This is a genomic window from Proteiniphilum sp. X52 (genome assembly GCF_003712195.1).
In the GTDB taxonomy this organism is placed as follows: Bacteria; Bacteroidota; Bacteroidia; order Bacteroidales; family Dysgonomonadaceae; genus Proteiniphilum.
The window spans coordinates 57,672-115,342 of the sequence record NZ_RDSD01000009.1; the positions used below are offsets into that span (position 1 = coordinate 57,672).

54 protein-coding genes (1 of these 54 only partly in view) are annotated in these 57,671 nt (G+C 46.2%); 18 read left to right on the forward strand and 36 right to left on the reverse strand.

What is annotated here, in order from left to right:
• The 5 genes from D7D25_RS08915 to tal all read left to right on the forward strand — a co-directional run.
• Window positions 1-1,971: the 3' portion of an SDR family NAD(P)-dependent oxidoreductase gene (locus D7D25_RS08915; RefSeq protein WP_122968617.1), read on the forward strand. The gene continues 30 nt to the left of window position 1, outside the view; the window shows 1,971 of its 2,001 coding nt (coding positions 31-2,001); the start codon falls outside the window, past its left edge; it ends in the stop codon at window positions 1,969-1,971.
• A 45-nt stretch (window positions 1,972-2,016) separates the two neighbouring features.
• On the forward strand, window positions 2,017-2,364 hold the full coding sequence (locus tag D7D25_RS08920; RefSeq protein ID WP_122968618.1) for a four helix bundle protein: 348 nt from the start codon (window positions 2,017-2,019) through the stop codon (window positions 2,362-2,364).
• A gap of 85 nt (window positions 2,365-2,449) precedes the next feature.
• Window positions 2,450-3,718 (forward strand): zinc-binding dehydrogenase, encoded by a 1,269-nt coding sequence (locus D7D25_RS08925; RefSeq protein WP_122968619.1) that lies wholly within the window; start codon window positions 2,450-2,452, stop codon window positions 3,716-3,718.
• Window positions 3,719-3,831: 113 nt separating this feature from the next.
• Window positions 3,832-5,130: a class II aldolase/adducin family protein gene (locus D7D25_RS08930; RefSeq protein WP_122968620.1), complete on the forward strand. Its 1,299-nt coding sequence runs from the start codon at window positions 3,832-3,834 to the stop codon at window positions 5,128-5,130.
• Window positions 5,131-5,184: 54 nt separating this feature from the next.
• Entirely contained in the window at window positions 5,185-6,141 is a 957-nt protein-coding gene (gene tal / locus D7D25_RS08935; protein WP_122968621.1) for a transaldolase, read from the forward strand.
• A gap of 21 nt (window positions 6,142-6,162) precedes the next feature.
• Here the strand turns inward: tal and D7D25_RS08940 are convergent, their stop codons facing one another.
• Window positions 6,163-7,557: a glycoside hydrolase family 140 protein gene (locus D7D25_RS08940; protein ID WP_122968622.1), complete on the reverse strand. Its 1,395-nt coding sequence runs from the start codon at window positions 7,555-7,557 to the stop codon at window positions 6,163-6,165.
• 34 nt (window positions 7,558-7,591) lie between these two features.
• Entirely contained in the window at window positions 7,592-8,776 is a 1,185-nt protein-coding gene (gene uxuA, locus D7D25_RS08945) for a mannonate dehydratase (protein ID WP_122968623.1), read from the reverse strand.
• Window positions 8,777-9,306: 530 nt separating this feature from the next.
• On the opposite strand from uxuA, the gene D7D25_RS08955 reads away from it, so the two are divergent.
• Window positions 9,307-10,374: a substrate-binding domain-containing protein gene (locus tag D7D25_RS08955; protein WP_122968625.1), complete on the forward strand. Its 1,068-nt coding sequence runs from the start codon at window positions 9,307-9,309 to the stop codon at window positions 10,372-10,374.
• Window positions 10,371-11,099, forward strand: coding sequence for a lipoate--protein ligase family protein (locus tag D7D25_RS08960; protein ID WP_122968626.1), 729 nt, complete (start codon window positions 10,371-10,373; stop codon window positions 11,097-11,099). Before D7D25_RS08955 ends, D7D25_RS08960 begins: the two co-directional genes overlap by 4 nt.
• A gap of 53 nt (window positions 11,100-11,152) precedes the next feature.
• On the opposite strand, the gene D7D25_RS08965 is transcribed toward D7D25_RS08960, so the two are convergent.
• The 7 genes from D7D25_RS08965 to D7D25_RS08995 form a co-directional block, all read right to left on the reverse strand.
• A complete protein-coding gene (locus tag D7D25_RS08965; RefSeq protein WP_122968687.1) occupies window positions 11,153-12,094 on the reverse strand; it encodes a TIGR01212 family radical SAM protein in 942 nt (313 codons plus the stop codon).
• 280 nt (window positions 12,095-12,374) lie between these two features.
• Window positions 12,375-14,387 carry a 30S ribosomal protein S1 gene (rpsA, locus tag D7D25_RS08970; RefSeq protein ID WP_122968627.1) on the reverse strand — a complete coding sequence of 671 codons (2,013 nt, stop codon included), beginning with the start codon at window positions 14,385-14,387 and terminating at the stop codon, window positions 12,375-12,377.
• Between the two features lie 228 nt (window positions 14,388-14,615).
• Window positions 14,616-15,161: a DJ-1 family glyoxalase III gene (locus D7D25_RS08975; protein WP_122968628.1), complete on the reverse strand. Its 546-nt coding sequence runs from the start codon at window positions 15,159-15,161 to the stop codon at window positions 14,616-14,618.
• Window positions 15,162-15,173: 12 nt separating this feature from the next.
• Complete coding sequence (locus tag D7D25_RS08980) at window positions 15,174-15,956, reverse strand: energy transducer TonB (RefSeq protein WP_122968629.1); 783 nt, start codon at window positions 15,954-15,956, stop codon at window positions 15,174-15,176.
• 240 nt (window positions 15,957-16,196) lie between these two features.
• On the reverse strand, window positions 16,197-16,604 hold the full coding sequence (locus D7D25_RS08985) for a biopolymer transporter ExbD (protein ID WP_122968630.1): 408 nt from the start codon (window positions 16,602-16,604) through the stop codon (window positions 16,197-16,199).
• An 84-nt stretch (window positions 16,605-16,688) separates the two neighbouring features.
• Complete coding sequence (locus D7D25_RS08990; protein ID WP_255417253.1) at window positions 16,689-17,345, reverse strand: MotA/TolQ/ExbB proton channel family protein; 657 nt, start codon at window positions 17,343-17,345, stop codon at window positions 16,689-16,691.
• 136 nt (window positions 17,346-17,481) lie between these two features.
• Entirely contained in the window at window positions 17,482-18,213 is a 732-nt protein-coding gene (locus D7D25_RS08995) for a pyridoxine 5'-phosphate synthase (RefSeq protein ID WP_122968688.1), read from the reverse strand.
• Window positions 18,214-18,314: 101 nt separating this feature from the next.
• On the opposite strand from D7D25_RS08995, the gene D7D25_RS09000 reads away from it, so the two are divergent.
• The gene (locus D7D25_RS09000) at window positions 18,315-18,692 is read left to right on the forward strand and encodes a hypothetical protein (protein WP_122968632.1); all 378 of its coding nucleotides are present in this window, start codon (window positions 18,315-18,317) and stop codon (window positions 18,690-18,692) included.
• Between the two features lie 256 nt (window positions 18,693-18,948).
• Window positions 18,949-19,845: an NAD kinase gene (locus D7D25_RS09005; RefSeq protein WP_122968633.1), complete on the forward strand. Its 897-nt coding sequence runs from the start codon at window positions 18,949-18,951 to the stop codon at window positions 19,843-19,845.
• A gap of 120 nt (window positions 19,846-19,965) precedes the next feature.
• Here the strand turns inward: D7D25_RS09005 and D7D25_RS18000 are convergent, their stop codons facing one another.
• From D7D25_RS18000 to pruA, 16 genes are all read right to left on the reverse strand, one after another.
• Window positions 19,966-20,142: an OadG-related small transporter subunit gene (locus D7D25_RS18000; RefSeq protein ID WP_158602582.1), complete on the reverse strand. Its 177-nt coding sequence runs from the start codon at window positions 20,140-20,142 to the stop codon at window positions 19,966-19,968.
• Window positions 20,143-20,153: 11 nt separating this feature from the next.
• Complete coding sequence (locus D7D25_RS09010; protein ID WP_122968634.1) at window positions 20,154-21,311, reverse strand: sodium ion-translocating decarboxylase subunit beta; 1,158 nt, start codon at window positions 21,309-21,311, stop codon at window positions 20,154-20,156.
• A gap of 107 nt (window positions 21,312-21,418) precedes the next feature.
• The gene (locus D7D25_RS09015) at window positions 21,419-22,576 is read right to left on the reverse strand and encodes a sodium ion-translocating decarboxylase subunit beta (protein WP_122968635.1); all 1,158 of its coding nucleotides are present in this window, start codon (window positions 22,574-22,576) and stop codon (window positions 21,419-21,421) included.
• A 15-nt stretch (window positions 22,577-22,591) separates the two neighbouring features.
• Window positions 22,592-23,035: a biotin/lipoyl-containing protein gene (locus D7D25_RS09020; protein WP_122968636.1), complete on the reverse strand. Its 444-nt coding sequence runs from the start codon at window positions 23,033-23,035 to the stop codon at window positions 22,592-22,594.
• 59 nt (window positions 23,036-23,094) lie between these two features.
• Window positions 23,095-24,000, reverse strand: coding sequence for an OadG family transporter subunit (locus D7D25_RS09025; protein ID WP_122968637.1), 906 nt, complete (start codon window positions 23,998-24,000; stop codon window positions 23,095-23,097).
• Window positions 24,001-24,013: 13 nt separating this feature from the next.
• On the reverse strand, window positions 24,014-25,576 hold the full coding sequence (locus D7D25_RS09030; protein WP_122968689.1) for an acyl-CoA carboxylase subunit beta: 1,563 nt from the start codon (window positions 25,574-25,576) through the stop codon (window positions 24,014-24,016).
• A 211-nt stretch (window positions 25,577-25,787) separates the two neighbouring features.
• A complete protein-coding gene (gene mce / locus D7D25_RS09035; RefSeq protein WP_122968638.1) occupies window positions 25,788-26,195 on the reverse strand; it encodes a methylmalonyl-CoA epimerase in 408 nt (135 codons plus the stop codon).
• Window positions 26,196-26,308: 113 nt separating this feature from the next.
• On the reverse strand, window positions 26,309-27,292 hold the full coding sequence (gene pfkA / locus D7D25_RS09040) for a 6-phosphofructokinase (protein ID WP_122968639.1): 984 nt from the start codon (window positions 27,290-27,292) through the stop codon (window positions 26,309-26,311).
• 118 nt (window positions 27,293-27,410) lie between these two features.
• Window positions 27,411-28,304, reverse strand: a complete 894-nt coding sequence (locus D7D25_RS09045) for a 4-hydroxy-3-methylbut-2-enyl diphosphate reductase (protein WP_122968640.1) — start codon at window positions 28,302-28,304, stop codon at window positions 27,411-27,413.
• Entirely contained in the window at window positions 28,291-28,998 is a 708-nt protein-coding gene (gene cmk / locus D7D25_RS09050; protein ID WP_122968690.1) for a (d)CMP kinase, read from the reverse strand. The genes D7D25_RS09045 and cmk overlap by 14 nt, the downstream gene beginning before the upstream one ends.
• Before the next feature lie 184 nt (window positions 28,999-29,182).
• The gene (locus D7D25_RS09055) at window positions 29,183-29,872 is read right to left on the reverse strand and encodes an SMUG2 DNA glycosylase family protein (RefSeq protein ID WP_122968641.1); all 690 of its coding nucleotides are present in this window, start codon (window positions 29,870-29,872) and stop codon (window positions 29,183-29,185) included.
• A gap of 6 nt (window positions 29,873-29,878) precedes the next feature.
• Complete coding sequence (locus D7D25_RS09060) at window positions 29,879-30,205, reverse strand: helix-turn-helix domain-containing protein (protein WP_122968642.1); 327 nt, start codon at window positions 30,203-30,205, stop codon at window positions 29,879-29,881.
• A 186-nt stretch (window positions 30,206-30,391) separates the two neighbouring features.
• The gene (locus tag D7D25_RS09070) at window positions 30,392-30,838 is read right to left on the reverse strand and encodes a hypothetical protein (protein ID WP_122968644.1); all 447 of its coding nucleotides are present in this window, start codon (window positions 30,836-30,838) and stop codon (window positions 30,392-30,394) included.
• 117 nt (window positions 30,839-30,955) lie between these two features.
• The gene (locus D7D25_RS09075) at window positions 30,956-31,264 is read right to left on the reverse strand and encodes a helix-turn-helix domain-containing protein (protein WP_255417248.1); all 309 of its coding nucleotides are present in this window, start codon (window positions 31,262-31,264) and stop codon (window positions 30,956-30,958) included.
• A gap of 97 nt (window positions 31,265-31,361) precedes the next feature.
• Window positions 31,362-32,684, reverse strand: coding sequence for a S41 family peptidase (locus tag D7D25_RS09080; RefSeq protein ID WP_158602583.1), 1,323 nt, complete (start codon window positions 32,682-32,684; stop codon window positions 31,362-31,364).
• Window positions 32,685-32,778: 94 nt separating this feature from the next.
• Window positions 32,779-34,410: an L-glutamate gamma-semialdehyde dehydrogenase gene (pruA, locus tag D7D25_RS09085; RefSeq protein WP_122968647.1), complete on the reverse strand. Its 1,632-nt coding sequence runs from the start codon at window positions 34,408-34,410 to the stop codon at window positions 32,779-32,781.
• A 130-nt stretch (window positions 34,411-34,540) separates the two neighbouring features.
• On the opposite strand from pruA, the gene D7D25_RS09090 reads away from it, so the two are divergent.
• Together D7D25_RS09090 and D7D25_RS09095 are read left to right on the forward strand one after the other, a co-directional pair.
• Window positions 34,541-34,819 (forward strand): transposase, encoded by a 279-nt coding sequence (locus D7D25_RS09090; RefSeq protein ID WP_122968648.1) that lies wholly within the window; start codon window positions 34,541-34,543, stop codon window positions 34,817-34,819.
• 90 nt (window positions 34,820-34,909) lie between these two features.
• The gene (locus D7D25_RS09095) at window positions 34,910-36,094 is read left to right on the forward strand and encodes a proline dehydrogenase family protein (RefSeq protein WP_122968649.1); all 1,185 of its coding nucleotides are present in this window, start codon (window positions 34,910-34,912) and stop codon (window positions 36,092-36,094) included.
• Window positions 36,095-36,118: 24 nt separating this feature from the next.
• Here D7D25_RS09095 and D7D25_RS09100 read toward each other — a convergent pair whose 3' ends face one another.
• The 6 genes from D7D25_RS09100 to D7D25_RS09125 form a co-directional block, all read right to left on the reverse strand.
• Window positions 36,119-37,168: a 2-oxoacid:ferredoxin oxidoreductase subunit beta gene (locus tag D7D25_RS09100; protein WP_122968650.1), complete on the reverse strand. Its 1,050-nt coding sequence runs from the start codon at window positions 37,166-37,168 to the stop codon at window positions 36,119-36,121.
• Window position 37,169: 1 nt separating this feature from the next.
• Complete coding sequence (locus D7D25_RS09105) at window positions 37,170-39,035, reverse strand: 2-oxoacid:acceptor oxidoreductase subunit alpha (protein ID WP_122968651.1); 1,866 nt, start codon at window positions 39,033-39,035, stop codon at window positions 37,170-37,172.
• Window positions 39,036-39,404: 369 nt separating this feature from the next.
• Window positions 39,405-39,812: an isocitrate lyase/phosphoenolpyruvate mutase family protein gene (locus D7D25_RS09110; protein ID WP_122968652.1), complete on the reverse strand. Its 408-nt coding sequence runs from the start codon at window positions 39,810-39,812 to the stop codon at window positions 39,405-39,407.
• A 101-nt stretch (window positions 39,813-39,913) separates the two neighbouring features.
• A complete protein-coding gene (gene murA, locus D7D25_RS09115) occupies window positions 39,914-41,218 on the reverse strand; it encodes a UDP-N-acetylglucosamine 1-carboxyvinyltransferase (RefSeq protein ID WP_122968653.1) in 1,305 nt (434 codons plus the stop codon).
• Window positions 41,219-41,236: 18 nt separating this feature from the next.
• Entirely contained in the window at window positions 41,237-42,235 is a 999-nt protein-coding gene (gene murB / locus D7D25_RS09120; protein WP_122968654.1) for a UDP-N-acetylmuramate dehydrogenase, read from the reverse strand.
• Window positions 42,236-42,458: 223 nt separating this feature from the next.
• Entirely contained in the window at window positions 42,459-43,019 is a 561-nt protein-coding gene (locus D7D25_RS09125) for an RNA polymerase sigma factor (protein WP_158602584.1), read from the reverse strand.
• 124 nt (window positions 43,020-43,143) lie between these two features.
• Here D7D25_RS09125 and D7D25_RS09130 point away from each other — a divergent pair, with 124 nt between their 5' ends.
• The 4 genes from D7D25_RS09130 to D7D25_RS09145 all read left to right on the forward strand — a co-directional run bounded on the left by D7D25_RS09130 (window position 43,144) and on the right by D7D25_RS09145 (window position 49,811).
• The gene (locus D7D25_RS09130) at window positions 43,144-44,190 is read left to right on the forward strand and encodes a FecR family protein (RefSeq protein WP_122968656.1); all 1,047 of its coding nucleotides are present in this window, start codon (window positions 43,144-43,146) and stop codon (window positions 44,188-44,190) included.
• Window positions 44,191-44,202: 12 nt separating this feature from the next.
• Window positions 44,203-47,304 carry a TonB-dependent receptor gene (locus D7D25_RS09135; protein WP_122968657.1) on the forward strand — a complete coding sequence of 1,034 codons (3,102 nt, stop codon included), beginning with the start codon at window positions 44,203-44,205 and terminating at the stop codon, window positions 47,302-47,304.
• A 202-nt stretch (window positions 47,305-47,506) separates the two neighbouring features.
• Window positions 47,507-48,247: a glycosyltransferase family 2 protein gene (locus D7D25_RS09140; protein WP_122968658.1), complete on the forward strand. Its 741-nt coding sequence runs from the start codon at window positions 47,507-47,509 to the stop codon at window positions 48,245-48,247.
• 10 nt (window positions 48,248-48,257) lie between these two features.
• Window positions 48,258-49,811 (forward strand): glycosyltransferase family 39 protein, encoded by a 1,554-nt coding sequence (locus D7D25_RS09145; protein ID WP_122968659.1) that lies wholly within the window; start codon window positions 48,258-48,260, stop codon window positions 49,809-49,811.
• Window positions 49,812-49,836: 25 nt separating this feature from the next.
• Here D7D25_RS09145 and D7D25_RS09150 read toward each other — a convergent pair whose 3' ends face one another.
• Window positions 49,837-50,547, reverse strand: a complete 711-nt coding sequence (locus D7D25_RS09150) for an SAM-dependent methyltransferase (RefSeq protein ID WP_122968660.1) — start codon at window positions 50,545-50,547, stop codon at window positions 49,837-49,839.
• Window positions 50,548-50,795: 248 nt separating this feature from the next.
• On the opposite strand from D7D25_RS09150, the gene D7D25_RS09155 reads away from it, so the two are divergent.
• Window positions 50,796-51,071: a hypothetical protein gene (locus tag D7D25_RS09155; RefSeq protein WP_185140244.1), complete on the forward strand. Its 276-nt coding sequence runs from the start codon at window positions 50,796-50,798 to the stop codon at window positions 51,069-51,071.
• A 25-nt stretch (window positions 51,072-51,096) separates the two neighbouring features.
• Here the strand turns inward: D7D25_RS09155 and D7D25_RS09160 are convergent, their stop codons facing one another.
• Together D7D25_RS09160 and D7D25_RS09165 are read right to left on the reverse strand one after the other, a co-directional pair.
• Entirely contained in the window at window positions 51,097-51,657 is a 561-nt protein-coding gene (locus D7D25_RS09160; protein WP_185140245.1) for an NUDIX hydrolase, read from the reverse strand.
• Window positions 51,658-51,842: 185 nt separating this feature from the next.
• Window positions 51,843-52,700 carry a sugar phosphate isomerase/epimerase gene (locus D7D25_RS09165; protein WP_122968662.1) on the reverse strand — a complete coding sequence of 286 codons (858 nt, stop codon included), beginning with the start codon at window positions 52,698-52,700 and terminating at the stop codon, window positions 51,843-51,845.
• A gap of 127 nt (window positions 52,701-52,827) precedes the next feature.
• Between D7D25_RS09165 and D7D25_RS09170 the strand changes: the two genes are divergently transcribed.
• Both D7D25_RS09170 and D7D25_RS09175 read left to right on the forward strand, forming a co-directional pair.
• The gene (locus D7D25_RS09170) at window positions 52,828-54,237 is read left to right on the forward strand and encodes an rRNA cytosine-C5-methyltransferase (RefSeq protein WP_122968663.1); all 1,410 of its coding nucleotides are present in this window, start codon (window positions 52,828-52,830) and stop codon (window positions 54,235-54,237) included.
• A gap of 115 nt (window positions 54,238-54,352) precedes the next feature.
• Window positions 54,353-55,441 carry a PAS domain-containing sensor histidine kinase gene (locus D7D25_RS09175; protein ID WP_122968691.1) on the forward strand — a complete coding sequence of 363 codons (1,089 nt, stop codon included), beginning with the start codon at window positions 54,353-54,355 and terminating at the stop codon, window positions 55,439-55,441.
• Here the strand turns inward: D7D25_RS09175 and D7D25_RS09180 are convergent.
• Together D7D25_RS09180 and D7D25_RS09185 are read right to left on the reverse strand one after the other, a co-directional pair.
• Window positions 55,416-56,189 carry a murein L,D-transpeptidase catalytic domain family protein gene (locus D7D25_RS09180; RefSeq protein ID WP_255417250.1) on the reverse strand — a complete coding sequence of 258 codons (774 nt, stop codon included), beginning with the start codon at window positions 56,187-56,189 and terminating at the stop codon, window positions 55,416-55,418. The genes D7D25_RS09175 and D7D25_RS09180 overlap by 26 nt on opposite strands.
• 426 nt (window positions 56,190-56,615) lie before the next feature.
• Window positions 56,616-57,644, reverse strand: coding sequence for a L,D-transpeptidase (locus tag D7D25_RS09185; protein WP_122968665.1), 1,029 nt, complete (start codon window positions 57,642-57,644; stop codon window positions 56,616-56,618).
• Between the last annotated feature and the right edge of the window lie 27 nt (window positions 57,645-57,671).

Consider the following 57,671-nt stretch of genomic DNA (forward strand, 5'->3'; position numbering starts at 1 on the left):
GAAAACGACATTTTCGGAATACGGGATTTAATATATATATCACGGTTCTACGGACAAGACAGTCGTTTTGTGATAGCTGGTGGCGGTAATACATCCTACAAGAATAAAGAGAAGATATGGGTAAAGGCCAGTGGCGCGGCATTGGCAACGATTACCGAAGAAGGTTTCGCCGTGCTTGACAGGAGCAAACTCGCAATCATGTCGGAGAAAATGTACAGTCCGCATTCTACGGAGCGGGAAGAACAGGTGAAGAACGATCTGGCCGAAGCCACCCTTACCAAAGGGAAGCGCCCTTCGGTGGAGACATCGATGCACAATGTGATTGACTATCCTTTTGTGGTACATCTGCATCCGACGGCGGTGAACGGATTGATGTGCGCTCAAAATGCGGAGTCGGAACTGAAACGGCTTTTCGGTGAAAAGGCATTGTATGTGGAGTATACTGATCCGGGTTATGTGCTATTCAAAAAGGTGTATGACCGGATTAAAGCGTATCGCGCGGCATACGCCGAGGAGCCCCAGGTGATATGGTTGCAGAACCACGGTGTTTTTGTCGCTGCTCCTACCATCGCGGAGGTGCAGTCGATCTATTCACAGATACTTCATACACTGGAGCAGGCTGTTTCTACGCCGTTACCCACCGGCGAAAGAGATACCTGCCGTTGTACAGGAGAAATCTTGCCGGCTCTTCGGATGATGCTGTCCGGCAGCGGATTGAAAACGCTGAAGGTAAGGAAAAACGCACTGATCAAATATTTTTACGATAATCCCGGCAAACAGCAGGATATTGCCCGGCCATTTACTCCCGATGCCATTGTTTATTGCAAATCGGAAATTATTTTCCTGAACGATGAGACACCCGAAGCCGTGTTGGAAGAAGCCCGGAAGGCGATCCCTTCGTTTACGGCGAAACTGGGTTATCAACCTAAAGTGATACTGATAAAAGGAATTGGATTGGTCGCTGCAGGTGATAATGCCCAACAGTGCGATATCATTCTGGATGTGTTTGAAGACGCGATGAAAGTAGCCTATCTTTCACATTCATTCGGCGGGCCGCACCCAATGACGCGGCGGCAGATAGATTTTATCGACAACTGGGAGGTGGAGAATTATCGTCGCAGCGTGTCGGCTGGGATATCCCGGGGACGCGCGGAAAATAAAACCATTGTGATTACCGGTGCTGCCCAGGGTTTCGGAGAGGGGATCGGCCGATGCCTGTTACAGGAGGGAGCCAATATCGTGATTGCCGACCTGAATGAGGAGGCAGGCCGCGCGACAGCCGAAGAATTCAACCGTATTGCGAAAAGCAACAAGGCCTATTTTGTGAAAACGAACGTAGCCGAGACGGCAAGCCTGGAGAATCTTATCCACGAGACGGTGTGTCACTTTGGAGCAATCGATTGTTTTATCAGTAACGCCGGCGTGCTTCGGGCCGGTGGCCTGGATGATATGACACCCGAGAATTTTGATTTTGTCACCAGAATAAATTACAACGCCTATTTCTATTGCGCGAAAATGGTCAGCAAGGTCATGAAGTTGCAGACAAAGTATGCTTTGGGCGATTATTATGCCGATATCATCCAGATCAATTCCAAGTCCGGCTTGCAAGGGAGTAAGGCCAATTTCGCTTATGCGGGAGGGAAATTCGGGGGTATCGGGCTTACCCAGTCTTTCGCATTGGAGTTGGCGCCACACCGTGTCAAAGTCAATGCCATTTGTCCGGGAAACTTCTATGAAGGCCCCCTCTGGAGTGATCCCGAAAACGGGCTTTTCATGCAGTACCTTAGAGCCGGGAAAGTGCCGGGAGCTAAAACGATAGAGGATGTGAAAGCGTTCTATTTATCTAAAGTCCCTATGGGAAAAGGTTGCACGCCCGAAGATGTAACCAAGGGAGTACTTTACCTGATGGAGCAGTGCGGTGAGACAGGACAGGCTTTGCCGATCACCGGGGGGCAGGTGATGCTTTCTTAGACAAAAGAATCAAGAACCAAGATTCAAGACAAAGGACAAGTTGAGATGCATAATTTTAAAAAATTAGATATTTGGAATAAATCAGTGGAATTTGTTGCTGATGTATACCGGCTAGTCAATAGGTTTCCTCAAATTGAACGTTTCGGATTGGTTACTCAAATGCAAAGAGCAGCGGTTTCCATACCTACTAATATTGCCGAAGGCTCAGCAAAGTCAAGTAATAAAGATTTTGCACGTTTTCTTGAAATATCACTTGGATCCGCTTATGAATTAGAGACAGAGTTACTGGTATCTTTTAAATTATCATATATTGAAACTGAAACATATGAACAATTCCAACAAAAACTATCAGAATTGCAGCGTATGATAAATGGTTTCAAGGACACTTTATAGTATAAAATTGTCATAGAACCGTCCTAAATCATGACTCTCATGTCTTGATTCTTGGATCTTGGTTCTTGGCTCTAACAATAATTATATGAAAACGAGAGCAGTGAGATTGTACGGCAAAAAGGACTTGCGCCTGGAGGAATTTGATTTGCCGCCCATCAAAGAAAATGAAATCCTGGCCAAAGTGGTGACCGATTCATTGTGCATGTCATCCTATAAAGCTTCTTCACAGGGAACCGACCATAAACGTATTCCCGATGATGTGGCGGAGAATCCCATCATCATCGGCCATGAATTCGCCGGTGAATTGTTGGAAGTGGGTTCCAAATGGGCTCATAAATTTAAGGCAGGGGATAAGTTCTCCATTCAACCGGCGCTCTACTACGAGAATGGCCCCGTGGGCATCCTGAGCGCTCCCGGCTATAGTTACAAATATGTCGGCGGAGATGCCACCTATGTGGTTATTCCTGACGAAGTGATGGAGCGGGACTGCTTGTTGAAATTCAGGGGTGAGGGGTATTATCCTGCGTCGCTGGCCGAGCCGCTCTCCTGTGTGATCGGTGCGATGCATGCCAACTACCATACTACACCCGGCAGTTATAAGCACAAGATGGAGATTGTGGATGGAGGAAAGATGGCTATTCTTGCGGGTGTCGGGCCAATGGGGCTTGCGGCGATCAATTATGTGCTCCATCGTGAAGACCGTAAACCATCGCTGTTGGTGGTGACCGATGTGGACCAGGCCCGCTTAGACAGGGCTGCCTCGATCTATACGGTTGAATTTGCCGAATCCAGGGGAATTGATCTCCACTATATCAATACCGGCGCGATGGAAGACCCGGTGAAAGAACTGAAAACCCTGACGGGTGATTCCGGTTATGATGATGTCTTTGTCTTCGCACCCGTCAGACCGGTGGTAGAGCAGGGGGATGCCATACTGGGGTTCGACGGTTGCCTCAATTTCTTTGCCGGACCCAGTGACCCCAATTTCAGCGCCATGTTCAACTTCTACAATGTGCATTATGCCTATACACATATTGTCGGCACCAGCGGAGGCAATAACGACGATATGGTGGAAGCACTCGATATTATGAGTAAAGGACTTGATCCAGCAGGACTGATCACCCATATTGGCGGATTGAATGCGGTAGCCGACGCGACCAACAACCTGCCCCATATCCCGGGTGGAAAGAAGCTGATCTATACACATATTGATATGCCGCTCACTCCGATATCCGACTTTGAAAAGCTTGGTGAGACCAACGAACTTTTTAGAGAACTGGCTGTTATCTGTAGTCGCCACAAGGGATTGTGGAGCGTGGAGGCGGAAGCTTATTTGCTGGCTAACAGCAAATGAGGGTCTGATAGTTACTGACCTGATGATGAGTTGATTAGTGTTTCTAATCTGCTGATCGGCAGATGGATGAATCTGCTAATCGATTTTAGTCTTTACTCTTTAGTCAATAAAAAATGAAACAATTAGATGTGAATTTAATGCATCCGGTGGAACAGATCAATGTGATCATCGGAAGAATATACAGTCGTGGGATGACCACTACTTCGGGAGGGAATATCTCCATCAGGGATAAGAATGGTGATATCTGGATTACCCCTTCGGGAGTGGACAAAGGATCGCTTACCCCAAAAGATATCATGCAGGTGAAAAGGGATGGGACCATTATCGGGGTGCATAAACCCTCTTCGGAGCTCCCTTTCCATAAGGCGATTTATGAAGCAAGACCCGAAATAACCGCGATCATCCACGCCCATCCGCCCGCACTGGTCGCTTTTAGCATCGCGGGTATTGTTCCCGACACCAAGATCGTTCCGCAGGCACACAACATTTGCGGGGATATAGGATTCGCCCCTTATGGAACTCCCGGTAGCGAGGATCTGGGCGAGAAGATCGCTTTTGAGTTCAAGGATACCCGTTATAAGGCGGTAATCATGGAAAATCACGGAGTGGTATTGGGCGGTACCGATATGATGGATGCCTATCAGCGATTCGAAACGCTGGAGTTCTGCTGCCGCACCATCGTGAATGCCAAAAGACTGGGACAGGTGAATTATCTGACCGACGAACAAGTGGCACAGTATGTGAATCACTTGCCGAGAAACATCTCTCATTTTATGGATATTGAGCATCCTTCCGATGAACGGGCAATCCGCACGGAGATGGTGAATATCATCCGTCGGGCCTGTAATCTGGGGATGATGATATCGACCTATGGTACGGTGTCTGTACGTTGGAGAGGCAATGATTTTCTGATTACACCGAGCAATGTGGCGCGATGGGATATTGTGCCGGGTGATATCGTCCAGATAAAGAATGGCATGGCCGAAGCGGGAAAAACACCCAGCAGGTCGGTAGCCCTGCATCAACGTATTTACCAGTTGAACCCGCATATCAATTCCATCATCTGCACACAATCGGTGAACCTGATGGCGCATGCGGTGAGCGGCTCAAAATTTGATGTGCGCACAATCCCCGAAAGTTGGATCTTCCTCCAGGATGTCCCCTCCATTCCTTTCGGGCTGATCTATAATGATGTGGATAGTGTGGCGAAAATGTTTAACCACAATCGGGTTATTCTGGTAGAAAACGACAGTGTTTTTGTCACGGGTGATAAATTGTTGAATACGTTCGATTATCTGGAAGTAGCTGAATTTTCAGCTAACTCGCTGGTGATGGCCTCTTCGATCGGCTCCCTGCAACCCATGGGGGACAAGGAGATCGACGAACTGCGCATCGCGTTTAATGTAAAATGACAATAATGCATTTTCGATGATGGTTGATGATGGTTTGTTAAATATCAATGCCTTATGAATTTATTAGCGCAATTGAAGCTGTATACCAAAGTAGTGGCTGATACGGGCGATTTTGGTTCTATTGAAGCATACAACCCGGTCGATGCGACCACGAATCCCTCTTTGATTTATACTGCGTCGCAAGACCCGAAGTATGCTTCGCTGGTAGATGATGCGGTCGCCTATGGTAAAACGCAGCTAACCGGCAAATCCGGGCAATTGGCAAAAGCCATGGATAAGTTGGCCGTGAATTTCGGTTTAAAGATTTTGGAAATTGTTCCGGGAAGGGTTTCTACTGAAGTGGATGCCCGATTATCGTTTGACACGGAAGCGTCGGTGATCAAAGCCCGGGAATTGATCGCTCTGTATGAGACATCGGGGATTTCGCGGGAACGGATATTGATAAAACTCGCATCCACCTGGGAAGGCATAAAAGCCGCGGAAATACTTGAGAAAGAAGGGATTCATTGTAACCTGACCCTTCTCTTCTCTTTTGCACAGGCAGTTGCCTGTGCCGAAGCGGGTGTCCGTCTGATATCTCCCTTTGTGGGCCGGATTCTGGATTGGTATAAAAAAGAACGGGGTGTCGCGGAGATTCCCGCCCATGAAGATCCGGGAGTGCTTTCCGTGAAAAAGATTTTCAATTATTACAAGAAGTTTGGTTATAAGACTCAGGTAATGGGAGCCAGCTTTCGTAATATCGGTGAAATAGTGGAACTCGCCGGATGTGAATTGTTGACCATTGCCCCGAAGTTCCTCAAGGAGCTGGAGAAGACCGAGGGTGTCTTGGTCCGGAAATTGAGCGAGGAGGCTGCCCGACAATCCGAGATTGAAAAAATCACTATCGATGAGAAAACATTTCGGTGGATGATCAACGAAGATGCCATGGCCACAGAAAAACTGGCGGAAGGAATCAGAAACTTTACCAAAGACTTGGAGAAACTCGAAGAACAGATGGCGAAAAGGTTATAAGGGGCAGGCGAAGAGATGCGTTTAGTACCTTTCCATAATCAATATCCAGTCATTGTTTTTTCCTGATGACGGCGGAGTTGCCTCGAAAGAGCCTTTGGCTGCTTTGGTACCTATCCCGGTTTTTTTACCTGTACGGGGATTAAACCAGTGAAGTTTTATTTTTTTTGTTCCGGAAATTTTTTCCAGAGATACTTCCAGGCTATTCCCATGGGGGAAGTACACGAATGCGTATCCATCTCCTTTTGTTGCGGTAGCAAAGTCCTTAGCGTCCGTTTGCTCCGTTAAGATAATGGCGTTGTCAGGGTGTCTGCTGAAAAAATCATAAGATTCGAATAACCTGCGGGCATGAATCAGGTCCCAGGCCCCCGGCAAGTCGAGGACATCAAACCAGTTGTTACGGACGCCCCCTACCGGCGCGTATCCCGGAGCCATGAACTGCCATATGGGGTGACAACCATAGGTATGTCCGAATGCCCCACTGAATAAACTCCAATACAATGCGTGTCGTACGTCACTTTCATCAAACCACAGATCGACGCCTTCAGGCTGCCCTCTTACCGGGTGATCTTCGTAACAGGGTTCCAGATTGATAGCCGGTTTAATGGGTTGTCTGTGATAATCCCCGGTAATGAGCTTTTCAAAGATATCGTAAGTACAATAGCCATGGCCGGTCTGACAACTGTTGAAATCGAGCCAATCATAATCATGAAACCAACTTCCCGATGTTTCCGCACCAATCGGATGGAAAGTCATGAGATGATTGTTATCTGCCGATTTGATTCCTTTGCCCATAGCCTCCCAGATGTCTTTGTTCCTGCCACCACCACTGCGGTCTCCTCCGTTGATCCAGATGATATTGGGGAAATCTTTGTAGCGTTCTCCCAAATATTGCCCGTAAGCATACGCGTTGTCTGTATCGAATATTACAGGGCCTGTTCCCCATTGAATATCCACTTTATCTCCCCATGTAGGTAGCAGTCCCATAAACATTCCCTTTTCTGCGGCTTTGTGTATTATTTTATCGACCCATGCAAAATAAGCCTCATTTGGTTTATGAGGATCGTTATCAAGAAGAGGCCTGTCACCGTTTTTGTTAGGAGTGTTGAGCCCGTCCAATTCAGCAAGGATCACTGCCTGGATCACGTTAAACCCTTTTTCCCTGCGGTTCTCAAAGTAGGTGTCTATCTCCGTTTCATTCAATCTGTGGAACAACTCCCATGCGGTATCGCCGAGGTAAAAGAATGGTGTCCCGTCGGCATGGCAAAGGAACCGTTTGCCGGGATGGACTTCCAACCTGCCATGTGAAAAATCGACCGCTTTCCCTTGCCATTTGTCTTGCTGGGCATGTAGGATATACGTGTGAAAAATGAGTCCAAGAGCAAAAAATAATACCCTGATCTTATGGTTTCTGTTCATGATTGAAGGTTGTTGATAATAGATATATTATTCCTTAAGTCTTAAGTCCTGACTTTATTTCATCTTTTACTACGGCCATTATCCCCTCCACCTGTGCCAGCGCGAACATCCTCCCGTAGAAGGAATATCCGGGATTATGGTTCCTTTCGGCATCATCGAGCATCAACCTGCCGTGGTCGACCCGCATGGGGATATGAGGCCTTTGTTTTTCCAGAATACGGATCACTTCAATCAGTGCTCCCCCTCCTTCCAGATGGGAAGCCTCTATGAAGTCGCCGCCGGGAAGCAATCCGGTACTCCTCAGGTGCGCAAAACCTGTCCTGCCGGCAAATCTGCGGGCCAGGGCGGGCACGTCGTTATGGGCGCCGGCACTCAAGGATCCGGCACAGAAAGCCAGTCCGTTCGCGGGACTGTCCACCGCATCCAGTATCCATTCGATATCTTCCTCCCCGGTCACGATCCGGGGCAATCCAAATACCGGAAAGGGTGGGTCGTCGGGATGGATGCAAAGGGTGATCCCATATTCTTCGGCTACGGGAATAACCCGTTCAAGGAAGTATTTTAAATTCTCCCGGAGTTGGATCTTACTTACCCCATTATAAAGTTGCAGGAGTTTTTTAAAAGCCTGTACAGGATCGGTCTTCCCATCAGATATACTTCGGTGGATAAACCCCTGGGTCTTTACGATAATGGTGTCGATCAGCACTGCTTTTTCATCTTCGGTCATCCTGTTGTAAAGCAATCTTACCTTTTCCAGTTCTTCGTTTGTATAATCTTTTTCCGCTCCCTCCCTTTGCAGTATCATACAGTCGAAACAGGCAAACCGGATCTTGTCGAAGTAGAGGGTGCATGTGCCGTCCGGCAGTTTTCTATGCAGGTCGGTACGGACCCAGTCGATAGCGGGCATAAAATTGTAGCAGATAGTTTTTATTCCCGCCTTCCCTAAATTGGACATACTTGCTTTGTAGTTTTCGATCAGCCGGTCGCGTTCAGGCGCCCCGTATTTGATCTCCTCGGCAACGGGAAGGCTTTCCACTACCGACCAATGCAGTCCCGCCTGCTCAATATGGTGTTTCAGGCTGTGAATGGCTTCACTTGCCCACACCTCGCCGGGAGGCACATCATACAGGGCCGTGACAATGCCCTCCACCCCGATCTGACGGAGCATATCGAGCGTAATTATATCTTTTGTACCAAACCAGCGCCAACTCTTTTCCATAGTTTGTTTTTTATTCGTTTAATTGGGCAACTATCGGTTCATTCGTTACTTCATTTAAGAAACTGTTTTGAATTTTACGAGTAATTATTTCACGCTTATTTTCCCACTCTTTCATGCTCGCACACGGGATGTGATTTTGTGCACGTGCACAACACTTCTCAAAGCCTTACTGAAACCCTCTTTTTATCAAATTAAGAATGTAAATGATATCTTACTACCGGCTTACAATCTCTTCAGCCTTTTTGCAGGAGCATTAAAACCCACTCCCCATCGCAGAACACAAAGGTATGTTATATTTTTACAACCGGAAGAATGAAAAACCTAAAACATCATTGAAAATATATATGATGAGAATCAATTTTGTTTATATGTTTGTGCTGGCGGATATTGTTTCATACTTTTCTTTGAGGAGTAAATATCCACATCGTTTTGCTGATAATATTGCCGGATTTGAAAATATATCTTTACTTTGCACATTCATTTGTCTGTTTACAATTCACCATTCCAAACAGGTGTAAAATTAGCCCAATATGCAACGAAAAATTCGCATAAAAGACATTGCGGAGATGGCGGGAGTTTCGGTGGGTACGGTAGACCGGATACTCCATAATAGAGGAAATGTTTCAGAATCAGCCCGTATAGCTGTTGAGGAGGTGTTGAAAAAAGTACACTACAAGCCTAATATCCATATCTCCGGATTGTCCTTAAAAAGAAAATACAAGGTAGCGATTACCACCCCCAATGTAATGGAGGGAGAATATTGGGAGAGTATTCATTCGGGCATCAGGCATGCATTGGAAGAGTTCGAGAATATCCGGATACAATGTTTGGTATACACCTATAATCAATATGATATTTATTCTTGCAGGGAGGTATATGATCAGATAGCGCAACTCGATGCTGATGCCATCATTATCGGCACTACTTTTAAGGAAGAGACCGTTCGCCTGTCGAGACGATTGGATGAAAGGGAGATACCCTATGTTTTTGTTGACTCTACCCTGGAAAATACAGCGCCGTTGGCTTTTTTTACTTCCGACCATTACGTCTGTGGTTATCTGGTGGCTAAACTGATCACCTCCATTATCCCTTCGGGAAGTGATATTGGCATGTTGCATGCGGTAAGGATAGGGGATGAGAGTGCCAATACGAGTATATTGAGGAAGCAGGGTTTTCATGACTATCTTGCAGAAAAGGGGGTCACCAATAGTGTGCGGAGAATACCTTTTGCCGCCATGGAGCCGGAAAGGTTTGATGAACAGCTGGCTCACTTCTTTCAGACACACCATAACATAGGAGGGATAGTAGTGCTCAATTCGCGGGGAGGGATCGTTGCCGATTACTTTGCCCGAAACGGGATGAATGATATCCGGTTGGTTTGTCTGGATCTCACGGCACCCAATGTGAGAGGGTTGAAAAACGGGTATATTGATTTTCTGATCGGCCAGGAGCCGGAACATCAGGGATTCCTGGCGATGAAGACATTGATCGAGTACCTGATATACCGCAAACCGGTAAAAGTGGAGAACTATACACAGCTCGATATCCTGACCAGGGAGACTATCGGTTATTACAACCAGTTCAACTTTATGTCATGAACATCATCCTGTCTCACTCTACTTTACCTTCGTTTAACTTAGCTGCGGAAGAACATTTTCTCTCGAAAAAGGGAGAAGATTTCTTGCTGTTGTATGTCAATGAACCGAGCGTTATCATCGGGTCTAACCAGGCGGTATTGAATGAGGTCGACCAGGATTTTTGCATAGAACACAATATCAGGATTATACGGCGATTGTCGGGCGGAGGAGCGGTATATCATGATACCGGAAACCTGAACTACAGTTTTATCCGCGCGAAAAGCGGAGAGCCGTTGAGTGCCCGTTTCCTCGATCCGGTGGTGGAGGCGCTTCGGGCATTGGATATCCCGGTGGAAATAAGAAAACGGAAAGATCTTTGGCTGGAGGGATACAAAATATCGGGTACCGCCTCGCATCTTTCCAAGGGGCGGGAGATACATCATGGCACATTGCTGTATGACACCGATCTGCAGATGCTTGCGAAGGCATTGAATCCTGAGCGGAGGGATTTGATAAGGAAGGCCACCGCTTCAATACCCAGTCCTGTGAAAAATATCCGATCATATTTAAAAAAAACAAAGGGGATCAGCCCCGAGCCGGAACAGTTCTTCCGGCAGTTTGCCCGGCAGATAGGCTTGATATTGGGAACAAGCCGTATCGGTGCTTTTGGTAACCATGATAAAGAGGAGATAGAGAAGTTGCAAAGAGGCAAATACGTGCAAAGAGGCTGGAACTACAGAATGTGACAACTGCCTCGTTGAGGTGATACCAAGGCTTCGCGTAAAAGAATCAGATGTCCTTATGATTGTCCGTACAATCGTCCTTGCCAGGTTTCTCTTTCCCGGAAGCGTTTCACTATTTTTTCTCTCACCACATAATTCTTCTGATCCCAGGCGGGAGCAATCAATAATTTTTTAGGAGATTGGGAGGTGAACCGTTCGATGTAAATCTCCGGTTTTAGCCGTTCCGCAAAATCGACGCACAGGTTGATATATTCATCCAGCCCGAAGAGGTGGAACGATTCGGGTAACAGCCGGAATTCTTTAGCCATGGCAGTTCCTCTGATAATCTGTAGCTGATGCAGTTTCAACGTTGTCAGCGGGAGTCGTGAAAGTGTGCCGGCATGGGAAAGTATCTCTTCTATGCTTTCCCCCGGCAGTCCCAGGATCATATGCGCGCCTGTGAGAATGTTTCGTCCGGCGGTTTTCCGGATCATCTCGGCCGATTCTTCATAACTATGTTGCCGGTTCACCCTCTCCAATGTTTTATTCAGGGTGGATTCTACCCCGTATTCGACCATGACAAATGTTTTCTTGCTGAGCTCTTCAAAATAGTCAAGTAGTTCGTTGGGCATGCAGTCCGGGCGGGTACCCACGATCAGTCCCACTACGTTGGGGTAGGAGAGCGCCTCTTCATATTTGGAGATAAGCGACTCGAGAGTGTCATAGGTGTTGGTGTAGGACTGGAAATAGGCCAGGTATTTCATCTCCGGATACTTGTGAGAGAAGAAGGTGATACCGTCGCTCAACTGTTTCGAGATAGTTTTGGTCGGTTTGCCATAACCTGGGCTAAAACTCCGGTTGTTGCAATAGGTACATCCACCACGCCCTTTGTTGCCGTCACGGTTGGGACAGGTGAAGCCGGCATTGACGGAAATTTTTTGTATTTTATAGGGGAATTTTGCTGAAAGGAATTCGGCAAAATCGCGATAGGGTTTGTCGTTGGAAAACACGCGTGTCATATTTGTCTTACGGATCACTGTCAGAAGCCCCAACACAAAGAATCCTGTTGTTTAGACTGCAAGAGTGCTGATTTTATAACTCCCATCTTAAACAATTGTGGGAATAAAATGTTTTCGATAACCCGCACTTCTATCTTATCGGGGGATTTGCGTATGTATTCCCTGATGAAAATACCAGCATCATAAATTCTTACATAATCCGGTCGATGTTTTAAACAGATCCATAAAAAAACTGCCCGGGATTACCAGGCAGTTTTTACATTCTGTAGGGAAAGAATGATTATTCTTTCCCTGTTTCGGTTTTTTCGCCTTCAGCTTTGTCTTCTGCTTTCGGCTCTACCGAAGCCGTTTCTTCCGCTTTCACTTCAGCCTTGTTTTCGGCAACTTCAGGAGTTTCTGCCTTGGCCTTTTCGGTTTCAGCTTTTACTGCTTGCGCTTTTGCTTCCGCTGCTTTAGCCTCTTTGGCTGCCTCTTCCTGTTTTACCTTTTTATTGAGTGCTTCTATTTTTTGGTTGTCGAGTTTTTCCTTCAACGCGGCCAACTCTTCGATATCACCCAGGGTGGTTCTTTCCATTGCCGGGATAGCCGCGGCGGCTTCGTTCCCCCCTTCTTTTCTGCCACCGGCACGTTTATTCCCCTTCTTCCTGGAATCATCTGCCAGATCTTCATGGATACGGCTGTGAGAGACAATGATACGTTTCGCATCTTTATTGAACTCGATCACTTTGAATTCCAGTTTCTCATCCAACTGTGCCTGAGAGTTATCCTCTTTCACAAGGTGTTTGGGTGTCGCGAATCCTTCCACGCCGTAAGGCAGGGAAACGACTGCCCCCTTGTCGAGCATTTCAATAATGGTACCTTCATGGATGGATCCCACCGTGAAAATGGTTTCAAATACATCCCATGGATTTTCTTCCAATTGTTTGTGACCAAGACTCAAGCGACGGTTTTCCTTGTCGATGTCGAGCACCTGTACTTCTATGGGAGCGCCGATCTCCGTCACTTCGCTCGGGTGTTTGATCTTCTTCGTCCAGGAGAGGTCGGAGATATGGATCAGTCCTTCTACGCCGTCTTCAATTTCCACAAAAGCGCCGAAGTTGGTGAAATTGCGTACAGTGGCAGTGTGTGTGCTGCCAACAGGATATTTCTGCTCGATGTCTTCCCACGGATCGGGCTTGAGTTGTTTGATACCGAGAGACATCTTGCGTTCGTCGCGGTCGAGGGTAAGGATAACCGCTTCCACTTCTTCGCCTACGCTCATGAAATCCTGAGCACTGTGCAGGTGCTGTGTCCAGCTCATTTCCGAAACGTGGATCAAACCTTCTACTCCCGGCGCTATTTCCACAAATGCGCCGTAATCGGCAATGACCACCACTTTTCCCTTGACGATATCACCTACTTTCAGGGTTTCGCTCAAGGAATCCCATGGGTGCGGGGTCAGCTGTTTCAGACCGAGTGCGATACGTTTTTTCTCGTTGTCGAAGTCGAGGATTACCACGTTGATCTTGTCATCCAGCTTCACTACTTCATCCGGATGTTGAATGCGTCCCCATGAAAGGTCGGTAATATGCACGAGACCGTCTACACCGCCAAGGTCGACGAATACACCGTAGGAAGTGATGTTCTTCACCACACCTTCGAGTACTTGTCCTTTTTCGAGTTTTGAAATGATTTCTTTTTTTTGTTGTTCGAGCTCTTCCTCAATCAGGGCCTTGTGCGATACTACCACATTCTTGTATTCAGGGTTGATTTTCACCACCTTGAATTCCATTGTCTTATCGACAAAGATGTCGTAATCGCGGATAGGTTTCACATCAATCTGTGAACCCGGGAGGAAGGCTTCGATACCGAATACATCCACGATCATGCCCCCTTTTGTACGGCATTTGATGTATCCGTTAATAACTTCGTTGTTTTCGAGCGCGGCATTGACCCGGTCCCAGGAACGGGAAGCACGTGCTTTTTTGTGAGAAAGGATCAACTGTCCTTTTTTATCTTCCTGGCTTTCGATGTATACTTCCACCTCGTCGCCAACTTTGAGATTGGGGTTGTAACGGAACTCATTCATCGATACCACACCATCGGATTTGTAGCCGATATTTACAACCACTTCGCGTTTGTTCATGGAGGTCACGATACCGGTTACTACTTCCTTGTCGTTGATCTTGTTCAAGGTGTTGTCGTAGCTTTCGGTAAGCTTTTCTTTGCTTTCTTTGCTGTAGGACTCCCCTTCAGCATAGGCGCCCCAGTCGAAATCTTCTATTGGAGCCACATTGTTTAAATTTTCTGTCATGTGTTGTGAGTAATAATTTTCAATTAAATAAGTGAGACATTATATTGATAAAAAACGGTGCAAAGGTAGTTGTTTCTTTGTTAATAGACAACTATTTGCACCATTAATTTTGGGGGTGAAAACGGTTCCGGATAGTATTTGCAGCTAAGAATAGGACTCAATCTTTCTCCGGCGATATTTTGTGACCGTAAAATATCTAAAGTTCCCGGCTCCGACCCTATTCATTGGTCAGAGTAACAGGCCGTTTTGCACCTCTTGTCTTGTTTTGAGTCCGGCGATCTGTTCCACCAGCCTTAATGCAAACTCGAATACCAGTCCGGGACCCCTTCCTGTGGTGATATTGCCGTCGACCACTACATTTTCACCTGTTGTTTGTGCGCCTGTCAATTCGGCTTCAAATCCGGGATAGCAGGTGGCCCGTTTATCTTTAAGCAGAGCGAGTCCTCCCAAGACCATGGGGGCGGCGCATATAGCAGCGATCAGCTTTCCTTCGGCATCGAACTGGGTGATCAGTTTTTTCAATGCTTCGTGTTCATTGAGATTTTTGGCACCCGGCATTCCGCCCGGCAAAACCAGCACCTCTACTCCAGAGAAATCGGCTTCCTGAAAGGTTTTATCCGCTATGACCGGTATATTATGGGCGCCGGTCACGGTTTTTTCTTCCGCAATGGATATGGTTTCGACAGCTATCCGCGCTCTTCTCAAAATGTCTACGGTGGCAAGCGCTTCGATTTCTTCAAAACCGTTTGCTAAAAAGAGGGCTACTTTCTTCATGATTGCATTTTTTTATTTGAGATTGAATCGATAAGTAATGGTTCCCTGCTGGTTGTTGGCAGAGTTAATCGCATTGAATTTGGTCCTTCTCGCGGCCCGCAATGCTTCCTCACGGAGAGTGGCACTGGGAGTATTTGTCCCTCGCCCGATTTCCGCATGGATCACATTGCCGGCAGGATCTACTGTGATATTAACAACCACAGTGCCGTAATCGTTCACGGTGTAGTTGGGTTGGCCCAATCCTCCGCTTCCGAGACTGCGCCCACCCAAGTCGTAGGAACCGATTCCACCCGTGCCGGTAGGAGAGCCTTGTGTTGCGTTTCCGGTGGAAACTCCCTGTGTGCCTTCGCCTTCCGTATTGCCGCGGCTTCCCGAGCCTTCCCCGAAGAGTCCCGACATCTGGCGGTTGATTTCCCGCTTGCGCGCCTCCTCTTCTTTCTTGCGTCGCTCGGCCTCTTCCCGCGCCCTGCGTTCTGCCGCCAATTGTTCCTTACGTCGTTCTTCTTCCCGTTCCGCTTCCACGTCAATAGTCGGCTCCGTTGTTTGGGTAATCAACGGTTCGGTCGGGGAATAAGGTGGAACCTCAGGTGATGGGGTGGGTGTAGGGGTCACTTCCGTTATAGGTGGTTCGGCGATACCGAAGGCGTCTTCGGTGGTCCCGAACATTACCGGTATGCCTTCCAGTTCCTCAGGCGGAAATGACAATGTGAAAACAGAGAATAACAAGATGAGGAAAAGCAATATCGCAAAAATTACCGTTCCTATTAGTCCTCCTATTTTCTCTCTTGTGATCATATTTTCTGATAACTGAATTTGTGTATACTTAATCGGGACGTTTTATTCGCTTCGGTGGCGTAACATTCTTTCCTTGAACAATTCGGCTGTTGCGGGCGGCGTATAGGAAACCGCATTGACACCGTTTTCAATTACCTGCCTGATGGTCTCATCTCTCTTTCCGCGGAATATCGGTTTATCGACCGCAAGGCTAAGTGCATCCGATATGAGATGCTCAGGTGTGAACGGATAAACGGTTTTTTAATTCGGTCGCGTCATCAGCACCATTTTGAATTGATTTTGATTGGCAATATCCAGCACACGGACAATTTCCCGGTAGGGGACAGTCTCATCTGCGTAGAGTGCGACGAATATACTGGGATCGGCCGAATAGACCGATTGCAGGAAAGGTGTGATATTTTCGAAAGATACCTGCCGTTCCGTTTCATTGGCATTTGCCACGTAATAATTAAGATCCTTGTCTATCGTTACCCGCGTAATGGGTTTTGCCTGGGTCTGTTGCTGGGACCTTGGCAATAACACCTGTATGGAATTAGGCACGACAAAGGTAGAGGTGATCATAAAGAAAATAAGCAGCAGGAAGATCACATCCGTCATGGATGCCATGCTGAAATTAGTCTCTATTGTGAACCGCTGTTTTAAAGCCATAAAACTAATGTGATGATGGGGTGATGTGGTGATTTGTTGATGTTGTGATTTAATTATCAGTAAATCAGCAAGTCCGATAATCAATCATACTGCGGGTTCATTGAGAATATCCATGAACTCCATGATTCTCATCTCCAATCTATTTACAATTCCCTTGATGCGCGTGGTGAGATAGTTGTAAGCAAATAGAGCAATAATCCCCACAATAAGCCCGGCAACGGTAGTCACCAATGCTTCGTAAATACCGGCGGAAAGGGTGGTTATACTCACGTTAGCCCCCGCGTTGGCCATACTCATAAAAGCACTCACCATTCCTGTCACGGTACCAAGGAACCCAACCATGGGGGCACCCGACGCGGAAGTAGCCAGTATCTGTATTCCTTTTTCCAACTTGGAAATCTCGATATTTCCCTGGTTTTCAATGGCGGACATCACATCAGCTGTGGGTCTCCCTAAACGGGAAATACCTTTTTCCACCATACGGGCTGAAGGAGTGTCGGTATTGCGGCAGAGTGCGACCGCAGCGTCGATTTTACCGTCGTGGATATAATCTTTGATGCGATTCATAAATGAATTGTCCTCTTTGCTTTCCTTGTTGATAACTAATGTTCTCTCAATAAGAACATAAATAGCCATCAGCAGAAGGATGAGCAGAACGATCATCAACCAACCGCCTTTCAGGGCAAGATCGAAAGCATTCATTGTGACAGCTTCGGTCTCGGCAGTCGCTACTTGCTGCATGGTGTCATAAATTGCCTGGGCTGTATCTCCCGGTACCGGTATTTGCAATAAATTCATTTCACGCGATTATTATATTTACATTCTGAATATTTGCCTTCTGATTTGTTTTGCGGATAAAGATAGTCAATTTGGTTCGTCAGACCTCTTCCGCAGACTCTTTTAAACAATTTTTATACGCTTTTATTGTTTCTTTCAAACCCATATAGAGGGCATCGCTGATGAGCGAATGACCTATTGATACTTCTTTTAGCCATGGGATATTCTGGTAAAGGAAAGCGAGGTTCTCCAGATTCAGGTCGTGGCCCGCATTTACGCCTAATCCGAGGTTTTTCGCCAGCGTGGCAGCCTCAATAAAGGGTGCTATGGCTTTTTCCCTGTCTGTCCGGTATGCCTCGGCGTAAGGGCCGGTATAGAGCTCAACCCGGTCAGTACCGATGTGCGATGCCATCCGTACCATTTCCGGATTGGCATTGATGAAAATGGAGGTGCGTACCCCTATTGTCTGAAACTCATTGACAACATCGGTCAGAAAATCTTTATGTGTAACGGTATCCCATCCCGCGTCTGAGGTGATAGCATCATGGGAGTCGGGTACAAGCGTTACCTGTGTGGGTCTGATTTTTCTGATCAGAGAGATGAAATCCGGCGTAGGATTCCCCTCGATATTGAATTCCGTATATACTTTTGCCTGTAAATCAAATACATCGGTATAACGGATGTGGCGCTGATCGGGACGGGGATGCACCGTAATGCCTTCTGCCCCGAAAAGCTGGCAATCGATAACCACCTGCACCAGATCGGGGATATTTCCACCGCGGGCATTTCTCAAAGTGGCTACTTTGTTTACATTTACACTGAGTTTGGTCATAAAAAGAAAAAATAAAAACCCGTAGGAACTTTCAAATAGGCAAAATTTTGCCATCTTTGTAAATCAGATACAAAAGTAATACGAAATAACTGTTTTGCGCAATGTCGACCAAAGAATTTATCAAAGAACAGGTGGAAAAATTCAGTTCATCGTTTACTCCGGAACAGTTTACGGAACTTTCCAAGATGGAAAATTCCCTGATTATTCTGGAAGTTCCGTTGAAAGATTATACCCTTACTGAGATAGCCCGGATTGTGGAAAGTAATAACGTGCATATAACAGCTCTCAACGTCATACCTATTTCAGGAGGAGAATTTCTTTTGGTCTCTTTGAAACTCGACACCGATGATGTGACCGTGCTTTTAAGAAGCTTTGAACGGTTTAATTATAATGTGGTGTATTATTTCATGAAGGAAGGGGAAGTAACCGATAAGCAAAAAGAACGGTTAGATGAACTGATGTACTATTTGAATATGTGATAAATAAGGGGGGAAAAGATTTAAGTGAAAAGTGAAAAGTGAAGAGTGAAGAGTGAAGAATGAAGAATGAAGAATGAAGAATGAAGAGTGAAAAATGAAAAGTGAAGAGTGAAAAATGAAAAATGGAAAACGAATTTTTTTGAGACTGCTAATTTGTAATTTTTAATTTGTAATTGGTAATTTGTAATTGGTAATTGATAATTAGTAATTCTCCACTTTTTAACTTCAGTCTTCTAAACGTCTAAAAACAAACGAGATGAAATTTTCCTTATTCGGGAGCATGTTCCCCGACAGGACTGCCAAAGCCGAAGAGCAGATATGCGGGGTATGTGAGGCTATCAGGCGAAACGGGGGAGAGTTATGCCTACCTGTGAATTTTTTTTATAGCCTGCCGGCTCTTCTCCGCCAGCGGATCGCTCCGCTCTGCACACTCGAGGAGAAATTACCTCCGGTAGATATGGTGGTGAGCGTGGGGGGAGATGGTACTTTCCTGAGAACGGCCGGCACGGTAGGTGATTCGGGTATTCCTATTTTGGGTATCAATACGGGGCGGTTGGGTTTTTTGGCTGCCATTAATTATGCCGATATGGAAGAGACCCTGCAAGAGGTAATGGAAGGCTCATATAAAGTGGAAGAGCGTACATTGCTGAAGTTGTCGACTGATGAAGCCTTTCCCCCGGAACATTTCAATGTGCATGCTCTCAACGAAGTGGCCATCCTGAAACAGGATACGGCCTCTATGCTCTCGATCCATGCTTATATCAACAATGATTATCTGACTTCTTACCAGGCGGACGGATTGGTGATATCCACGCCCACAGGATCCACTGCCTATTCATTGAGTATCGGCGGTTCAATTCTATCACCCACCACACCCAGCATTATCCTTTCAGCCATTGCTCCTCACAATCTTACATCCAGATCGTTAGTGGTAGACGACAGCAGTATCATCTCATTGAAAGTGGAAAGTCGTAGCCATATGTTTCTTGTCTCAGTGGATGGAGAGTCGCGTGTATTGGACGAATCGGTAAGTATCCAGGTGAGAAAGGATGATTACACGCTCCGTGTGGTGAAACGCATTGGCCACACTTTCTATGAAACACTGCGGGACAAACTGATGTGGGGAGCAGATGTAAGGAAGCAGCAGAAATGAGGTGCCATTTCCCGGTGATGTCCTTCACCTTTCGCCCCCCTCTTCCCTCTTCATTTTTCATTCTTCACTTTTCACTTTTCATTTTTCACTCTTCATTCTTCATTCTTCATTCTTCACTCTTCATTCTTCACTCTCTTCGGATATCTCCTCAATAAACTCTCCTTCAGGCTTTTCTTCCTGGTAGGGCAGGTATTTGTCGAGCGCCAAGATGATCAGGTAGAAGAAGGACATAAAAACAAAAATCCCTGCCACTCCTACCACGGCGATGAACAGTGCTGTTTGTGTTGTCGGTGTCATGTTGGTTGTTTTTAAGCGAGTAATGGAACCAATGTCAGTATAATGCCGCCTGCCACCACCGAGCCTATCTGGCCGCCCACATTGGCGCTGATAGCCGGCATAAGCAGATAGTTGTAAGGATCTTCTTTCTGTCCCATCTGATGGATCACACGGGCCGACATCGGGAATGCCGAAATACCACAGGCGCCTATCATCGGGTTGATTTTATTCCCCTCTTTACGGAACAGGTTCAGGAATTTTGCGAAGATCACCCCGCCAAAAGTGTCGAAAATAAAGGCGAAAAGGCCCAGGGCGATAATAATCAAGGTATCCGTGCGGATAAATCGATCAGCCGTCATCGTGCTGGCAATGGTTATGCCAAGCAGTATGGTAACCAGGCTGGAGAGTTCGTTCTGTGCCGATTGGGATAACTTATTCAATACACCGCACTCACGGATCAGGTTACCGAACATCAGGAAACCGATCAACGACAGAGAAGAGGGGGCGATGATGCCCGCGGCAATGGTAATTACAATGGGGAAGGCAATAAGCGCTTTTTTCGATATTCTCTTATTATTGCGGTTGGCAGACGACATTCTTATCAGCCGTTCCTTGCGTGAAGTCAGCAAGCGGATAACCGGCGGTTGAATAATAGGTACGAGCGCCATGTAGGAATAAGCTGCCACAGAGATGGGCCCCAGCAGGTTGGGTGCAAAACGGGAAGCCACCACGATGGAGGTAGGCCCGTCGGCTGCGCCTATGATGCCAATGGATGCTGCTTCGCGGATATCATAGCCCAGTAGTGTGGCAAACATCATTGTGAAGAAGATACCGAATTGTGCAGCCGCGCCGAACAGTAGCAGCGATGGATTTCTGAATAGCGGTGAGAAATCGATCATAGCCCCGATGGCGATAAATATCAGTAATGGGAAGATTTCGGTAGCAATGCCGGCATCGAAGAAGACATTGAGAACACCTTCTACAGCCTGTCCTGTCGCGGGATCGATTTGTGTGAGCGCCGAAGAGAGAGGAATATTCACTAAAATAGCGCCAAACCCCATCGGCAGCAATAGTGTTGGCTCGTAATTCTTGGCGATAGCGAGATAAATCAGAATAAGTCCCACGCCAATCATCACCAGATGTTGCCAGGTCATACCGGCTATTGCCGGTAACAGTTCTTCTAAGCCCATAAAATTCCAAATTTTATTTTGTGTACGGTTACTCCGTTGTATACAAAGAGGCTATACAAAGAGGCGAGACTTTTGCCCCGCCTCTTGATATGACAGATAATCTTTTCCTAGTACAAGAATCCCAGTAGGATACCGGCGGCCACTGCCGAGCCGATCACGCCGGCTACATTGGGTCCCATGGCATGCATCAGCAGATAGTTGCTGGGGTCATATTCCATACCCACATGTTGTGAGATACGGGCAGAATCAGGTACCGCTGAAACTCCCGAATTTCCAATCAGCGGATTGATCTTCTTACCCTTGGCTAAGAAGATATTCATGAATTTCACAAAGAGTATCCCGGTGACAGTGGCCACTATAAAGGAAAGGGCGCCAATACCGAATACTTTTAAAGACTCCCAGCGGATGAACGTGGTGGCTTGCGTGGAAGCGCCTACGGTAAGTCCCAACAGAATGGTGATTGTGTCAATCAGTGGTCCACGTGCCGTTTCTGCGAGGCGACGGGTTACTCCTGATTCTTTCAGCAGATTACCGAAGAAAAGCATCCCCAACAGGGCCAGGCCGGAGGGTACCAAAAATGCGGTAAGCAGTAGTCCCATGATAGGGAACAAAATCTTCTCTGTTTGCGATACCACCCGTGGCGTTTTCATTTTGATAACCCGTTCATTCTTTGTTGTCAGCATCCGCATAAAAGGAGGCTGTATCACAGGCACCAATGCCATGTAGGAGTAAGCCGAGATGGCTATGGCTCCCAGCAGGTGAGGGGCCAGCTTGGATGAGAGGAATATAGCTGTCGGGCCATCCGCGCCGCCAATGATGCCGATTGCCCCTGCTTCGTTGGGCGCGAAACCCCACATGGTTGCGATGATGTATGCGGCAAAAATACCGAACTGGGCTGCCGCGCCGATCAAGATCAACTTGGGATTCGCTATCAAGGAGGAAAAATCTGTCATGGCTCCGATGCCGAGGAAGATCAACGGGGGGTACCATCCTTGCACCACACCCTGGTACAGGATATTGAATACCGATCCTTCTTCGTAAATCCCTATCTGCATATTGGCTGCTTCATTGAAAGGGATATTCCCGATAAGGATACCGAAACCGATCGGGATCAACAGGAGAGGCTCAAACTCTTTCTTGATAGCCAGATAGATGAAGAATAACCCCACGAGGATCATTACGATATGCCCCGGTTCAGCATTGGCAAATCCGGTAAAGTTCCAGAATGTAGCTAAATTGTCTGCTATAGATAATAGACTGTTCATGTTATTTTCCGGGTTTTATTCAATGACAACAAGATCAGTTCCTTCAAGTACCGAGTCTCCTTTTTGGATAAGAATTTCCGTTACTTTTCCGTTGCCGTTGGCAAGGATATTGTTCTCCATCTTCATAGCCTCAAGGATCATCAGTGTTTGTCCTTTCTTTACCGTATCCCCTATCTTGCAATGAATATCCAATATGACACCGGGAAGCGGAGATTGAATGGTGTTCTTTCCGGTGGAACCGGCAGGTTTTGTTACAAGCGGGGTAGATGTGCTTTGTGGAGTGGGTCCCGCCGCGGAGGTGGGCTGACGCTGTACTACTGGTTTCGGTTTTTTTGATTTGGGTGCCAGCTCAACCGTGTAGGGAGTGCCGTTCACTTCAAGTTCCACAAGCTCGCTGTCAGACTTGGTGACCACCACCCTGTAGGGAGCTCCGTTGATTTTATAATTAAACTCTTTCATATGATTGTTTTATTTTTTTCTTTTGGTATATAGTATATCAGAACCACTTAGTCTTCGCTCTACTTCGGTAAATGCCTTAATGTCTGAAGTTTGGAGCTCCAAGGAGAATAGTTCCTCTTCACATACTGGATAGTGAGAATGGTAGATTCTATATCGTGCTGATCCTCTTTTAGCTCGTGAATAGCCGCCGAAATTGCAGCCAATACTTCTCCCGATAAATGGGTATAACTTCTCACGGCCGAGAGTGAACCGCTTTTGGCCACCTTCCTTTGTGACATTCGTTGCGCTAAAATGCCTGTATAGTTGAAGATGAGATAAAGTATAAGTAACGCAGTAAATACCACGAACATAGAAGTGAGAGTCATGACTCCTCCCCACGGGTCATCTTTCCGCAAGGTGACTATTTTGGGGTTCTCTTCCAGAATAGCGTTATTGCTGCTGGGAGTTACCCTTTCAAGGTGGGTGGCAAAACTATTACCTTCTTCATCGTATTTTACACCATCCTGTGGATATCCATAGGTCTGGTCAGCTAAAATTCCGGCAGGAATCACGATTTCGTCCAGTAATGTCTTCCCGTCGTTATCATAGAGCGCGATGTAATTCTCTTTGGTTGGGTCGAGTTTGAAACTCACATGAAATGTCCCGTTGAAAGGATTATCGTCTGCCCAAAACAACGCATGCTGATGGGGAGGTATCCTGGTGAGGACATCCCCTCGGGGGATGGGATATTTTTTCGGATTATTGCGGTCGTTGGTGAGGTATCGTCCTCCCAAATCCTGCGTTTTTGCCGTATTGTTGTATATCTCAATCCACCCGTTCCGTTGTCCATAATCATCCACATAGCTGCTCTCGTTGAGAACCATGACCTCGTTAATGACCCAGGCCGGATTTCTCAGTTTGGAACTACATCCGGAGAACAACAGCGCTACGATGAAAAGAAATAATGTGATTGTATAATTTCTCATATTCAACTGCTTTTTAAAGAGGTAGATTGTCGTGCTTTTTGGGCGGATTCTGCAATTTCTTGGTCTGCAGTTGGTGCAATGCGCGAATAACACGGAAACGGGTGTTGCGTGGCTCAATCACATCGTCGATATATCCGTATCGCGCGGCTACATAGGGGTTGGTGAAGAGATCGTTATACTCTTTCTTCTTCTCTTCTTTTACCGCGGTCATTTTTTCCGGATCTTTTTCGGCCGCAATCTCCTTGCTGTAAAGCACCTCAACCGCTCCGTCGGCTCCCATAACAGCGATCTCCGCGGTAGGCCATGCGTAGTTGATATCGCCGCGGAGTTGTTTACAACTCATCACTATATGCGCCCCACCATAAGATTTACGTAATGTGACGGTTATTTTCGGTACGGTAGCTTCACCATAAGCATACAACAATTTGGCACCGTGGGTGATTACTCCACCGTATTCCTGTCCTGTTCCGGGAAGGAAGCCCGGAACATCCACCAATGAGACGATAGGTATATTGAAAGCGTCGCAGAAACGGACAAAACGGGCTGCCTTGCGCGAAGCATTGATATCGAGCACACCGGCAATGAATTTAGGCTGGTTGGCGACAATGCCGACCGATTGGCCGTTGAAACGGGCAAACCCCACAATGATATTTTTGGCATAATCGGCATGTACTTCCAGGAACTCTCCCTTGTCGATGATGGCACCGATCACTTCATACATGTCGTAGGGTTTGTTCGGGCTGTCGGGGATGATATCGTTGAGTGCGTCATCCAGCCTGTCGATGGGATCATCATTGGGCTGCAGAGGCGCTTCTTCCATATTGTTCTGTGGAATGAAACTGAGCAGTTGGCGGATCAGTTTCAACCCGTCCTCTTCGGTTTGTACCTGGAATTGGGAAACTCCCGATTTGGAAGAGTGTACTGTGGCTCCTCCCAGCTGTTCCTGCGTGACATCTTCGCCTGTCACGGTTTTTACCACCTTCGGGCCGGTGAGGAACATATACGAGGTTCCCTGGGTCATGATGATGAAATCGGTAAGGGCGGGAGAGTAAACCGCTCCTCCGGCACAGGGGCCGAAAATACCTGAAATCTGGGGAATAACCCCTGATGCGAGGATGTTACGCTGGAATATCTCGGCATAGCCACCCAACGCATTGATACCTTCCTGAATGCGTGCACCCCCCGAGTCATTGATGCCAATAACAGGGGCGCCCATTTTCAGCGCCTGATCCATTACTTTACAGATCTTTTGCGCATGCATTTCCGACAGGGATCCTCCGGATACGGTGAAATCCTGAGCGAATACATATACAAGCCGCCCGTAGATAGTTCCGTAGCCTGTTACCACTCCGTCTCCCAGGAATTTGGTTTTTTCCATTCCGAAGTTGTGGCAACGATGTTCCACGAACATGTCGAATTCCTCAAAACTTCCTTCATCCAGAAGCATGGCGAGTCTTTCGCGTGCCGTGTATTTTCCTTTGAGGTGTTGCGCTTCGATTCTTTTTTCGCCACCTCCTAAACGAGCTTTTTCGCGTAATTGAATAAGCTCTTTTACTTTTTCGAGTTGGTTGCTCATATAAAAATTTGTATTTAAAACGAAATAGGTTTTTGCAACGGCTTTTGCTTGACCAAAATTCAAACAAGTTTGTTTTTTGTTTCGGTTCATAATCAACGCCTCTTGTTATTGAGGGCAAATGACCAATGTCTTTTGAGTCCTGTTGCTTTACTATATTGTTTGGTGTGAGAATTTTTCTAAATGATGGTGTTGGAAAAGAAGTTTCTCCGCATTATTCGGGATGTTGGCATAGTTCGGTGAGAACGCCACCGGTAGATTTGGGATGTAAGAATGCGATACGCAACCCTTCAGCACCTCCGCGCGCTTCCTTGTCAATCAACCGTACTCCTTTATTTTCCATCTCTTTTAAAGCCTCATTTACATTTTCCGTGGCATAGGCTATATGATGTATTCCTTCGCCCCTTTTTTCAATGAATTTGGCAATAGTGCTTTCCTCATCGGTCGGCTCCAACAATTCGATTTTGGTTTGTCCTACCATGAAAAACGCAGTTTTAACTTTTTGATCTTCTACACTCTCAATGTTATAGCATTTCAGCCCCAAAATCCCTTCATAATAAGGAAGTTGCTCTTGAATACTCTTCACGGCTATCCCGATGTGCTCGATGTGTGTAATCTTCATATTATTATAATCTTATGATATTTCAGAGTTTGACTGCAAATGTACGTCTTTCATTCATAAAAAAGAATAAAAAGCGGATATTTCTTTTGAAGATAGCGAGAAAGGCGTAATCGTCAGATAGAGGAGATACGTAATACCTCCAGCATTTCGCGGCTGATCTCCCTGTCTTTCTTGATTGCCCTTTTGAATGGAACATATACGATCTCATTTTCCCGGATACCGATCATCACGTTACGTTGATATTCCATTAATGCCTGTATGGCCGCAACCCCCATGCGGCTCGCAAGGATACGGTCCTGGGCGGTAGGAGAGCCGCCGCGCTGCAGGTGGCCAAGTATGGACACGCGCACGTCGTATTGCGGATACTCTGTTTTTACCCGTTCCGCCAATTTGATGGCTCCTCCGGTCACTTCGCTTTCGGTGACAAGCACCATGCTGCTGTTTTTTGATTTTCGGAAACCCTGTTCAATGAGTTCGGCCAACTGGTCTTTTTCTATACTTATTTCGGGGATGATCGCCGCTTCGGCTCCAGAGGCAATGGCACTGTTGAGCGCCAGGTAACCGCAATTGCGCCCCATCACCTCTATGAAGAACAGACGCTCATGTGAAGTGGCTGTATCCCGTATTTTGTCCATCGATTGCATGATGGTGTTCAGTGCCGTGTCGTATCCGATAGTTGTGTCGGTACCGTTCAGGTCATTGTCAATAGTGCCGGGAAGCCCTACCACCGGTATGTTATATTCATTGGCGAAAATAGCGGCACCGGTGAGAGAGCCGTCGCCCCCAATCACAACTAACGCCTCGATGCCATGTTTCTGCATGTTTTCGTATGCCATCCTTCGCCCCTCTTGGGTCATGAAATCTTCCGAGCGGGCTGTTTTCAGCATGGTGCCTCCTTGCTGAATGATATTACTCACACTATTGGTTTTGAACTCCACAATCTCGTCTGAGATCAATCCTCTATATCCTCTGTAAATCCCATACACTTTCATGTTATTGAATATCCCGGCACGTGTTACCGCACGAATGGCCGCATTCATGCCGGGCGCGTCTCCTCCGGAAGTGAGGACACCTACACTTTTTATATTAGAGTCCATAGTTGAAATGTTAGTCTTTGAAGATTTCGCCGTTATTTATGTGAACTTCTTGAAAAATCCTGTTAAATAACGAAACGCAAAGATAGATTTTTTTAATGATGCATACAAAAAAAGCTGCTTAAAAAGCAGCTTTTTCGACTTGCATCCGGGGTTGTAGTTTAGCGATGTTCTCAGCTACAGCCTCCATTTGCCACATAGGCGTGGAAGTTGCCCCGCAAATACCTATGCTGATATCTTCTTTCAGAAGAGAGGGGTCGATCTCATCGGGATGGTGAATCAGGTATGAGTTGGGATTTTTTTTCTTACATTCCGCAAACAGGACTTTACCGTTGGAACTCTTCTCCCCGGCAATGAAGAAGATGAGGTCATGATTTTCGGCGAACTCCTGTATGTTGGGAACCCGATTCGACACCTGCCGGCAGATGGTGTCGTAGAATTCAAATTTAGCGTCGCCCCGCATGCGGGATTTGATCAGTTCCCCCACTTCACGAAAACCTTCAAGCGACTTGGTGGTTTGAGAAAACAGGCTGATGTCTTTTGTGAAGTCCAGCTTGTCTATCTCCTCTTTGCTCTCGATCACAATGGCCGATTCATCAGTCTGCCCGAGCAGTCCGTTCACCTCCGCATGTCCCTTTTTGCCGAAAATGACCACCTGCGCGTCGTCGTTTTCCGCATGGGTGTATTTTTTCTTGATCCGTTTCTGCAATCCCAGCACTACGGGACAAGAAGCATCAATCAACTCGATATTGTTTTGTTTGGCTATTTCATAAGTGCTGGGCGGTTCGCCGTGCGCGCGGAGCAGTACCCGCACGTTCTTTAATTCCCTGAACTGCTCATGATTGATGGTGATTAACCCCATCTTTTCGAGACGTTCTACTTCTATGTTGTTGTGTACGATGTCACCCAGGCAATAGAGGGTGCCTCCTTTTTTGAGCTCCTCTTCCGCCCTGATAATAGCTTTTTCCACACCGAAACAGCAACCGGAGTGCCTGTCTATTTCAATTTTGATCATTTTTCGCCATAATTCTGTTAAACATATCCAAAGCCCATTGCAATTGTCCCTCGATATCCACGTGTGTATTGTCGAGCTCAATGGCATCATCGGCTTTACGTAGCGGACTTTCGGCCCGGGTAGTGTCACGCAGGTCGCGTTCCTTCACATTGGCCAATATATCTTCATAAGCCGGAGGGTTGATCCCTTTGGCTTTCATCTCATCAAAACGGCGTTGCGCCCGTATTTCAGGCGGGGCGGTGATGAAGAGTTTCAACTCGGCATCCGGAAAAACGACCGTGCCGATATCGCGACCGTCCATCACGACCCCCTTCTTTTTGCCCATCTCCTGCTGCTGGCGAACCAGTTCTTTTCGTACAAAACCGAGCGTGCTTACCCGGCTGGCGCCGTTCGCCACTTCTAAAGTACGAATGTCATCTTCCACGTTTTCCCCGTTCAGGTAAGTATCCTGGCTGCCCTGTGTGTTGGGAGCAAAGGTTATCTTTATCTCTGAAACATGCGCGCGAAGCGCTTCCTCGTCCATCCTTGTCTCGGTGATCCACCCTTTCCTGATGGCGTACAGTGCGACAGCACGATACATGGCTCCACTGTCGATATAGGTATAACCCAATTTTCCGGCCAAGTCTTTGGCCATTGTACTTTTGCCGCACGAGGAAAAACCGTCGATGGCAATATTAATCTTTTTTGCGTGCATATCCAAATGGTCAATCTCTTTATCGGTTGTTTCCCCGCGATAACCTGCAATGGGTGAATATCCCGAATGAGATAAACAAAGTACAAAGATAGAATGTTTTTGCAAGAATGTCTTTTAACAGAAATGGGTTTAATTCATGTGCAACGTATCTCAAGCCCGATCAAGTTCGTATGGGCCTACCGGTTTATTCCCCGAATGCCAGCAGGTATTTGTCGATATATAGCTGTTTCTCTTTCGACTTGTATTGCTGAATATAACGCGGATGCTCCAATACTGTGATCCGGTCGAAAAGTTTCTCCTCTTTGTTCAGTTTGCGGATGAAATCGGCATTCTTTTTTCCGAGGATATATACTTCAGAAGTGTCGACTCCTATCTCGATATGTTTTTTGAGTGATGCGATCATAAACCCTTTTACCATTTCGAACAGGGAGTTGTCATCGTAATAGTTGGCGTTAAGCCAGTTGCCCTCTCTTGTTTTGCGGATGATTGCCAGCGGAAAGGGGGAATTGATGTAAAAGCGGCTGTAAAATTCATTTGCACCGCCGTAAGCCGCGATCATGTCGTATATGAACCACGAAGAAACCTCGTGGGTATGGGCCGAGTGCATGGTGATCCCACACACACTTTCCAATCGTTTGGTGTCGGTGAAAGGTATGCCCGTCACCCCTGCTCCGTGGCGGCTGGGATTGATGCCGATGATGAATTTTCGCCTTCTCGTGTCGTTATAATATTTGCGGTAGAAGGCTTCCATCACGAGCATCGTTTCCGGGTTTTGCAGGAAAGGGTTTAATACCTGGAATCCTTCAGGCAATTTACCGGAATAGTGTAATTGCCGGTTGAAAGTAATGATCTTATCTGCCAGATTTTCCGTCATTTTTTATCAGACGAGTTTAACAAAATTGTTTTCAAGTTTTACGTTGAAGTTTATCTCTGCTTTTAGTGCTTTAAAAACTTTAATTATCGTGTCAATCGTTGCACTATTGGCACTATTTTCAAGTTTTGAGATTTGAGCTTTCCGAACACCTACAAGTTGTCCGAGTTCTTCTTGTGTCAAATTACGTTCTTGCCTTGCAGCTTTGATCATTTTGCCCAAAATATCCATATGAAGTTCGTATTCGTAATCATCACGTTCTTTTGTGCCAACTTTGCCGATATATTTATCCTTCATCTCGGCAAGCGTATATGTCTTTAATTGCTTTGTTGCCATATGATTATTTTTTTAGTTTATTCTTAAAGTACTCATCTCTCAGGCTTATTGCCCGGTCTATTTCGTTTACGTGAAGTCCCGCGTATCTTGTCCGAAACTCCCAAATGCCGCTTTGTAGCTTCTTGAAAAGTTTTGGATCGTTGGTTTGTTCCGCAAGATCAATATTGTAGAATATCTTTCTAACTATTATAGAATCAAGTCCTGCAATAAACTTGTCCGCTTCTTCCAAAAATTTAGTTTCAAAAATATTTCATTACAATAGACCTTGTTTAACAGCATAAAGATAATCAATGTTTCTATATTTGGAAACTTGTATTTGATGTTTTTTATCCGTGCGTACCTGATCTTTTTCCGAAAAAAGGTACGTACACTGTTTAAGTTTTTCATAGCCCCAGCCTTTTCCGTACTTTTCTGTAAGTAGGGAGGATCGTGTTTGCGAATGTCACCTATCAGTCGTTTACCTCTGTTTGCAATAAAAGCTTGAGCGTATTTCTGTCCTGATTCCAGATATTCTTTAGCTTGATAAAGATCCCAGGCTTCTTTTATCAATTCAGCATACTTTTCATTATCCTGCCCAAACGTAAAATTGAATACAAACAGGCTGAGGATTGGCAGTATTATTAATTTTTTCATTGTGGGTTTGTGGGTCTCTTTTTTCGGTGTCGTTGAAATCTATTGTCTTAATTTTTTGACTTGCATCAACCAAATCTTCCAATAAAAAGAAATGAATATAGCCGGTAAAATTGTCAATCAAATCGAAACATTGAATGTAACTGTTGTACTTCTATAAATACGCAATTTTAGGTGTCGGGCGAATCCTTCCCGCCCAATTCTCATTAAGGTGGATAGTCTTATATCAGATGCATTGTTCTCAATCCTTGAAATATAAGTTTTGGGAGTTCCATATTTCTCAGCCAGTTGTTCCTGGGTTAATCCACTCTCTTTTCTGAATTCTTTAATCATAATACCAAGTTTAAATACCTCAAATCCCTCTTCGAATTTTTTGAGGTAAGGTCTGAGTTCATTTTTCATTTCTTCTGTAAACTGCTGTTTTTGCAATTATTGTTAATGGGCTCGTATATGTATGGCTTATGGCGGTCTTCTATGTGCTAATATTCAGTGTTTTATGATTGAAGACTACTGGTGGCATTTTGTCCTATTTCCTACTGACAATACTTTTGAGCAATTCAATTGCCTTAGCTGTAGCAAGGGTATTATCAACATCAGATTGTGCAATGGATAAATAACTTGAGACCGTTTCTTTTACTTCAATATCAGGTAAGATGCCTACCCCTACAAATTTGGTACCGTCCGGATAAGTGTCTTTTTTAGTGCAAATTTGTATCCGTCCTTCTCCTGGAAGAGTGAATACAATTGGATTCCCGGTACTGCCTCCACTGGGGGTTCCAATGATGCTCCCGCGCTTCATATTTCGGAATCCCACGCAAAAGTCTTCTGCAGCTGAAAATGTCCCTTCATTAATTAACAACACTATCGGCTTACTAAAGATTGTTTTGTTCATTACTGGATTATAATCAGCAGACTTTTGTGAATACCACTCTTTTGCATAGTTCCACGAAGCATGAGCCGGAATAAAGAGTGGACTACTCCAATCCGACATTTTGAAAGTTTCGGATGTTAAGTGAGATAAAACATATCTGGAGTAGTTGGAATTGCCTCCTCCATTGTTTCTTATGTCAATAATTAAAGCATCCAAATGGACTAATTTTTCATAGATTGAATCAAATTGTTCAATATAATTGTCTCCCCAAAAGGAATTGATTTTTAAGAGGCCAATATTGTCATCCATTTCTTTAAAATCGAATAAGGGCTTTGATGATAAATTTTTCTCAGACATAGAATGACTGATGGAATGGCTAAAAGTTTTCCCATCTTTATCTTTGAAAGTTAGTCGAATCTCTTCTGATTTTTTACCTCTCGTGGCTTCTCGTCCATAGGCACGTAAATTCATCCATTGTTCCGTGGAAGAATGAATATAAGGTTTGATTTTTGTGGAAACATATTTATGTACGTCCATTTCGTTAATTTGGATAATTTCCAGTCCTTCCTTAATTCCTTTTTGCTCCAATGTGTCATTGAGTACTGCGGTAACAACCATTTTTCCTTCAATTAGTTTTGTTAAAAGTGGAATAGTTGCCCAATTATTCCATAAATCCCGCCGTTCCCAGGAAACACTGGTATGACCGTCTTTCAGCGTTGCAATGAATCGTTGTAATTCCCTGAAATATTCAAAATCATTTTTTGTTGCAAGCACAACAGGAATAGTTGCCTGATACAAGCTATCCCAATCAAAAGACAGCTTATCAAAATAAACAAAGTTGTATTTTACTTCCGACCAACATTTCGACAGTCCGGTAATTTTTTCTATATCTGAAAGAGATTTTTCAGAATTTTCCTGACTGTAGATGCAGTAAACTATCATACTGAGAACTAAAAAACAAGTCATTTTTTTCATCATGCTTGTAGACATTTAAATAAAATTTATCAAAAGAGCGATTAAAAGAATTAAGTGATACTATCCCGCCACAGAGAGGCGGGATAGTCTTGGGTAATTACTCTTCCAGGAAATTCGGATACATGTAGTCGGTTACAGGAACGAATGTTTCCTTGATGCATTGTGGGGAAACCCAGCGGAGCAGGTTGAATACCGAGCCGGCCTTGTCGTTGGTGCCCGAGCCGCGACCGCCGCCGAACGGCTGTTGGTCTACCACAGCGCCGGTGGGCTTGTCGTTGATATAGAAATTTCCGGCGGTGTGTGTCAACCGGGCGGTCATCTTTTCGATATTGGCCCTGTCGGCAGAGAAGATAGCGCCCGTAAGCGCATAGTCGGTGGAGGTGTCGACGATCTCCAACGTTTTGTCGAGATCCGCCGGATCGTACAGGTATACGGTGAGGATCGGGCCGAAAAGCTCTTCTTTCATTGTGATGTAATCAGGTTTTTTGGCCAGGATAACGGTGGGATGGATGAAATAACCTTCCGACTTATCATAAGTGCCTCCAAAAACGATTTCCGCATCGGGTGACGCTTTGGCGTTGTCGATTGCCTTTGCCAGTTTATCAAACGAATCTTCGTCGATCACTGCATTCACGAAATTGGAGAAGTCTTCCACCACACCGGTTTTTATTTTAGCGAGATCATCACCCAGGAATGTCTTTACCTCTTCCCATAGAGTGGTGGGAATATAAGCGCGGGAAGCGGCCGAACATTTCTGTCCCTGGTATTCGAACGCGCCCCGGGTGAGTGCTGTAGCCACCTGTTTTGCATCGGCTGTCGCGTCGGCAAAGACATAGTCTTTCCCGCCCGTTTCTCCCACGATACGGGGATAGGATTTATATTTCGACATATTACCGGCAATAGTGCGCCACATGCTGTTGAATACTCCAGTGGAACCGGTGAAGTGCAGGCCGGCAAAATCGCGGTGGTTGAAGATCACATCGGCGGCGTCTCTTCCATCGGCATAGACGAGGTTGATCACTCCATCAGGTAGTCCGGCTTCCTGTAACACTTTCATAATAAGGTGAGCCGAGTAAATAGCCGTTTTTGAGGGTTTCCACACCACGGTATTTCCCATCAACGCGGGGGCGCCCGGCAGGTTTCCCGCAATGGATGTGAAATTAAACGGGGTAAGCGCGAAGATGAATCCTTCAAGCGGGCGCCACACCATCCGGTTCCAGATGCCGGGAGAAGAGTTGGGCTGCATCCGGTAAATCTCATCCATATTCTTCACGTTATAGCGGTAGAAATCGATTAATTCGCATACGGCATCTATTTCAGATTGATAGGCATTCTTCGATTGGCCGATCATGGTGACGGCATTGAACTCATAACGATAAGGGCCGGCAATCAATGCGGCTGCTTTCAGGAAGATGGCAGCCCTGCTTTCCCAGTTCATTGTTTCCCACGCGGGTTTAGCTTTTAGTGCGGCATCGATGGCCGCCTGCACATGTGTTTTGTCGCCCTGGTGGTAATATCCCAGAAGATGGTGGTGGTCGTGTGGAGGACGGATCTCCTTCAGGTTGCCGGTACGCGTTTCTTTTCCTCCGATAATCATCGGCAGGTCAAGCCCTCCCTGGTTAAGCTCGGCAAGTTTATGTTTTAACGCTGCCCTTTCGGGCGTCCCCGGAGCGTAGCTCCTGACAGGTTCATTCTTTACTTGGGGTAATTGAAAGACTCCTTTAGACATAAGTTAATCTGTTTAATGGGTTTTTACTAATTGAATGTGACAAATTTACCAAAAATCGCTGTAATATTTGCAGGAAATCGGAAGATTAACGCAAAACGGCTTGACATAAAGGCAATTCAAGGGAGTTGAGATGAAGAAAAGAAAAAGTCACAGTACGGGCTTTAAAACGAAAGTTGCTTTAGAAGTTTCACAGGAAAGGGATACAGTCCGGGAGACCGGTCGCAAGTATGGTTTGCACCCGCGCCGGATCTCCACGTGGAAGAGTCAATTCTTATGCAATGCGGATGTTGTTTTTGAACGTGGCGCATCCAAGAGAGGGAATGACAAGGAAAAAGACGCACTGTTCAAGAAAGTCGGGCAACTTCATCTGGAGGTTGACTTCTTAAAAAAGGAATGGGAAAATAGATAAAAAACAGCGGAAGGCAAAAGAATAAAATCTTTTTGTTATTTTTGTGAACCTTTATGATACTCTTAGGTAACACTTTTACAGAAAATACACATGCAATCGAAGGAAACACCACCGGTCAATTTTGAGAATACGGAAATCGCCTTTCGCGATCTATCCAATGCAAGTTTAAAACAAGCGTGTCAGCTCTTCAGGGTGATGAATAGACGCACGCTGGTAAATATGGGCAAACATCTGGTTAATTTTGCGTTTACCATCCATTTTCCTGTGGAAGGTATCATCCGCAATACTATTTACCGGCATTTTGTGGGAGGAGTCTCTATTGAAGATTGTGGCAAGACGATTGCCCGTCTTGCCCGTAGCAACGTGGATTCTATTCTCGATTATGCGCGGGAGGGAGAGGAATCGGATGATGCCTTCGATGCCACATGCCAGGAAGTAATACGCACCGTTGAGTTTGCCAGCAACCATGGGAATGTGCCATTCAGCGTGTTCAAGATCACGGGGGTGGCACGCTTCGATTTGCTTGCCAAAGTGAGTGAGCAACAGCCACTGGCCGACGAGGAAAAAGATGAATTCCGGCGTGTGGAGGAGCGTGTGGATGCTATCTTCAGACGGGGATTTGAACTGGATGTGCCGGTGCTGGTCGATGCCGAAGAGACGTGGATACAGCCGGTACTGGATGAGATGGTGATGAATCTCATGTCGCGCTATAACAAGGAAAAGGCTATTGTGCAAAACACCTACCAGATGTATCGTCACGATAGTATAGAGCGGATCAAACAGCATCACCGTATGGCGCTGGAGGGAGGATTTAAATTCGGGCTGAAGATCGTGCGGGGCGCCTATATGGAGAAAGAGCGTAACCGCGCTGCTGAACGAGGGTATCCATCGCCTATCCAACCCGACAAACCCGCCACGGATCGCGATTTTAATGATATTATCCGTTATTTCATGGAGCATCTGGATACCATTGACTTTATGGTTGCCACGCACAATGAAGAAAGTTCGTTATTGCTGGCCCGTTTGATCGATGAGTACAATCTGCCGAGAAACCATCGGGGAATCTATTTTTCGCAACTGTATGGCATGAGCGACCATATCACCCATAATCTTGCCGAGAAAGGATACAATGTCGCAAAATATGTTCCTTACGGGGCGGTAAAGACCATGATGCCTTATCTGTTCCGTCGCGCCGAAGAGAATTCATCTGTCAAGGGACAGGCGAGCCGTGAGCTGAAGATGATCCGGACAGAAATAAAACGGAGACGTAATTGATGAGTGGATCAGTGGATTTACGCGTCATTTAACCTCCCATATATTGGACGAGTTCAGCAGGAATTCCGTGAATGACCTTTTCGGGGTCATCATTTGTACTTCTTCGATCTGTTTTTCGTATTCTTTTTCGTATGTAAGTTCTTTCACGCTGCGGATCACTCCCAGTGCCACGGGGAGTCCATCGGCAATATCCATCAATGCCAGTTTCATATGTAAAGTGTTATCCCTGGTGGTGGCATCGTGTACCAGTACGTCGTCGATGGTGTAGCCGTGCTCCCCAATGGTGACCGCTTTGAGGTTCCAGCCATCGAGTACAATCCCCCTGTTCTCCTCTTTTCCGAAGATCATTTTCTCTCCATGTCTCAGTATCACGGTGTTATCTGCTTTCCAGTTACGGTCACTGGTTTTATTATGGATACCATCATTGAAGATCACGCAGTTTTGTAACACTTCCACCACCGAAGTCCCTTTATGTTTGGCGGCTTCGGACATTACTTCCGTCTGGTTCTTGATGTCCACGTCGATAGCCCGGGCGAAGAAAGTACCCCGTGCCCCGAAAGTCAGTTCTGCCGGGCGGAAAGGCTCTTCTACCGTCCCGAAGGGGGAAGATTTGGAAACGAACCCTCTGTCGGAGGTGGGAGAGTATTGCCCTTTTGTCAGACCGTATATCTTGTTATTGAAAAGTAAAATATTTATATCTACATTCCGTCGGATCGCATGGATGAAGTGATTCCCGCCGATGGCCAACGAGTCGCCGTCGCCGGTGGCTACCCATACGCTCAGTTCGGGATTGGCTACCTTCACTCCTGTGGCGATGGCTGCCGCTCGGCCGTGGATGCTGTGGAAACCATAGGTGTTCATGTAATAGGGCAGGCGTGATGAACATCCGATTCCTGAGATGACTGCTATCATGTGAGGATCGATATTCAACTCGGCCATTGCTTTTTGAAGGCTGGTTAGAATGGCATAATCGCCACAACCCGGACACCAGCGAATGGCATTTTCGCTTTTATAGTCTTTCGGCTGATGTTTTTGATATCTTAGTTCTTTTGCTGCTATTTCTGTTACTTCCATATTACTTTTCCTCCATGATTTTCGTAAACTCTTCGATCAATGTGCTTACCTTGAAGGGTTGTCCTTCCACTCTGTTGTACTTATGAATATTATCCAGATCCTGGAACCTGCCGTTCAGATAGGCGGCAAACTGTCCGTCGTTCTGTTCCGCCACGATCACTTTTTTATATTTTTTCAGCAGTTCATGGGTGTTCCGGGGAAGGGGATTGATATGCCTGAAATGGGTATAAGCCACTTTCTTTCCGTTTGCCATGAGACGTAATGAAGCTTCCAGCAGGTGGCCGTATGTGCCGCCCCATCCCACGATCAGCGTGTCGGCATCTGTATCGCCGGTTACCTGCTGTTCAGGGATAAAATCGGCTATTTTTTCGATCTTCGCCTTGCGGGTATTTACCATCAACTGGTGGTTGTCGGGATTCGACGAGATCACACCGGTGAGATGGTCTTTTTCCAATCCGCCAATGCGGTGCATGTATTCCGGAGTACCCGGTACACCCCAATACCTGACGGATGTCTCTTCGTCACGGAAATAAGGCCTCCATTCTTTCGCGTTTCCCTTGTATTTCTTCTGCACATAGGGAGGTTTAATATCGGGATAGTCATTCATCTCGGGAATTCTCCATGCCGATGAACCGTTGGCGATATAACCGTCGGTAAGAAGGATAACGGGCGTCATATGCTCCAATGCTATCTTTGAAGCCTCAAAAGCGCTTTCAAAGCAGTCGGTAGGCGACGCTGCCGCCATCACTACCAGCGGGCTCTCGCCGTTACGTCCGTAAAGTGCCTGGTTGAGGTCGCTCTGTTCACTTTTGGTGGGCATTCCTGTCGAAGGGCCACTACGTTGCACATCAATCACCACCAGAGGGAGTTCGGTCATTACGGCCAGGCCCAATGCCTCGCTTTTGAGCGACAATCCCGGGCCGGATGTGGAAGTGGCTGCCAGGCAACCCGCGAAGCTTGCACCGATGGATGAGGTGATGCCGGCAATTTCGTCTTCCATTTGCAGCGCCTTCACCCCGAAATCCTTCCGTTTGGAAAGTTCCTGCAGGATGTCGGTGGCAGGGGTAATAGGATAGGAGCCGAGGAAGAGATCCACGCCCGCCTTTTCGGAAGCGGCTATCAACCCGTATGCCGTGGCAGTGTTTCCGTTAATATCGGTATAGAAACCTTTGGTCGACTCAATGGGTTCAATACGATAAGTGGAAGCGGTCATGTCGGTGTTATTTCCGTAGTTGTAGCCGTCGGTGAGCGCTTTTATATTGGCCTTTACCAATAATGGTTTTTTTGAAAACTTCTGTTCGAGCAGCTTATCGGCTATTTCCAACGGGCGGTTGAAAAGCCAGCACACAATACCCAGGGCAAACATATTCTTGCTGCGGAGTATCTCTTTATTTTCCAGTCCTGAGTCTTCCAGCGAGGCTTTTGTCAGGGTGGTGATATTCACCCCGATCGGTTGCACGTAATCCAGATTGAGTTCTGCAAAGGGATCTAATGTTTGGAAAAGTGCTTTGTCGAGGTCTCTTTTTTGAAATGAATCGGTATCAAACAGCACAATAGAGCCCCTTTTCAAAAATGAAGCGTTCACTTTGAGTGCGGCAGGATTCATGGCGACCAGCACATCGGTCTTGTCGCCTGAATTATAAACATCTTTGGCGCCAATCCGCACCTGAAATCCCGAAACGCCTTGCAATGAACCTTGCGGGGCGCGAATTTCAGCGGGAAAATCGGGGAATGTGGCGATTTCATTCCCGAAAATAGCCGATAACGTGGAGAACAATGTCCCTGAAAGTTGCATACCATCACCGGAATCCCCTGAAAAACGAATGGTTACTTGTTTAATGTCGGTCACGACCGGATTCGTTGGCATAATTTTATGTGGTTGTTGAATAAATTATTTATAATGCAATATTACCCCTCCGCAAAGCAAAATCATATTTGGGGAGGCGCTTGCCAGATTATCGCTTTCTTGTGCCAAGAACCCATCTGCTCGGTCTTATTCAACGGAGTTAGATCATGGGTGCCTATTTTGCAGATAATCTTATTAAAATTGTTTGCAAAGTAATAAAAGAGTTGTCGAAAAAGCAAATATTTTTCGAGGTAAAGGCAAATCTATTTTTCAGGTGTGTTTTTTATTGGAATAATTTTCCGAAATCCTTTTCGCATATGAGCAGGGAATACAATTCGTATGCTCTGGCGTAGCTTTGGGCATGAAGGGCCGCGCCGCTGCTGATGCGCTTTACACCACATCTATGATCTTAGCGAAATTCCCGCTTTCCGCCAGGATTCGTTTTTCGTCTTTTACTACCGAGTCTTCAATATTAATACCTGCCGCACCCATTTTTGCGAGCTGACCAACATGTTCGTTCACTTTGCCTATGCTCCTGCCATATCCGCCGTCGATATCCACTGAAACGGGAATAGAGACCGATTTGATGATTTTCTCCACAACGAACAACAATTCATTGAAACTCATATCCTCGCCATCCCGGTAGCCGAGATTTTCCGCGATGGCGTGTCCGGAGATGCCCACCGCTTTATAACCTGCTTTTTCTGCCAGTTGCGCACTTTTGGCGTCCCATACGTTTCCCAGGAGAAATGGTTCGTCACCGGAATGGAGCCTTCTGAAATCGTTGATTTTCGACATATTGGGTGATTTTTAAATGTTGTCTGATGATTAAACGCAAAACAAAGGTGTATGGTTCAGTCGGTATCCCGAATGTGCCGGCTCTCATGCGATACCGCCCTTTATTTTCTTTCAATCCTTGCTCCCAACGCGTTCAGACGTCGGTCAATATCCTGATATCCCCTGTCGATCTGGTCGATATTATGGATAGTACTCATGCCTTCCGCGCTCATGGCGGCGATTAACAGTGAGATACCGGCACGTATATCGGGGGATGTCATGGTCATGCCTTTGAGCCGGAATCGTTTACCCATGCCGATCACAGTTGCCCGGTGGGGATCACAGAGGATGATCTGTGCTCCCATATCGATCAGTTTGTCCACGAAAAAGAGCCGGCTTTCGAACATTTTCTGGTGGATCAGCACGCATCCTTCCGCTTTGGTGGCGACAACCAGCATCACGCTGAGCAGATCGGGCGTAAGTCCCGGCCAGGGGGCGTCGGCAATAGTGAGGATGGATCCGTCGATGAATGATTCTATGGTATAATCATCTTGTGGTGGAATATGGAGATCGTCACCCCGTTGTTCCACAATAATACCTAAGCGGCGAAAACTTTCGGGGATAATGCCGAGATGGGTCACTGAAGTATCTTTTATGGTAAGTTCCGAGGCGGTCATGGCTGCCATGCCGATAAAGCTGCCGATCTCGATCATATCGGGCAGCAAACGGTGACGGCAACCGGAAAGGGAGGAGACCCCATGTATTGTCAGTCTGTTGGAGCCAATTCCTTCGATTTTTGCTCCCATGCGTACCAGCATCCGGCTCAGCTGTTCCACATATGGTTCACAGGCTGCGTTGTAAATGACCGTTTCCCCTTCGGCAAGGACAGCGGCCATCAACAGGTTGGCAGTGCCGGTAACGGAAGCCTCATCGAGCAGGATATATTGACCGGACAGTTTTTTGGCAGAAAGCGTGAAGAGTTGTTTTTGCTCATTAAAGATCAGCTCAGCCCCTAATTTCATGATGCCGTTGAAGTGGGTATCCAGCCTCCGCCGTCCTATTTTATCGCCTCCCGGTTTGGGTACGACCGCTTCTCCGAATCGTGCCAGAAGGGGGCCGACAATCATGATGGAACCCCGCATCGCGGCGCTCTTTTGCATGAAGTCTTTCGATTGGGTATAGGAGAGGTTTATCTTTTCCGCTTTGAAAGAGTAGTTCTCCCTACCCAGTTTCTTTACCTCCACTCCCATATCGGAGAGCAGTGCGATGAGATTGTTCACATCCAGTATATCGGGCACGTTCTCTATGATCACCTCCTGTTGAGTGAGAAGCGTGGCGCAAATTACCTGCAGAGCCTCGTTCTTTGCTCCCTGTGGTGTGATTTCCCCCTTGAGGCTGCATCCGCCTTCAATGACAAATGATGACATGTTGACCGCTTTTTATAGTTAATAAATGCGCACTTCCGGTTCAAGCATTATGCCGAATTGTTTCCGCACTTCCTGTTGTATTTCGTGCATGAAGGCCACAATTTCCCGGCCGTTTTCGGTGCCATAATTCACAATGATAAGTGAATGGTGGGTACTGGTGCCTACCATTCCGCGCCGCTTCCCTTTATATCCCGCCTTGTCTATCAGGAATGCCGCCGACGTTTTGAATTGTCCTTCTCCTACGTTGTAGACAGGGGCATCCGGCAGTTTCAGTTGTAACTGGTCTTTTTCCTGTTGCGTAAGCACGGGATTTTTAAAAAAACTTCCGGCATTGGGTAGTATTTTATAATCGGGCAATTTCCGGTTGCGGATACGGATAATGGCATTGCGAACCTGGGCAAGGGTAGGAGAGGAAATGCCTTCCAACTCACGGCTCAAGTCGATATATCTCTCTTTATATTGAAACGACTTTTCCAATGTGAAAACCACGGAAGTGATTACATGGAGTCCGGAGCGTTTAAAGATGCTGTCACGGTATCCGAATCCGCACTCCTCGCTGGAGAGTTCTTTGTGATTCCCTGTCTGAAGTTCCACCGCTTTCACCTTGGTGATCACCTCCATCACCTCCGTACCGTACGCGCCGATATTCTGAACCGGACTTGCGCCTACCGAACCGGGAATAAGCGACAAATTCTCGATACCGGCGTAACTGTTCTCCACGCAATAAGCCACAAACTGATCCCAATCTTCCGCCGCGCCGACTTCAATTTCTACGCACCGATCGGTTTCCGTAAGGATATGGATACCCCGCATGGCAGGTTTAATGACCAATCCTTCGAAATCTTTGGTGAAAAACAAATTGAAACCGTTCCCAAGCACCAGTTTCCGTTCATCGGGAAAAGTGCGGATGATTTCCGAAAGTTCCTCAGCCGATTGCGGTTCACACAATATTTTTGCCGACGCCTTCGTGCGGAAAGAGTTATAGGGTTGCAGTTGTACGTTATATTTGATGATCATTTCGGGACAGATCTAATCGAAATGCAAATATAACGAAAGCCGGGAGAAAAACCAAGCTCGCTTGAGTTTTTCCGAGGCGCCTCTTATATCATGGAAATATAACGAAAGCCGGGAGAAAAACCAAGCTCGCTTGAGGTTTGCGGGTCAAATATCGGCTTGTCCATCAGGGTGCTATCTTTGAAAGCCTTGAAGGAGAGGAGGATCGAGAGAATGATGATGGGAATCATGTCCTGTCTTTTATTATTTCGGAGTAATAGGTCTTTATATATTTTCTGATGGTTGCCAGTGATTGCGAAAATTTATTGTGGACTGTTTGCGTGGTTACCCCTAATTCTTTTGCTACTTGTTTGGCCGGAATACCGTCCACTCTCATCCAAAAACTGTTTTTTGTCAACGAGGAACTCTCCCTCAGAGCATCACGTACTATCTCTTTCAGCTCTTCTTTTTCCATATTGTCATAGACGGTTGTGTCGGCCAATAATCCGGCTTCTTCAACCGGAATTGTTTCGGGAACAGCAATACGGTATACGTCATAGATACGGAAACGCAAATATTGCAATAGAAAAACTTTCACGCATCCCTCCTTATTGGCGCGGATGATACGGGGATTTTCCCAAAAAGCGACCCAGAAATTTTGTATGATTTCTTTGGCAATTTCTTTATTGTGCACTTTTGACAATACGAAACAAAGAATGGTACTGCCGTACCTTTCGTAGAATCGAGAAAAAGCCTTTTCATCTTTTTCCTCAATGCCATTTAATAATATTTCGTCCGTGGTTTGCAATGGGTGACAAAAATAAGAAAAATCTTTGAATCTCCGGGTTGGGCCAACTTTTAACCATATACCCCCGTCGATTCACAAAAAAATAGTAATTTTATCCGTTAAAACGATTATCGGCGGTAAAAGAATGACAGAGAAGAAAGAAAATTTACGGGATAGTTTGTCGGCACAAGAAAAAGCAGCCATTACCCGCGATTTGTTCGAAAGATACCGTAGAGGTAATACCACTCCGGAGGAGAACGACATTATTGAATCTATTGAAAAAGAGGTTATTCCGGAGAAGGAATTTGAAATAACGGATCATCTGATGCAGGAACTGGAGAATGAAACGAAAGATTTTGTTTTCCGGCAAACAGGTGTAAGGATTGGAAACACTGCATCCTCTGTGAAAAAACGTATCGTCTTTCCGGCTTTCATCGGTTCAATGGCGGCTATCCTTTTACTCCTTGTCGGCATCTTTCTTTTTTATCAGAAACATAATCAGCCGGCATCGTTGAAGTCCGACCCTGATACAGCGCCCATCTTCCAACAATATGTTTCGGGAAACGATATCGAGCATGTCACCTTGCCGGACGGCTCCCAACTCTCTCTCAACACTGGTAGCACGCTGAGTCTGCGGGAAGGTGGCATGGATGGTGCCATGCGTGAGATATGGCTCGATGAAGGTGAGGTTTTTTTTGATGTGAGAGAGGATAAGGCGAAACCATTTATGGTGCATCTCCGTGGAGGGTTGACAGTGCAGGTGCTTGGTACAAGTTTCACTATCCAGAGTTATAAAGAGTTGCCATTTCAGGAGATCTGTGTTTTGAGCGGAAAAGTGAGTCTGGAGACTGGGAAGGGTGAAAATATAGAGTTGAATCCCGACCAGAAAGTAACATACGAAGAATCGGAGAAAAGACTTACCCTTGAGAGCGTAAACAGCGCGCAAAAAGCCGGATGGCGTACAGGAACGATTGTCCTGGAGAATGCTTCATTGGAAGAACTTCGTTTCCGGGTGCGGCAGTTCTATGGAAAAGAAATGATCTTTCGGCACACCCCCGGAATAATGTCTGTCAATATCATTTTCGATCGGAGTACTTCTCCTGATGAAGTGGCAACCGAAATAGCCGCGCTTTACGATTTATCCTACCGGATCACGGCCGATCAGATTATTTTCTTTTCGAAAGGTTCTTAAAGCGTAACGCCAATGAGCCGGCATTTATCCGACATACAATATATAATCATATGGATTGTTGTTTTCGCAGGAAACAGCTTCCGTTTGCCGGCTCAGACCATTTCCTTTCCACAGGAGCCGATGCTTTCGAGAATGGAGAAGATAGCCAATGCCGGCAAAGAAAACGGACAATTTGTCACGTATGAAGGCCGTTTTTTGGAAGGGATTACCGCCCCGGCATTCACAAGCGAGTCGGCAGATGTGGAAGAGTGGATACGCCGTTCACTCGAAAACACGCCGCTCTCGTACCGTAAAATGAACGCCAACCGTTTCGTTATTGTCCGCCGCCCTGTTGAAAAACAGGCTACAGGCTATCTCTCCGGAAAAATAACCGATGGCTTCGGCGTGGCGCTGCCCGGCGCAACTGTTCGGGTACAAGCCCTGCAAAGAGGTACAATAACGGGAATGAACGGTGATTATTCACTGGCGTTGCCTTCCGGAAGTTATCTCGTTCAGGTCGGTTTTATGGGTTATGAAACGGCGCGGATCCAGGATGTGGAAGTGGGAAAAAACCGGACGACCCGTTTGGATATAATGCTGAAAGAGAGCGATATCCGTCTGGATGAGGTGGTGGTTACTTATACGCAACCCGAAAGCACCCTTGCAGGCGCGTTACGCGCGCAACGGAACACTCCTTATATCAGTTCCGTTCTCGGCAGTCAACGAATAAACCGGTCTCCCGGAACAACCGTGCAGGATGCCATGTCGCTCCTGCCGGGCATCAGCTTCGATGAAAACCATTCACAGATCATTCGTGGCACAGGCGGCAGGTGGAATGAAATACTTCTGGACGGTATTCCGTTGCCGAATTATGACCCTTCCTACAAAATCTTTTCTTTCGATCTGATCCCTGTCGCTTTGGTAGATAATATCCGCCTTCTCAAATCGTCTACTCCCGATATTCCCGTCGGTTTCGCCGGCGGGATCACCGAAATCATCACCAAAGATATTCCTGAACAAAATTATGTGCAGGCAAATGTCTCCTATCAGTTTAATACGATCAGTACATTCAAAAACCTGCGTGGGAGGAGAAAAGGGAGTCTTGATCTTATCGGATTTGATGATGGCGGTAGAGGGATACCCGGGGCTTTCCGGGCTGTCATGCCCGGAATCCCCCGGGAGTTACCCGGCAACACCACCTTGTTTCCCGCCGGACACTTTGCTATTTCCGACAGGAAGTCTTTTCCCCCGCAACATTATAACATTACCATTGGTAGGACGTATGCATTGCGGGAAAAAGGCGACCGTTTCGGATTCGTGCTCTCGCTGTCTTACCGGAATAGTTCACTGCGGTCCCTCATAAATCATACACAGCGGGGAAGATGGGACTACATAGGGGGCTATATGGGAAGTTTGAACGATAAACAAAACGAGGGACATATTCATCATTATAATAGCGTAACCGGTGGTATGCTGAATGCGGGGTGGCAATTCGGGAAAAACAGGATCAGTGTCCGGAACGTTTTTACCCGGAGTTTCGATAACGACCTGACGGAAGTCACGGCACGTTTGCAGGATATCTCAGGAGTTGAAAGCAATCTCAGCTATCAGTTCTTCAACTATCCCACATTTTCCGACCTGTGTCAGAGTAAACTGGAAGGGCAACACCTTGTCGGCGGCGTTTTACTGGGATGGAACATGTCGCATACATTCATTCAACGTGAACGGAAAGATGCCGCTTTCTCGGAAATGTACAAACCGTTGAAAGATGACTCTCTTTTGTATTTTCTGCATCAGCATCCCGAATTGCGGGCTGTCTATCCGGCCTCGAGCGGTTGGTATACCACCCGGGAGCGGAATTTTCACGTGGGGTTATCGCTGAGTCATTCTTTCCGGTTATTCAGGATGCTCAACAAAATGACTATCGGTTATGACGGGAATCACAAGCACCTTCGTTTTATCTCGAATGAAGCCCTTTACAGCTATGAAAATGGGCAGGATGTTACCGATCCCTCGTCACGGGTTTACCAGGTTCTTGAACGAAATAGTTTTAAAGGTGACATGATACAACATCTTTCTTTCTTGATGTTCGAACACCGGTGGGAAGAGAAAATGCGCTTTGTGTGGGGTGTCCGGGGCGATTATGAGGATTACAGGAGAATTACCGCCAATGAGCAAACCGTACCCCGTAAGAACCGGAAATGGTACGCTTCACCATCGGCTAATATTGTTTATATGCCACAGAAGAACCTGAATGTGCGATTGAGTTACCAGCGTTCCGTGATCCGTCCGAAGTTGGCGGATTACATTCCTTATCCTGTGTACGACACCTATCTTCTCGGCACCTCTGTAAACCGTGCCGTATTTCCTTCTACCGTTCAGGCGGTCGATTTTCTTATTGAAAAATATATCGGTTCGCAGGATATCGTTTCTGCGGGACTGTTTTACAGGCATATCGACCGCCCCATAGAACGAATGACCTATCTGTACAGGTATGATGAACGTATGTATGTGCTGCAAAACTCGGACAAAGCCGATAGTTACGGATTTGAAGCGGAAATTCGCAAACATTTGGATTTTGTAGGAAATCCCGATTTTTTGAGAAAAACACAACTCTCCGCCGGATTCGTTTTGACACGATCATCGGTGAAAGGTAAAAGGGTTATGGTCATTCCGGAGGGAGAAGGGGAAACCCAATTTGCCGAAACCGAGAGTACTCAAAAACGGCCGCTTTCAGGACAGACACCTTATCTGTTCAGGGCGGGGATCAGTTATACCGATAAAAGCCTGCATGCCAATATACTGTTTAACCGCAGCGGACGCCAACTTTTCTTACTGGGTGAAAATGCGTATCAGCATGAATACCGCGCACCCTTTCATTCGGTTGAGGCGAGTATCAGCTACCGATTCCCTAAGAGCGGGATTGGGCTGAAGTTGAGCGGCCGTAATCTGCTCAATGTTACTCAAATTTTTTATACGAATACGCCGGATGATTATGTGCGCGGTGAACATGGTCTTCCCACGGATAGGCTTCTTCCGGGTAAGACCGAAAACTACGATAAAGGGCATGATCCTATTGTTCATGAAGTAAAAAACGGACAAAGTTTTATGATCTCTTTGAGTCGTACTTTTTAATAATAACCTCCATCTTTTAATCCTCCGGTTTAATAATTCCTTTGCCTGACAGTGACAGTCCGATTTTTTTCTCCCTTCCTCTTTCCCGCTCTCTCCCTTTCATGTTTTTTAACTGAATAACCGGTTAGTTTTTTCCCGAATTCCACGTAATGTAAAAACAATGTACATATACTGTTGGTATGCCATTTAGGGCTTAGTGGATATGATTAAAGATAAAAAAGTAGTGATTGTAATGCCGGCATATAATGCCGAACAAACACTGGAAAGAACCTATAGTGAAATACCTTTTGATATCGTGGATGAAGTGATTTTGACAGACGACGGCAGTAACGATGATACCCTAAAGGTTGCTGAGGAATTAGGTATCCGTGAAATCCAGGTACATGTCCGCAACAGAGGATACGGAGGTAATCAGAAAACCTGCTATAATCGCGCATTGGAACTGAATGCCGATATCATTATTATGCTTCACCCTGATTATCAATATACCCCTAAACTTATTGCCTCTATGGCGTATCTCATCGCCAATGGGGTGTATCCGGTGGTCTTCGCATCTCGTATCTTGGGCAAAGGAGCCATTAAAGGGGGAATGCCTTTGATAAAATATATCGCCAACCGGGGGTTGACTTTCTTCCAGAACATATTATTAAATCAGAAACTATCTGAGTATCATACCGGGTACCGGGCTTTCTCGGCTGAGGTGCTTCGCAATATCAATTTCAATGCTAATTCCGATGATTTTATATTTGATAATGAAATTATTTCCCAAATTTTTTATCAAGGCTACGAAATAGCGGAGATCACCTGTCCTACCCGCTACTTCAAAGAAGCGTCTTCCATCAACTTCAGGCGCAGTATTGTCTACGGGATGGGTGTGCTGAGGGTTTCCATGATGTATCCTTTCTGTAAATGGGGATGGATAAAGTCGGGATTATATCAATAGTTTTATACATATGCGAGATAACCGGATTTACATACTGATTTTAGGTGTATTGTTTGCCGTAATTTACTCGATGATATTCGATGTGAAACTGGATTTGAATGGCGACAATGTGCATTATCTTACTTTGGCGAAAAATATATCCGATGGATTGGGATATGCCAATGTGACGCCAAAAGGCACCGTGCCGGCAAGCCATTTTCCACCCGGCTATTCTGTTTTTTTATCTGTTTTTATGCTTTTGGGTATCCGGAGCCTTGTGTTTTTCAAGATATTGAACGGAATCTTATTTTTTGTAAGCCTGATGGGGATATTCTACTTACTATGGAAAATAACAGGGAGTAGGGTATTGGCTTTTGTCTGTGCTTTATTGGCTGTTTTTTCTCCCCACACGCTGCGGTTTTCCAGTATGGTGATGTCTGAGATGCTATTCCTCTTTTGCTCGGTTGTTTGTTTTTATGCGCTTTATAAGTACTGCGCTATTGGAGGAGGAACAAGTCGTTTTCGTCGATTGTTATGGTTGTTCGTCATAATTATTTTTGCTGCTTATGCTTACTACGTACGTGCGGCGGGAATCGCATTGATTTTTGCCATTGTGGTTTTCTTTTTGTTTGGCAGGGAGTGGCTTCGGGGAATAGCAGCTCTGGGCGGAATCCTGTTATTGCTGTCGCCTTGGTGGTTCAGGAACCGCACACTCGGCATTGAATCCCGTTATTTTGGTACAATGATGACCGTGAATCCCTGGCGGCCGGAGGAAGGAAGTATTTCGACTGTCGGCGAGTTTATCCGTAAAATGATGACAAATTTTGATGAAACCGTGATAAAAGGTTTTAGAGAGATCATTTTTCCGTTTATTCCTGTGAATTATGAAGCGAATTCCTCTGTTTTTCAAGTGGTGGCAGGACTTTTTATTTTGGGCTTTATATTGTACGGAGCCTGGAATCTGAAGCTGCTAAAATGGGCATTTATTGCCTATTTATTGGGTCAGATAGGTTTGCTTATGCTTTGGCATGGTGGTAATGAAAGCCGTTATGTAATACCTATTGCCCCTTTTATTATTGTTTGTTTTTATAACGGATTATACTGTTTGCTTGTATCCAGGGTGAAAAACAGTTCGAAAACAACCCTTCATGCGCCTTATGCATTTCTTATCCTGATTTTTGCATTATGGCCTACTGTAAAAGCGGTATCGGTAAAGGCAAAAGCACCTTATCCCCCTGCATTTGAGAATTATTTCACCATCGCGAAGCAGATGCAGAAGCAATTGCCGAAGAATACGGTTTGTTGTCGAAAACCGGAATTTTTCACCTATTTTGCCCCCGACTTATATGCCATCAACTATTTATATAGCACAGAGCCGGGAGAAGTGATAAAGGATATGATCGAAAAAAATGTAGACTATGTCGTACTGGAGCAATTAGGGTATGCCTCTACGGTGCGATATTTGTATCCTGCCATTTTAGCCAATGAGGATTTATTTGAGTTGATGTGGACACTGCCCAATCCGGATACCTATTTATTGAAATTTAACCGGGAACGGGCAATTGAGAAGCTTGGAAATAATTGATTTTCAGTTGTGTTTCACAACAATATTACGCTTTATAAATCAAAAACACAGTCGGTTTTTTATGCATATCCGGCAGTTTGCCTTTCCACGCCTTTACCCTTCGTGTGACAATGAATTCATCTTCGCAGGAGATGTTCATGGCAATACATAACCGGGTTTGCGGTTTACAATGTTGGAGTATGTCTTCTGCCAGTTTCAGGTTACGGTAGGGTGTTTCAATAAAAAGTTGAGTCTGGTCTTCGTTGTACGCCCTTGCTTCAAGCTGTTTGAGTTTCTTTGCCCGCTCGCCCGCGTCGATCGGCAGGTAACCGTGGAAGGCGAAACTCTGTCCGTTGAAGCCGGAGGCCATGACGGCCATCAGAATAGAAGAGGGTCCTACCAGCGGGACAACCCTGTAGCCCTCCTGTTGGGCGATAGCCACCACATCTGCTCCGGGATCAGCCACGGCGGGGCAACCGGCCTCGGAGATTACTCCCATATTTTCGCCCGATTTCATAGGCAACAGATAACTTTCGATCCGATTACGATCGGTATGCTTGTTCAGTTCATAAAAGGTGAGACCATCCATATCGATATCGGGATTGCTTTTTTTCAAAAAACGGCGTGCCGAACGTATGTTTTCCACAATGAAATATTTCAGACCGGATATCACAGTTGTGTTGAAGGAAGGGATTACCCTCTCAACAGGGGTATCACCCAATGTGACGGGAATTAAATAAAGTGCCGGATTCTTCATCTCTTGTTTGCAGACCTTTTCATCTCTGGGGTTTTAATTCCCTTCTGTTTGCCGAGGGGAGTGATAATTATTCCTTTAAGACACCCCGTCCGCCTGCGGCGGGGAGATTCATTTACAAAAATAGGTAAAATAGGGGAAAGAAGAGATGCTTTCCGGTATATATATCAAAAATGTTTGGTTTCAAGGAGGGAGTAATCAGATCAAAATGGCTACTTTTGCAAAATTAATCCTTATCCACAATTATGACTATGACAACCGTCAGACACCCTAAATGGCTCTACTTCGTATTTTCCATTTCTATTGCCGAACGTTTCGCGCCGCTGTTTGCTCAGTTGTGGCTTGCCTTGGGAGCCAGCAAAAGGGAGCCCTCCTCGCCAGTGAAACAGGCAATCGGACTGCTTTTGCTATCAGTGGGTTACCTCGTGATTGCCATTGGTATGCAGGGGGGAGCCGGGTGTGAAGGTGAACTTTGCCTGTCGCCTATTGTCCTGTCGATGGTGAATCAAGAAAACTGCAAAAGCTGATGCACGGAGTGCGATGAAATAGCATTTATTTGTCATGTAATGCCATATATTTCCATAATGGAGCTGCCATGGTGGCCTGGACAACGTTGCCGCTTTCAAGAAGTTCTTTCAATTCTTCAAAAGAAAACAGGTGAACCGTCAATTCTTCCGATTCGTCCAGTGCCTGGTCTCCCAGTTTTTCAACATCCTCGGCAATAAAACAATAAGAATAATTATTTGCGGCACTGGCATTAGGGGCGACACACATGAATTCACTCCATCTCCCGCCACCGTAACCGGTTTCTTCCATTAACTCGCGTTGCGCCGAGACCAGCGGCGACGCGTCATCTTTCTCACATACGCCGGCACAAAGTTCGAGACAGGTCTTTTCAATCCCCGGCCTGTATTGTTTTACCAGAATAAATTTTCTTTCTTTGGTGATGGCAATGATATTCACCCAGTTGGGGTATTCCAGCACGTAATATTCAGGGACCACAGTGCCGTCGGGCATTTGTAATGATTCCCGACGGACCGTCAACCAGGGCCGCCTGTGAAGATATTCCCTTTCAATTACTTCCCAACGCATATTGTCATTTTTGTGATCCATAATTACCATTTTACCTCCAATGAGCTCTATCTTTTTAAAGAGCGAGGCAAAGGTACGTCATCCCCATGAATTAAAAAAGGGGAAGTATGGTGTCGGATCCATCCCCTCTTGATTCTTTTCTGCCTGCCGTCTCGTATGCAGAAATGAAACGGGTCATGCATTCATTATTTATTCAAGCCCGTCATTTACTCTTTTTTAGCGTTGCCGCAGCACTGTTTTTCCTTTGTGGCGGCAATCACTCCCCTGAAATAACCGATGGATTCGGCGATCCCCAGGAACGGATCTTTCATATCACGTTCATGTTCGAGACTGCAGACGCCTTCGTATCCTACCTGACGGAGCATTTTTACAAATGCCGGAATGTCGATGATCCCACGTCCGATCTCCACTGAGTATCCGGCCTTGGTAGGCGCTGTGACATCTTTCATATGAATGTCGAACACGCGGGAATGGTATTTCTCGATGTCTTTGACCGGATCCTTGCCATTGCGGGTGTCGTGGCCTATGTCAAGGCATATGCCGATACGGGGATCCAGATCTTTCACATTTTCCCACACATCATCCGCATCAGGATACAATGGCATATCAGGCCCATGCAGGTGGATGGCATAATGGAAGTCATACTCCTTCACTTTCCGGTCCACATAAGGCAGCAGATCATAATTGGGAACTCCCACAATCAGTTTCACGCCCACGCGTTTTGCATACTCGAATGCATCGTCAATTTCTTTCTCCGAGCGCATATAAATAGGGCCGACAGCATAACCTGTCACGCCTTTGGACTTCAACGTGGCATGGAAATCGGCTATTTCCTGATCGGTACTGTTGAAGGGGAGATGGAAATCTTTAATGCAGAGATATTTCACATCGCATTTTTCCATGGTTTCGAGTGTTTTGTCGAGATCGAAGTTGACAAACGTGTAGCCCGCCATGCCCACGTTGAACTTTTCGAAGGTGTCTGGTGCCGGTTGCGGATCAGGACGATCTTGCGCGACGATGGAGAGGGATAACAATAATCCCGCGAAAATCAGAATTTTGCTCATTTTTATCGTTTTTTATGATAGTGTTTCGTCACAAAGATACTGTTTTTATCAAGAGTTTAAAACGAGTATGCGAATTAATTTGATAAGCCGAAAAACCTTTTATCTTTGTATTTAAAATAGTAGACAGATGGATTTTCCCATAGATTTTATATCATCTATTCGGTCGTTACTGGGCAACGAGGCGGAACCGTTCTTATCAGCACTGGCCGGGGATGCTTCAGTCAGCCTTCGCCTGAATCCTTCCAAGTCGGCTCGTAATCCGTTAAAACCGGTGATTCCTTTGCAACGGGTGCCTTGGTCTCAATGGGGTTTTTATCTGGAAGAGCGCCCTTCTTTCACCTTCGATCCTCTTTTTCACGCCGGATATTATTATGTGCAGGAAGCTTCTTCGATGTTTGTGGAGCATGTGGTCAACCAATGGGGGGCAGAGGCGGCAGAACCTATGGTATGTCTCGATCTGTGTGCCGCCCCTGGCGGGAAATCGATTTCCCTGCTTTCCGCTCTTCCGGAAGGAAGCTTGTTGGTGAGCAACGAACTGGTTCGCCAGCGCGCTCATGTCTTGTCGGAGACGATATCGAAATTCGGCCATCCCAACGTGATAGTCACCAATAATATGGCAAAGGATTTCTCTGCCTTTCCCCGCCTTTTTGACCTGGTATTGGTAGACGCTCCCTGTTCGGGAGAAGGGATGTTTCGCAAAGATGAGACGGCGGTGGAAGAGTGGTCGACCCAAAATGTGGAGATGTGTGCGCTACGGCAAAGAGATATACTGAATGACATTTGGCCGGCAGTGAAACCCGGCGGATTGCTTATTTACAGTACCTGTACTTATAATACTGCTGAGAATGAGGAAAATGCCTTTTGGGCCGCACGTGAATTGGGCGCGGAATTTGTATCGGTGGAAATGGATGAAAGGTGGGGTATCTCTCCTTCGTTTGATGACCGGGTGGAGGGTTGTCGTTTTTTTCCACATAAGACCCAGGGCGAAGGGTTATTCGTAACAGTACTGAGAAAAGCAGAGGCGGAGGAAACAATTCCTGAGCGGAGGCGGATAAAAAATAAAAGAAAACCATCTCCATTTGTGAAGGATCGTTCGGCTTACACTCATCTGCTGTTGGATCCTGACTCTTTTGATTTTGTGGAGGAGGGTAATCGTATAGTTGCGCTCCCCGCGGCTTATTCCGGAGAGATCCTCACCCTGGATGGGCAGTTGAAAACAATCTCAGTGGGTATAGAAATGGGTCAGAAAAAGGGAAAGGATTTTATCCCCTCCCACATGTTGGCGATGAGCGGGAAGCTAAACCTCAAAGCATTCCCTATGTATGAGGTGACGTATGAGGAGGCTATTTCCTACCTGCGGGGTGAGGCGGTTATTCTGCCGGGTGCGTCCAAAGGTTATCTGATTCTCACCTATAAGGGAGAACCGTTGGGTTTTGTGAAGAATCTCGGTAACCGGGCAAATAATTCATATCCTCATGAATGGCGTGTCCGAAGCGGCCATTTGCCTAAAAAAAAGACTGAAATATTCACTTTGTAGGTTTTTTGTCGTCACCCGGCATAGTGCGGGCAAGCTTGCCTCAGCCCTCACTCACTTTTAATTCTTAATTTACAAAATGCATCCCAGACAGCCTCTCACATACCTTTTTGTAATTATGGCGATTGTTGTTGCCCTGCTGTCGCTATGGCTTTCGAACGAGCTAGTGAAGGAGTTGGCGGATGAGGAGCGCAGGAAGATGGAGATTTGGGCGTTGGCGACCGAATCGATGGTGACGGATGAAGAGATGGATATGTCGTTAGTATTACGGATTCTGGAAAGCAATACCACCATTCCCATCATATTGTACGACAGAAGTTCGGGGAAATTGACACCTCGTAACGTCAAGTTCCCCGAAGAGGAGGCAGAGTCCTATTTACAAACAAAAATGGAAGAATTCGGCCGAAAGCGGGACCCTATCGCGCTGCATGAGATGAACCAACTGCTCTATTATGATGATTCATATACCCTGAAGATGTTGCACCTCTATCCCTATCTCCAGCTGTTGGTGATCGCATTCTTTATCGGCCTCGCGTTTTTTGCCCTGAACCGTTCGCAACGGGCAGAACGGGACAGGCTATGGGTGGGATTGTCTAAAGAGACCGCGCATCAGCTGGGAACTCCTATTTCATCGCTGATGGCATGGATGGAGTATATGAAACTCAAGGAGGTGGATCAGCAATTGTTGACTGAGATCGATAAGGATATCTCCCGTCTGAGAATGATCGCGGAGCGGTTCTCCAAGATTGGTTCTGCGCCAGCTTTGGTAGCGGTGGATCTGAGGGCGGTGGTGAAGCATTCGCTGGAATATCTGGAAAAACGGGTTTCGTCTGAAGTGGTTTTCCATACCCGGTTTCCGGAGTTTCCGGTAAAGGTCGAGTTGAACGAGTCGCTTTTCGGATGGATTATTGAGAATCTTGTGAAAAATGGAGTCGACGCCATGCGGGGGCGGGGTGTCATTACTTTTGATATCTGCGAAAAGGATGAATGGGTCTGCCTTGATATTTCCGACACCGGTAGAGGGTTTCCGAAATCAAAATTCAAAACGATTTTTTCTCCCGGTTACACCACAAAGAAAAGAGGATGGGGACTTGGTTTGACGCTTGTGAAGCGAATCGTGGAAGAGAATCACAAGGGAGAGATCTTTGTCAAAAGGTCGGAACAGGGAAAAGGGACCACTTTCAGGATCCGGCTGAAGAGAAGCTGAGAGCCCCCTGCCGAGTATTGTTGCGGGCACTCAATATATTTTTCTCCATCAGGGTTTGTTCTTGCTTCAACACTTCGCTGTTGGCCAGATATTCCGGCTGATCGGCGTAAATGAACAGCAGTGAACCACCTTTTATGGTGTCGATGATGGGTTTATTCAGTTCCCTGGGAAGGGCGGGACAACCGAAACTTCGTCCAAGCCGTCCGGTAGATTTTATAACGCTTTCACTGCAGTAGTCGGCCCCGTGAATGACGATAGCCCGTTGCATGGCTTTATCGTTGATACCTTTTTCCAATCCATCCAACCGCAGAGAATAGCCGTTTCCTCCATTATAAGTGTCGGCTGTACGGTAGAAACCCAAAGAACTTTGGTGTGAGCCGTCCCGGTTGGAGAACGATGTGGCGTAATTTTCCCCGCTATTACGCCCGTGAGACACGTAGGAGACAAAAAGGATTTCCTTTTTCTCCAGATCCAGCACGTACATTCTTTTCTCAGTCGATGGCAGGCTGAAATCGACCAGGGTGAGTAAGGGATTATTGCCTTTATTTAACTTCTTGTAACCCCTGTATGCCGATTTGAAGGCATCCAGCCGTACCAATCCGTCCAGTTCCATCTGTTCAAACAGCCATTGACTCTCATCTTCAGGCAATGCTGTCGTTTCGAGTCCCACATTTCCCTCTTTCCCGCCCAGAGGGCGGAAGAAGCTAAGAGAAAAAAGGAAGAAAAAACAAATAATTATTTTAAGCATAGCGTATATTCCGGAATTAACGTCCAAATATACGAACTATTTCGTTAAGTGAGAGCAAAAAGTAAACTTGTTTTACCCCGCGGGGAATTGAAAATCGAGTAGCGGAGCGACTCAATTATCATTGGAGTAGCGGAGCGACTCAATTATCATTGGAGTAGCGGAGCGACTCAATTGTTATTGGAGTAGCGGAGCGACTCAATTATCATTGGAGTAGCGGAGCGACTCAATTATCATTGGAGTAGCGGAGCGACTCAATTGTCATTGGAGTAGCGGAGCGACTCAATTGTCATTGGAGTAGCGGAGCGACTCAATTGTTATTGGAGTAGCGGAGCGACTCAATTGTTATTGGAGTAGCGGAGCGACTCAATTGTTATTGGAGTAGCGGAGCGACTCAATTGTTATTGGAGTAGCGGAGCGACTCAATTATCAATCAATTACGACAACCACGGACTCTTTGACAGTTGCCCAGTCGAAGACGAATTTTGAGTGTGACGACGCATTTCTTACACACATGTGGGAGCGGGGAGTGGTACCCAGGGTTGGACTGGACTCGATGATACTTTTATTTGGATATTGTGTCGGCACGCCATGCACGTATGCACCGTTGGTAAACCGGCTGGCATAGGGGGCGAAACCGGCAATTTCACTTGTCCCGTCTCTGAGGTAAAGCATTTTCTCTTTTTTCTCCTGCACCGCGAAGATACCGGTGGGTGTTTCTTGTGCATAGGGCGGTTTGTGAACGCCGGTGGTAGCATGACTCATACTTAGTATCTGCCAGGTATCGCCATTTTTTTCCAGTGTGGCAATATTCTGATTTGTCACGTCGACCGCTATCACTTTATTGAAGCGGACACTGTCGCGCCACGATAGGATGTAACGGTTCGGAACCAGGAATTCACCTTCGAATGAAACACCTTTCACCCTGACCATTTCGCTGGTATCGTTATCCGGCAGTTTCACGATCCATCCGTCCCTCCCGTAACGCACCAGTGTGGTATCGCCGTCGACAGAATAGAGCGGGGCCGATTGATAGCGTTCCACGCCGAATTGATCGGAAACCCGCCCATATTCGTTCCTCACGAAATCGGCCACTGTGGGGGCTTCTTTGTTCATGTTCCTGTAATTTTTCAAGACGCCCCAGTTACCTCCCTCTGCCATCGCGTTCTCGATCACTGCGATCTGCTCCTGTATCTTCTCCCATTGGAAGTGGCGGGTAGTGTCTTTATAGGGATATTCATCATCAAGCAGGTATTTGTCGTACCGGATATTTTTCTCTAACCGGATATCCTCTCCTGTCAGTTCTTTTTTTATTTCTTCCTGATCATCGACGAAAGTGCTATCAGGGCTGGAGCTAAGTTGATCGTCGTCGCCGGATTGAGCGGGATTACAGCCGATTGTGAAAAAAAATAATGCAATGAAAAAGATGAAAAGAGATAATTTACCTGCTCGTCTCATAGAGGTCTTGGCGTTTATATTTCAGAA

Bases quoted from the DNA above. Each gene is read 5' to 3' on its own strand.
- uxuA (WP_122968623.1), bottom strand. From the start codon at position 8,776: ATGGAAAAGAGTTGGCGCTGGTTTGGTACAAAAGATATAATTACGCTC.
- D7D25_RS09000 (WP_122968632.1), top strand. From the start codon at position 18,315: ATGTCGACCAAAGAATTTATCAAAGAACAGGTGGAAAAATTCAGTTCA.
- D7D25_RS09175 (WP_122968691.1), top strand. From the start codon at position 54,353: ATGGCGATTGTTGTTGCCCTGCTGTCGCTATGGCTTTCGAACGAGCTA.
- D7D25_RS09150 (WP_122968660.1), bottom strand. From the start codon at position 50,547: ATGAAGAATCCGGCACTTTATTTAATTCCCGTCACATTGGGTGATACC.
- D7D25_RS09140 (WP_122968658.1), top strand. From the start codon at position 47,507: ATGATTAAAGATAAAAAAGTAGTGATTGTAATGCCGGCATATAATGCC.
- D7D25_RS08925 (WP_122968619.1), top strand. From the start codon at position 2,450: ATGAAAACGAGAGCAGTGAGATTGTACGGCAAAAAGGACTTGCGCCTG.
- D7D25_RS09095 (WP_122968649.1), top strand. From the start codon at position 34,910: ATGCAATCGAAGGAAACACCACCGGTCAATTTTGAGAATACGGAAATC.
- D7D25_RS09145 (WP_122968659.1), top strand. From the start codon at position 48,258: ATGCGAGATAACCGGATTTACATACTGATTTTAGGTGTATTGTTTGCC.
- tal (WP_122968621.1), top strand. From the start codon at position 5,185: ATGAATTTATTAGCGCAATTGAAGCTGTATACCAAAGTAGTGGCTGAT.
- D7D25_RS08980 (WP_122968629.1), bottom strand. From the start codon at position 15,956: ATGATCACAAGAGAGAAAATAGGAGGACTAATAGGAACGGTAATTTTT.
- D7D25_RS09090 (WP_122968648.1), top strand. From the start codon at position 34,541: ATGAAGAAAAGAAAAAGTCACAGTACGGGCTTTAAAACGAAAGTTGCT.
- D7D25_RS09180 (WP_255417250.1), bottom strand. From the start codon at position 56,189: ATGCTTAAAATAATTATTTGTTTTTTCTTCCTTTTTTCTCTTAGCTTC.
- D7D25_RS09100 (WP_122968650.1), bottom strand. From the start codon at position 37,168: ATGGAAGTAACAGAAATAGCAGCAAAAGAACTAAGATATCAAAAACAT.
- D7D25_RS08930 (WP_122968620.1), top strand. From the start codon at position 3,832: ATGAAACAATTAGATGTGAATTTAATGCATCCGGTGGAACAGATCAAT.
- D7D25_RS09045 (WP_122968640.1), bottom strand. From the start codon at position 28,304: ATGATCAAAATTGAAATAGACAGGCACTCCGGTTGCTGTTTCGGTGTG.
- D7D25_RS08955 (WP_122968625.1), top strand. From the start codon at position 9,307: ATGCAACGAAAAATTCGCATAAAAGACATTGCGGAGATGGCGGGAGTT.
- cmk (WP_122968690.1), bottom strand. From the start codon at position 28,998: ATGCACGCAAAAAAGATTAATATTGCCATCGACGGTTTTTCCTCGTGC.
- D7D25_RS09015 (WP_122968635.1), bottom strand. From the start codon at position 22,576: ATGAACAGTCTATTATCTATAGCAGACAATTTAGCTACATTCTGGAAC.
- D7D25_RS09170 (WP_122968663.1), top strand. From the start codon at position 52,828: ATGGATTTTCCCATAGATTTTATATCATCTATTCGGTCGTTACTGGGC.
- D7D25_RS09185 (WP_122968665.1), bottom strand. From the start codon at position 57,644: ATGAGACGAGCAGGTAAATTATCTCTTTTCATCTTTTTCATTGCATTA.
- D7D25_RS08985 (WP_122968630.1), bottom strand. From the start codon at position 16,604: ATGGCTTTAAAACAGCGGTTCACAATAGAGACTAATTTCAGCATGGCA.
- D7D25_RS09105 (WP_122968651.1), bottom strand. From the start codon at position 39,035: ATGCCAACGAATCCGGTCGTGACCGACATTAAACAAGTAACCATTCGT.
- D7D25_RS09110 (WP_122968652.1), bottom strand. From the start codon at position 39,812: ATGTCGAAAATCAACGATTTCAGAAGGCTCCATTCCGGTGACGAACCA.
- D7D25_RS09165 (WP_122968662.1), bottom strand. From the start codon at position 52,700: ATGAGCAAAATTCTGATTTTCGCGGGATTATTGTTATCCCTCTCCATC.
- D7D25_RS09080 (WP_158602583.1), bottom strand. From the start codon at position 32,684: ATGATGAAAAAAATGACTTGTTTTTTAGTTCTCAGTATGATAGTTTAC.
- mce (WP_122968638.1), bottom strand. From the start codon at position 26,195: ATGAAGATTACACACATCGAGCACATCGGGATAGCCGTGAAGAGTATT.
- D7D25_RS09055 (WP_122968641.1), bottom strand. From the start codon at position 29,872: ATGACGGAAAATCTGGCAGATAAGATCATTACTTTCAACCGGCAATTA.
- murB (WP_122968654.1), bottom strand. From the start codon at position 42,235: ATGATCATCAAATATAACGTACAACTGCAACCCTATAACTCTTTCCGC.
- D7D25_RS09160 (WP_185140245.1), bottom strand. From the start codon at position 51,657: ATGGATCACAAAAATGACAATATGCGTTGGGAAGTAATTGAAAGGGAA.
- D7D25_RS09025 (WP_122968637.1), bottom strand. From the start codon at position 24,000: ATGAGAAATTATACAATCACATTATTTCTTTTCATCGTAGCGCTGTTG.
- D7D25_RS09155 (WP_185140244.1), top strand. From the start codon at position 50,796: ATGACAACCGTCAGACACCCTAAATGGCTCTACTTCGTATTTTCCATT.
- D7D25_RS09060 (WP_122968642.1), bottom strand. From the start codon at position 30,205: ATGGCAACAAAGCAATTAAAGACATATACGCTTGCCGAGATGAAGGAT.
- pruA (WP_122968647.1), bottom strand. From the start codon at position 34,410: ATGTCTAAAGGAGTCTTTCAATTACCCCAAGTAAAGAATGAACCTGTC.
- D7D25_RS08975 (WP_122968628.1), bottom strand. From the start codon at position 15,161: ATGAAGAAAGTAGCCCTCTTTTTAGCAAACGGTTTTGAAGAAATCGAA.
- D7D25_RS09070 (WP_122968644.1), bottom strand. From the start codon at position 30,838: ATGAAAAAATTAATAATACTGCCAATCCTCAGCCTGTTTGTATTCAAT.
- D7D25_RS09135 (WP_122968657.1), top strand. From the start codon at position 44,203: ATGAGCCGGCATTTATCCGACATACAATATATAATCATATGGATTGTT.
- murA (WP_122968653.1), bottom strand. From the start codon at position 41,218: ATGTCATCATTTGTCATTGAAGGCGGATGCAGCCTCAAGGGGGAAATC.
- D7D25_RS09130 (WP_122968656.1), top strand. From the start codon at position 43,144: ATGACAGAGAAGAAAGAAAATTTACGGGATAGTTTGTCGGCACAAGAA.
- D7D25_RS09020 (WP_122968636.1), bottom strand. From the start codon at position 23,035: ATGAAAGAGTTTAATTATAAAATCAACGGAGCTCCCTACAGGGTGGTG.
- D7D25_RS09005 (WP_122968633.1), top strand. From the start codon at position 18,949: ATGAAATTTTCCTTATTCGGGAGCATGTTCCCCGACAGGACTGCCAAA.
- D7D25_RS08960 (WP_122968626.1), top strand. From the start codon at position 10,371: ATGAACATCATCCTGTCTCACTCTACTTTACCTTCGTTTAACTTAGCT.
- D7D25_RS18000 (WP_158602582.1), bottom strand. From the start codon at position 20,142: ATGACACCGACAACACAAACAGCACTGTTCATCGCCGTGGTAGGAGTG.
- D7D25_RS09030 (WP_122968689.1), bottom strand. From the start codon at position 25,576: ATGAGCAACCAACTCGAAAAAGTAAAAGAGCTTATTCAATTACGCGAA.
- D7D25_RS08965 (WP_122968687.1), bottom strand. From the start codon at position 12,094: ATGACACGCGTGTTTTCCAACGACAAACCCTATCGCGATTTTGCCGAA.
- D7D25_RS08995 (WP_122968688.1), bottom strand. From the start codon at position 18,213: ATGACCAAACTCAGTGTAAATGTAAACAAAGTAGCCACTTTGAGAAAT.
- D7D25_RS09010 (WP_122968634.1), bottom strand. From the start codon at position 21,311: ATGGGCTTAGAAGAACTGTTACCGGCAATAGCCGGTATGACCTGGCAA.
- D7D25_RS08920 (WP_122968618.1), top strand. From the start codon at position 2,017: ATGCATAATTTTAAAAAATTAGATATTTGGAATAAATCAGTGGAATTT.
- D7D25_RS08940 (WP_122968622.1), bottom strand. From the start codon at position 7,557: ATGAACAGAAACCATAAGATCAGGGTATTATTTTTTGCTCTTGGACTC.
- pfkA (WP_122968639.1), bottom strand. From the start codon at position 27,292: ATGGACTCTAATATAAAAAGTGTAGGTGTCCTCACTTCCGGAGGAGAC.
- rpsA (WP_122968627.1), bottom strand. From the start codon at position 14,387: ATGACAGAAAATTTAAACAATGTGGCTCCAATAGAAGATTTCGACTGG.
- D7D25_RS08990 (WP_255417253.1), bottom strand. From the start codon at position 17,345: ATGCAGCAAGTAGCGACTGCCGAGACCGAAGCTGTCACAATGAATGCT.